The 57,671-nt window shown below is 52.3% G+C and carries 52 protein-coding genes (2 of these 52 running past the window's edge); 29 read left to right on the top strand and 23 right to left on the bottom strand.

The features are described from left to right. On the bottom strand, nt 1–179 hold the start of the coding sequence (gene traF / locus HUF19_RS14680; RefSeq protein ID WP_260997319.1) for a conjugal transfer protein TraF. 1,420 nt of this gene lie to the left of the window's left edge; only the first 179 of its 1,599 coding nucleotides appear in the window; its start codon is at nt 177–179; the stop codon falls past the left edge of the window. A gap of 417 nt (nt 180–596) precedes the next feature. Between traF and HUF19_RS14675 the strand changes: the two genes are divergently transcribed. From HUF19_RS14675 to HUF19_RS14660, 4 genes are all read left to right on the top strand, one after another. Next, nucleotides 597–1,511 (top strand): DMT family transporter, encoded by a 915-nt coding sequence (locus tag HUF19_RS14675; protein ID WP_260997318.1) that lies wholly within the window; start codon nt 597–599, stop codon nt 1,509–1,511. A 118-nt stretch (nt 1,512–1,629) separates the two neighbouring features. Next, nucleotides 1,630–2,235 (top strand): LPP20 family lipoprotein, encoded by a 606-nt coding sequence (locus HUF19_RS14670; RefSeq protein WP_260997317.1) that lies wholly within the window; start codon nt 1,630–1,632, stop codon nt 2,233–2,235. A 17-nt stretch (nt 2,236–2,252) separates the two neighbouring features. Next, nucleotides 2,253–3,452, top strand: coding sequence for a flagellar assembly protein FlgT (locus tag HUF19_RS14665; protein ID WP_260997316.1), 1,200 nt, complete (start codon nt 2,253–2,255; stop codon nt 3,450–3,452). Nucleotides 3,453–3,552: 100 nt separating this feature from the next. After that, nucleotides 3,553–4,416, top strand: coding sequence for a DMT family transporter (locus HUF19_RS14660; RefSeq protein WP_260997315.1), 864 nt, complete (start codon nt 3,553–3,555; stop codon nt 4,414–4,416). Nucleotides 4,417–4,467: 51 nt separating this feature from the next. Here HUF19_RS14660 and HUF19_RS14655 read toward each other — a convergent pair whose 3' ends face one another. The 10 genes from HUF19_RS14655 to HUF19_RS14610 form a co-directional block, all read right to left on the bottom strand. Beyond that, a complete protein-coding gene (locus HUF19_RS14655; protein WP_260997314.1) occupies nt 4,468–5,982 on the bottom strand; it encodes a SpoVR family protein in 1,515 nt (504 codons plus the stop codon). Further along, entirely contained in the window at nt 5,979–7,259 is a 1,281-nt protein-coding gene (locus HUF19_RS14650) for a YeaH/YhbH family protein (protein ID WP_260997313.1), read from the bottom strand. Before HUF19_RS14650 ends, HUF19_RS14655 begins: the two co-directional genes overlap by 4 nt. A 42-nt stretch (nt 7,260–7,301) precedes the next feature. Further along, nucleotides 7,302–9,224: a PrkA family serine protein kinase gene (locus HUF19_RS14645; protein ID WP_260997312.1), complete on the bottom strand. Its 1,923-nt coding sequence runs from the start codon at nt 9,222–9,224 to the stop codon at nt 7,302–7,304. A 336-nt stretch (nt 9,225–9,560) separates the two neighbouring features. After that, nucleotides 9,561–9,884, bottom strand: a complete 324-nt coding sequence (gene glpE / locus HUF19_RS14640; protein WP_260997311.1) for a thiosulfate sulfurtransferase GlpE — start codon at nt 9,882–9,884, stop codon at nt 9,561–9,563. 39 nt (nt 9,885–9,923) lie between these two features. Further along, nucleotides 9,924–10,739 (bottom strand): symmetrical bis(5'-nucleosyl)-tetraphosphatase, encoded by an 816-nt coding sequence (locus HUF19_RS14635; protein ID WP_260997310.1) that lies wholly within the window; start codon nt 10,737–10,739, stop codon nt 9,924–9,926. A gap of 36 nt (nt 10,740–10,775) precedes the next feature. Further along, entirely contained in the window at nt 10,776–11,153 is a 378-nt protein-coding gene (apaG, locus tag HUF19_RS14630) for a Co2+/Mg2+ efflux facilitator ApaG/CorD (RefSeq protein WP_145466414.1), read from the bottom strand. Then, nucleotides 11,150–12,079 (bottom strand): 16S rRNA (adenine(1518)-N(6)/adenine(1519)-N(6))-dimethyltransferase RsmA, encoded by a 930-nt coding sequence (gene rsmA / locus HUF19_RS14625; protein WP_260997309.1) that lies wholly within the window; start codon nt 12,077–12,079, stop codon nt 11,150–11,152. Before rsmA ends, apaG begins: the two co-directional genes overlap by 4 nt. Before the next feature lies 1 nt (nt 12,080). Beyond that, on the bottom strand, nt 12,081–13,055 hold the full coding sequence (gene pdxA, locus HUF19_RS14620; protein WP_260997308.1) for a 4-hydroxythreonine-4-phosphate dehydrogenase PdxA: 975 nt from the start codon (nt 13,053–13,055) through the stop codon (nt 12,081–12,083). Then, nucleotides 13,052–14,332 (bottom strand): peptidylprolyl isomerase, encoded by a 1,281-nt coding sequence (locus HUF19_RS14615; protein ID WP_260997307.1) that lies wholly within the window; start codon nt 14,330–14,332, stop codon nt 13,052–13,054. The genes pdxA and HUF19_RS14615 overlap by 4 nt, the downstream gene beginning before the upstream one ends. After that, a complete protein-coding gene (locus tag HUF19_RS14610; RefSeq protein WP_260997306.1) occupies nt 14,322–16,835 on the bottom strand; it encodes an LPS-assembly protein LptD in 2,514 nt (837 codons plus the stop codon). The genes HUF19_RS14615 and HUF19_RS14610 overlap by 11 nt, the downstream gene beginning before the upstream one ends. Nucleotides 16,836–16,952: 117 nt before the next feature. Between HUF19_RS14610 and HUF19_RS14605 the strand changes: the two genes are divergently transcribed. The 3 genes from HUF19_RS14605 to djlA are packed head-to-tail and all read left to right on the top strand — an operon-like array spanning nt 16,953 to nt 19,518. Further along, nucleotides 16,953–18,008 (top strand): aminoglycoside phosphotransferase family protein, encoded by a 1,056-nt coding sequence (locus HUF19_RS14605; RefSeq protein WP_260997305.1) that lies wholly within the window; start codon nt 16,953–16,955, stop codon nt 18,006–18,008. Beyond that, the gene (gene murU, locus HUF19_RS14600) at nt 18,005–18,697 is read left to right on the top strand and encodes an N-acetylmuramate alpha-1-phosphate uridylyltransferase MurU (protein ID WP_260997304.1); all 693 of its coding nucleotides are present in this window, start codon (nt 18,005–18,007) and stop codon (nt 18,695–18,697) included. The genes HUF19_RS14605 and murU overlap by 4 nt, the downstream gene beginning before the upstream one ends. Continuing rightward, nucleotides 18,694–19,518 (top strand): co-chaperone DjlA, encoded by an 825-nt coding sequence (gene djlA / locus HUF19_RS14595; protein ID WP_260997303.1) that lies wholly within the window; start codon nt 18,694–18,696, stop codon nt 19,516–19,518. The genes murU and djlA overlap by 4 nt, the downstream gene beginning before the upstream one ends. 12 nt (nt 19,519–19,530) lie before the next feature. Here the strand turns inward: djlA and HUF19_RS14590 are convergent, their stop codons facing one another. The 3 genes from HUF19_RS14590 to trhA form a co-directional block, all read right to left on the bottom strand. After that, entirely contained in the window at nt 19,531–19,776 is a 246-nt protein-coding gene (locus tag HUF19_RS14590) for a hypothetical protein (protein WP_260997302.1), read from the bottom strand. A gap of 9 nt (nt 19,777–19,785) precedes the next feature. Next, nucleotides 19,786–20,220 (bottom strand): alternative ribosome rescue aminoacyl-tRNA hydrolase ArfB, encoded by a 435-nt coding sequence (arfB, locus tag HUF19_RS14585; protein WP_260997301.1) that lies wholly within the window; start codon nt 20,218–20,220, stop codon nt 19,786–19,788. 77 nt (nt 20,221–20,297) lie between these two features. Continuing rightward, on the bottom strand, nt 20,298–20,951 hold the full coding sequence (gene trhA, locus HUF19_RS14580; RefSeq protein ID WP_145466404.1) for a PAQR family membrane homeostasis protein TrhA: 654 nt from the start codon (nt 20,949–20,951) through the stop codon (nt 20,298–20,300). Nucleotides 20,952–21,107: 156 nt separating this feature from the next. Between trhA and HUF19_RS14575 the strand changes: the two genes are divergently transcribed. Then, on the top strand, nt 21,108–21,398 hold the full coding sequence (locus HUF19_RS14575) for a GIY-YIG nuclease family protein (protein ID WP_366516512.1): 291 nt from the start codon (nt 21,108–21,110) through the stop codon (nt 21,396–21,398). Nucleotides 21,399–21,438: 40 nt separating this feature from the next. Here the strand turns inward: HUF19_RS14575 and HUF19_RS14570 are convergent, their stop codons facing one another. After that, nucleotides 21,439–22,926, bottom strand: a complete 1,488-nt coding sequence (locus HUF19_RS14570; RefSeq protein WP_260997300.1) for a hypothetical protein — start codon at nt 22,924–22,926, stop codon at nt 21,439–21,441. Between the two features lie 220 nt (nt 22,927–23,146). On the opposite strand from HUF19_RS14570, the gene HUF19_RS14565 reads away from it, so the two are divergent. The 4 genes from HUF19_RS14565 (at nt 23,147) to gspD (ending at nt 29,002) form a co-directional block, all read left to right on the top strand. After that, nucleotides 23,147–25,225: a neutral/alkaline non-lysosomal ceramidase N-terminal domain-containing protein gene (locus HUF19_RS14565; protein ID WP_260997299.1), complete on the top strand. Its 2,079-nt coding sequence runs from the start codon at nt 23,147–23,149 to the stop codon at nt 25,223–25,225. A 183-nt stretch (nt 25,226–25,408) separates the two neighbouring features. Then, nucleotides 25,409–26,179 (top strand): type II secretion system protein N, encoded by a 771-nt coding sequence (gene gspN, locus HUF19_RS14560; RefSeq protein ID WP_260997298.1) that lies wholly within the window; start codon nt 25,409–25,411, stop codon nt 26,177–26,179. A 57-nt stretch (nt 26,180–26,236) separates the two neighbouring features. Continuing rightward, entirely contained in the window at nt 26,237–27,082 is an 846-nt protein-coding gene (locus HUF19_RS14555) for a type II secretion system protein N (RefSeq protein WP_260997297.1), read from the top strand. Nucleotides 27,083–27,094: 12 nt separating this feature from the next. Beyond that, the gene (gene gspD / locus HUF19_RS14550; protein ID WP_260997296.1) at nt 27,095–29,002 is read left to right on the top strand and encodes a type II secretion system secretin GspD; all 1,908 of its coding nucleotides are present in this window, start codon (nt 27,095–27,097) and stop codon (nt 29,000–29,002) included. A gap of 69 nt (nt 29,003–29,071) precedes the next feature. Here gspD and HUF19_RS14545 read toward each other — a convergent pair whose 3' ends face one another. Both HUF19_RS14545 and sodB read right to left on the bottom strand, forming a co-directional pair. Continuing rightward, entirely contained in the window at nt 29,072–29,659 is a 588-nt protein-coding gene (locus HUF19_RS14545) for a Maf family protein (RefSeq protein WP_260997295.1), read from the bottom strand. Nucleotides 29,660–29,736: 77 nt separating this feature from the next. After that, nucleotides 29,737–30,318: a superoxide dismutase [Fe] gene (gene sodB / locus HUF19_RS14540; RefSeq protein ID WP_260997294.1), complete on the bottom strand. Its 582-nt coding sequence runs from the start codon at nt 30,316–30,318 to the stop codon at nt 29,737–29,739. Nucleotides 30,319–30,627: 309 nt separating this feature from the next. Here sodB and HUF19_RS14535 point away from each other — a divergent pair, with 309 nt between their 5' ends. Together HUF19_RS14535 and HUF19_RS14530 are read left to right on the top strand one after the other, a co-directional pair. Next, nucleotides 30,628–31,446 (top strand): hypothetical protein, encoded by an 819-nt coding sequence (locus HUF19_RS14535; RefSeq protein ID WP_260997293.1) that lies wholly within the window; start codon nt 30,628–30,630, stop codon nt 31,444–31,446. Continuing rightward, on the top strand, nt 31,446–32,306 hold the full coding sequence (locus HUF19_RS14530; protein ID WP_260997292.1) for a hypothetical protein: 861 nt from the start codon (nt 31,446–31,448) through the stop codon (nt 32,304–32,306). Before HUF19_RS14535 ends, HUF19_RS14530 begins: the two co-directional genes overlap by 1 nt. 7 nt (nt 32,307–32,313) lie before the next feature. Here HUF19_RS14530 and HUF19_RS14525 read toward each other — a convergent pair whose 3' ends face one another. Both HUF19_RS14525 and HUF19_RS14520 read right to left on the bottom strand, forming a co-directional pair. Further along, nucleotides 32,314–32,721 (bottom strand): hypothetical protein, encoded by a 408-nt coding sequence (locus HUF19_RS14525; protein ID WP_260997291.1) that lies wholly within the window; start codon nt 32,719–32,721, stop codon nt 32,314–32,316. 14 nt (nt 32,722–32,735) lie between these two features. Then, nucleotides 32,736–33,227 (bottom strand): hypothetical protein, encoded by a 492-nt coding sequence (locus HUF19_RS14520; protein ID WP_260997290.1) that lies wholly within the window; start codon nt 33,225–33,227, stop codon nt 32,736–32,738. Between the two features lie 192 nt (nt 33,228–33,419). Between HUF19_RS14520 and HUF19_RS14515 the strand changes: the two genes are divergently transcribed. From HUF19_RS14515 to HUF19_RS14470, 10 genes are all read left to right on the top strand, one after another. Further along, nucleotides 33,420–34,124 carry a DUF2846 domain-containing protein gene (locus HUF19_RS14515; RefSeq protein ID WP_260997289.1) on the top strand — a complete coding sequence of 235 codons (705 nt, stop codon included), beginning with the start codon at nt 33,420–33,422 and terminating at the stop codon, nt 34,122–34,124. A gap of 90 nt (nt 34,125–34,214) precedes the next feature. After that, nucleotides 34,215–35,723 carry a fumarate hydratase gene (locus tag HUF19_RS14510; RefSeq protein WP_145466391.1) on the top strand — a complete coding sequence of 503 codons (1,509 nt, stop codon included), beginning with the start codon at nt 34,215–34,217 and terminating at the stop codon, nt 35,721–35,723. A gap of 160 nt (nt 35,724–35,883) precedes the next feature. Next, the gene (locus tag HUF19_RS14505; protein ID WP_260997288.1) at nt 35,884–36,201 is read left to right on the top strand and encodes a 4a-hydroxytetrahydrobiopterin dehydratase; all 318 of its coding nucleotides are present in this window, start codon (nt 35,884–35,886) and stop codon (nt 36,199–36,201) included. Nucleotides 36,202–36,519: 318 nt separating this feature from the next. After that, nucleotides 36,520–37,590, top strand: a complete 1,071-nt coding sequence (locus HUF19_RS14500) for a hypothetical protein (protein ID WP_260997287.1) — start codon at nt 36,520–36,522, stop codon at nt 37,588–37,590. Continuing rightward, a complete protein-coding gene (locus tag HUF19_RS14495) occupies nt 37,590–38,291 on the top strand; it encodes a tetratricopeptide repeat protein (RefSeq protein ID WP_260997286.1) in 702 nt (233 codons plus the stop codon). Before HUF19_RS14500 ends, HUF19_RS14495 begins: the two co-directional genes overlap by 1 nt. Before the next feature lie 9 nt (nt 38,292–38,300). Beyond that, nucleotides 38,301–40,208: a FliG C-terminal domain-containing protein gene (locus HUF19_RS14490; protein WP_260997285.1), complete on the top strand. Its 1,908-nt coding sequence runs from the start codon at nt 38,301–38,303 to the stop codon at nt 40,206–40,208. Continuing rightward, a complete protein-coding gene (locus HUF19_RS14485; RefSeq protein ID WP_260997284.1) occupies nt 40,209–41,009 on the top strand; it encodes a motility protein A in 801 nt (266 codons plus the stop codon). It abuts the gene before it with no gap. Nucleotides 41,010–41,032: 23 nt separating this feature from the next. After that, nucleotides 41,033–41,707 (top strand): OmpA/MotB family protein, encoded by a 675-nt coding sequence (locus HUF19_RS14480; RefSeq protein WP_260997283.1) that lies wholly within the window; start codon nt 41,033–41,035, stop codon nt 41,705–41,707. Nucleotides 41,708–41,827: 120 nt separating this feature from the next. Further along, the gene (locus tag HUF19_RS14475; protein ID WP_260997282.1) at nt 41,828–43,654 is read left to right on the top strand and encodes a PhoX family protein; all 1,827 of its coding nucleotides are present in this window, start codon (nt 41,828–41,830) and stop codon (nt 43,652–43,654) included. Between the two features lie 74 nt (nt 43,655–43,728). Beyond that, complete coding sequence (locus tag HUF19_RS14470) at nt 43,729–45,450, top strand: Aq_1262 family (lipo)protein (RefSeq protein WP_260997281.1); 1,722 nt, start codon at nt 43,729–43,731, stop codon at nt 45,448–45,450. A gap of 39 nt (nt 45,451–45,489) precedes the next feature. Here HUF19_RS14470 and ppnN read toward each other — a convergent pair whose 3' ends face one another. Both ppnN and HUF19_RS14460 read right to left on the bottom strand, forming a co-directional pair. Continuing rightward, nucleotides 45,490–46,851: a nucleotide 5'-monophosphate nucleosidase PpnN gene (ppnN, locus tag HUF19_RS14465; protein WP_260997280.1), complete on the bottom strand. Its 1,362-nt coding sequence runs from the start codon at nt 46,849–46,851 to the stop codon at nt 45,490–45,492. 26 nt (nt 46,852–46,877) lie between these two features. Then, nucleotides 46,878–47,492: a CBS domain-containing protein gene (locus HUF19_RS14460; protein ID WP_260997279.1), complete on the bottom strand. Its 615-nt coding sequence runs from the start codon at nt 47,490–47,492 to the stop codon at nt 46,878–46,880. Nucleotides 47,493–47,749: 257 nt separating this feature from the next. Between HUF19_RS14460 and HUF19_RS14455 the strand changes: the two genes are divergently transcribed. After that, the gene (locus HUF19_RS14455) at nt 47,750–49,051 is read left to right on the top strand and encodes an ammonium transporter (protein WP_260997278.1); all 1,302 of its coding nucleotides are present in this window, start codon (nt 47,750–47,752) and stop codon (nt 49,049–49,051) included. A gap of 10 nt (nt 49,052–49,061) precedes the next feature. Next, nucleotides 49,062–49,733: a hypothetical protein gene (locus HUF19_RS14450; RefSeq protein WP_260997277.1), complete on the top strand. Its 672-nt coding sequence runs from the start codon at nt 49,062–49,064 to the stop codon at nt 49,731–49,733. 10 nt (nt 49,734–49,743) lie between these two features. On the opposite strand, the gene HUF19_RS14445 is transcribed toward HUF19_RS14450, so the two are convergent. Next, the gene (locus tag HUF19_RS14445; protein ID WP_260997276.1) at nt 49,744–50,520 is read right to left on the bottom strand and encodes a hypothetical protein; all 777 of its coding nucleotides are present in this window, start codon (nt 50,518–50,520) and stop codon (nt 49,744–49,746) included. Between the two features lie 120 nt (nt 50,521–50,640). Here HUF19_RS14445 and purU point away from each other — a divergent pair, with 120 nt between their 5' ends. After that, nucleotides 50,641–51,492 carry a formyltetrahydrofolate deformylase gene (gene purU, locus HUF19_RS14440; protein ID WP_260997275.1) on the top strand — a complete coding sequence of 284 codons (852 nt, stop codon included), beginning with the start codon at nt 50,641–50,643 and terminating at the stop codon, nt 51,490–51,492. 410 nt (nt 51,493–51,902) lie between these two features. Here purU and HUF19_RS14435 read toward each other — a convergent pair whose 3' ends face one another. Beyond that, a complete protein-coding gene (locus tag HUF19_RS14435) occupies nt 51,903–53,090 on the bottom strand; it encodes a thiolase family protein (protein WP_260997274.1) in 1,188 nt (395 codons plus the stop codon). A 389-nt stretch (nt 53,091–53,479) separates the two neighbouring features. On the opposite strand from HUF19_RS14435, the gene HUF19_RS14430 reads away from it, so the two are divergent. Together HUF19_RS14430 and HUF19_RS14425 are read left to right on the top strand one after the other, a co-directional pair. Then, nucleotides 53,480–56,470 (top strand): hypothetical protein, encoded by a 2,991-nt coding sequence (locus HUF19_RS14430; RefSeq protein WP_260997273.1) that lies wholly within the window; start codon nt 53,480–53,482, stop codon nt 56,468–56,470. Between the two features lie 68 nt (nt 56,471–56,538). Continuing rightward, nucleotides 56,539–57,671: the 5' portion of a DUF1302 domain-containing protein gene (locus HUF19_RS14425; protein WP_260997272.1), read on the top strand. The gene runs 796 nt beyond the window's last position; the window shows 1,133 of its 1,929 coding nt (coding positions 1–1,133); its start codon is at nt 56,539–56,541; its stop codon lies beyond the right edge, outside the window.

The raw sequence follows: 57,671 nt of genomic DNA, 5'->3' as shown, positions 1-57,671 counted from the left end.
TCAGATGCCTGAGATAAAAGAGAAGGGTTGTAGGCCGGAGCGTGGGCGCGCTGGGCGCTGGCAACACCGGTATTACCCATAGCCAGACCACGGGCGTCCATCGGCAGGAAAGGCGCTGCCTGAGCTGACTGAATTCCGAGGGTGGCGATGGCGACTGCCAGTAGTGAACGTTTGGTCATGGTCGGGGTTCCTGAGTTATTGTTTAGCAGATGATCCTGGCTGCGTATAAATATGCACCTGTTGGGAATTATTCCCGATGTGCGATTGTCTTAACAGATTTAACACACAAGCCCGTGTTGGCTTTCTTATGATAGTCAGTTTTCGCCACCCTTGCATAACGAATATGGCAAGTCTATCCTGCCCGACCTGTGTTAATTCATTAACAGAATAAGTAGATCTGAATGCTGAACGTCATCCGTCCGAAACAAGCCTTTGCCATTATGGCCGCGCCGCAGCGAATCCGCCGTGCCATGGTTGTGTGTGCCCGTTTCCGACGGTCGTTTTAGTCAGTTCATCTGTTCTGTATTAAAAAGGCCGCTTCCGCGGCCTTTTTTGTGGGCCGCCGGCGGTGTTCTGGTCTTCCCGGGGTCTGAGTTATGCCTGTTGTTATTGCTTATCTGGCGGTGGTTTTTATCTGGTCCACCACGCCAATCGCCATCCAGTTCAGTCAGGATGGACTGGATTTTTATACCGCGCTGACGCTGAGAATGTGGTTCAGCGCATTGTTATCTTTGCCCGTTCTTTTGCTGTTGCGTCAGCCTTTGCGTTTTAACCGTGCTGCATTAATGAGTTATCTGGCCGGTAGTCTTGGCGTCTATGGTGCCATGATGTCGGTGTACTGGGGCTCGCTCTATATTCCGTCCGGACTGATTTCTGTGCTCTACGGGCTTAGTCCGATGCTGTCTGGTGCGCTGGCCTGGTTCTGGCTGAATGAGCGGGAGCTGACCCCGGTGCGGGTGCTGGCCTTATTGCTGGCTTTGTTGGGGCTGGCGTTTGTTGTTGCCGGCCGCCTGGCGCTGGATGCCGGTGCCTGGCGTGGCATTCTCGGTACACTGGTGTCGGTTGTGTGCTTTGCTGCCAGTGCGGTTTGGGTGAAGCAGGTGAATGCGGGTCTGCATCCTATGGTGCAGACCAGCGGTACGCTGTGGCTGTCATCCTTTGCTTATCTGCTGACTCTGCCATTTTTCGGGTTGCACCTGCCGGATGAATGGCCGATAGCCAGTCAGCTTGGGCTGGGTTATCTGGTGGTGTTCGGTTCGCTGCTGGGCTTTATGCTGTATTACCTGGTGCTGCAGCATCTGTCTGCTTCGCGGGTAACTCTGATTACGCTGATCGCACCTGTACTGGCGGTGTTCTGGGGCTTCTGGCTGAAGGATGAACGACTGGCCGGGAGTTCGGTGCTGGGAGCCGCTTTGTTGCTCACAGGACTTGCTCTGTACCAGTGGCATATCTGGCCCGACCGTAAACTGCGCGGCTTACTGGCTTTCTCCCGGGGGATAAAAAAAGCTTAATTTTTTATTGCCGTGGCCGATAAGGGCATCAAGGGGAATCTCTGTCTGTAAACCACAGCGCATATTGCGTTGCAGGTGCAGAACAGGTTCCAGCGCCTCAGTTGTCCGGGAGATTGTTATGAAATGGCCTTTTATCGTGGCAGGTACTGCCATCACGTCGATGATGCTGCAGGGGTGTTCCAGCGCCCTGATTGAAGACAGTAGTCTGAATGAAGACCCCGAGGCTTATTTTCAGCCGGTAGAGCAGGAAATTGATCCGATTGCGCCGATGGTCCTGCGGGTGGTCGGCTACGGCGCTATGGATACGGATAAAAAGAAAAGCGATGTACAGCGCCGCCTGATGGCCATCCGCGCATCGAAGATGGATGCTTACCGCTCGATGGCTGAGCGGGTGTATGGCACCTCGATTCAGGGCAGCACCACGGTGCGCGATATGGTTGTGCTGAATGACCGTTTCCGCAGCTATGTGGAAACCTATATGCACGGTGCGCGGGTTGTGTCTTCTGATGTGATGCCGGATGGCAGCGTGGAAACGGTGCTGGAAATGGTGATCGATCAGGGATTCCGTAATTGTCTGCAAACCGCTGACAGCCAGCGCTTCAATGTCGATTGTCGTGCGCCAATGGGTGGCGGTTCAGAAATCAGCAACTTTGCATCCAGCCAGCGCCAGCGTGTGCAGGGCGAGGCCAGTGTTCCGGAAACCGGCTTTTACTTTATTGAGTAACAGCTCTGGGAGGTTGTATGCGTATCCTGAACATTTTAATGATGACTCTGTGTTCTCTGCCGGTTTCTGCTCTGACGGTGGAAGTAACCGGAGAAGCACCGCTGAGCGGTGCCATTTCCTATGCCCGTGAACAGGCTCTGCAGGATGCTATGCGTCAGGCCAGTCTGCGTGCCGGTGCTCAGGTCAGCAGCACTCAGCTGATGAGCCAGGGCGTGGTCAAGCAGGATGATGTGCAGGTGCGTTCGAATGCACAGCTGAAGAATATTGAAGTGCTGTGGGAAGATCAGGCTGGTGGCTTATATCAGGTTGCGATACGCGCCGATGTCAGCCCGCAGGCGATGTGTCCGGCCAGCACTCAGCGTTATCGTAAAGCGGTGGCGGTGGCCGGTTTTGGTCTGGCCCGTCCACAGCAGGCAACGCTTGGGCAGTTGCAGAATATCGAACAGGATCTGCCCCGCGTGCTGGTAAACACGCTCAATAACCGCGGTGCTATCCATGCGCTGGATGCGACCCGTACCAGTCTGTATCAGGACCCACGCCGTGCGCCATCAATGGAAACCGCACAGCAGCGTTTAACCACCTCCGTGGCTCTGGCAACTCAGCTGGGGGCGCAGTATGTGGTGTCCGGTGTGGTGCGTGATCTTTCGATGATGGGCGAGGCTGGCAACGACAGTCGTCGTGCATCGGGTGCGGACAGCTGGCTGGATTTACTCGGGCTGGAAGATAACAACCGTGACCGGCAGTTTGTGATGGATGTCTTTGTGCACGATGGGCTAAGCGGCGCCATGCTGTTTCAGCGCAGTTATTCTGCTCATGGTGCCTGGGACCGTCCGGCGCGGGAGCGGGTGCCTTTTGCCTCGCCACATTTCTGGCAGACGCCGTATGGCGCGGAGGTGCGCGAGTTACTCAGCGGCGTGGTGGATGATGTGGATGAAGTTTTGCGCTGTCAGCCCTTTATGGCCCGTATTGTAAAAGCCAAAGGTAACCGCCTGCATATTGAGGCCAGTGCCGGTGCCGGTATTCGTCCGGGTGATAAGTTTCAGGTTTATCGTACCGGTACCTTCTATAACCTCGACCTTGAACCGCGCACCGAGCTCAGCGATATGGCAACTGAGGTGGTGATCAAACAGGTGCAGCCACAATTTGTGGTCGCGGAGATGAAGCTGACAGCAGAGCATCTGGCAATTCAGCGTGATGATATGGTTATCGCCTGGTAGTCGTTTATAAGAGCAGAGCGAATTGTATTCGCCTTTGCTCTTATTTATACCTGTGTCAGCTGTGTTACCCTGCCGCCTTTCTCCCTGAGCGGACATATTCATGCTGACCAATCGCCACCCAGCCTTTCTCGCCGCACTCTGGATGTCCGGTGCGCTGCTCTCTTTTATGCTGATGGCGATATCCGGACGCGAATTGTCACACTCGCTGACCACTTATCAGATTCTGTTTTTCCGCAGTGTAATAGGTGTGTTGGTTATCTCTATTTTGCTCAGCCGCAGTGGCTGGCAACAAATAAAAACCCAACGGCTGAAAACCCACTGGCTGAGAAATATTGCTCATTATGCTGGCCAGTACGGCTGGTTTTACGGGCTGGCTTTTATTCCACTGGCAGAAGTGATTGCCATTGAATTTACCACGCCGGTCTGGACCGCGTTGCTGGCTTTTTTCCTGTTAAAAGAGCGTCTGACCGGAGCACGCCTGCTGGCGCTGGTATTGGGCATTGCCGGGCTGTTATTGATTCTTCGGCCCGGCGCCGGTGTTTTGCAGCCTGCGGCTTTTGCGGTACTGGGCGGCGCGCTGGGTTATGCCTTTTCTTATATCCAGACCAAATCCCTGACCCGCACTGACACTCCGCTGTGCATTCTGTTTTATATGACGCTGATGCAGCTGCCGTTCGGGCTGGTGCCGTCAGTGCTGAACTGGACAACACCAGCGGCTGAGACGCTGCCCTGGATTGTGCTGGTGGGGCTTACCGCAATGAGCGCACACTTCTGCATGGCGCATGCATTCCGGCTGGCGGATGCAACCGTGGTTGTGCCTATGGATTTTCTGCGTTTGCCATTGATCGCAGTGGTGGGCTATCTGTTTTATCAGGAAAGTATTGATCTGTTTGTGCTGGCAGGTGCTGCCTTAATGTTCAGCGGTAACCTGCTGAATCTGCGGGCGGAATACCGGCGTAACTGAGGTAAGAATACCTGCCAGTTACGCCGGATGGTGATCGCTTATGCCTCTGGTTTATTCTTCGATAGCCACGGATGGGCAGCTCTGGCGTTTTACCATACGTTCATCCTTGTAGGTTTCCAGATGAATATCAAAACCCCAGAGAAAATGCAGGTGTTTAAGCACTTCGTGAGTGTCGGTCGACAGCGGTGTGCCATTTTGCATGGTATGACGCAGGGTCAGTGAACGATCGCCTTCAAGATCAACCGACCAGATCTGAATATTCGGCTCACGCACCGACAGGTCATACTGGCGGGCCAGCATTTCCCGCAGTTTGCGATAACCGCGTTCATCGTGAATAGCTTCAATCAGGTATTTATTCTTTTCATCATCGTCATAAATGCTGAACAGATGAAAGTCACGCATCATTTTCGGTGACAAAAACTGCTGGATAAAACTCTCATCCTTGAAGTTGTTCATGGCGAAGTGCAGGGTCTCCAGCCAGTCGGAGCCGGCGATATCAGGGAACCACTCACGGTCTTCATCCGTCGGGTTTTCGCAGATACGCTTAATATCCTGAAACATATTAAAGCCGAGCGCGTAAGGGTTTATGCCACTGAAATAAGGTGAGTCGAAGCCCGGCTGCAGAACAACGTTGGTATGTGAGGTGAGAAACTCCATCATAAAACCATCGGTAACCTTGCCCTCATCATAAAGATGATTAAGCAGGGTGTAGTGCCAGAAAGTCGCCCAGCCTTCGTTCATGACCTGGGTCTGACGCTGTGGATAAAAGTACTGAGATATTTTACGTACAATACGGATAATTTCGCGCTGCCAGGGCGCGAGCAGCGGCGAATTTTTTTCCAGAAAATACAGAATGTTCTCCTGCGGCTCGCTGGGGAATTTCCGTTTTTTATTATTCTTCTCTGCTTTCAGTGAAGCTGGCAGTGTCCGCCAGAGATCATTCACCTGCTGTTGCAGGATATTCTCCCGCTCCTTCTGCCGTGTTTTTTCTTCTGCCGCAGAAATAGGTTTTGGCCGGCGATAACGGTCGACGCCATAGTTTTGCAAGGCATGGCAGGCATCGAGTACCTGTTCAACTTCTTCCTGGCCATAGCGCTCTTCGCAATGGCGTACATAGTTTTTAGCAAACAGCAGATAATCGATAATTGAACTGGCGTCTGTCCAGGTGCGGAATAAATAATTGCCTTTAAAAAAGGAGTTATGGCCGTAGCAGGCATGGGCGATTACCAGGGCCTGCATCGGCATGGTGTTTTCTTCCATCAGGTAAGCAATGCAGGGGTCGGAGTTAATGACAATTTCATAAGCCAGCCCCATCTGGCCGCGCTTGTAACCTTTTTGCGTAGCCAGAAACTGTTTGCCATAAGACCAGTGGTTGTAACCGATGGGCATACCAACCGATGAGTAAGCATCCATCATCTGTTCGGCGCTGATGATTTCTATCTGATTCGGATAGGTATCCAGCTTATACAGTTTGGCGATGCGGGCGATTTCGCGGTCGTAAACTTCAAGCAGTTCGAAGGTCCAGTCGGAGTCGGTCGACAGGTATTCTCTGGCCTTTTCGCTCATACAGCCTCCTGGTAACGATCCTTGGCAAACAGCTCGCGGAACACCGGATAAATATCACCGGGATTACGGATCTGAGCCATGGCAAAGCGTGAAGCAAACTGACGGCTCAGGCCGGTGTAGGCTTCCCAGAGTGCCTGATGCTGGTTAGGCGTAATTTCGATATAGGCAAAATACTGCACCATCGACAGCAGGGAGTCGCCGAGAATTTTGGCGCAGAGCGGAGAGTCATCGTCCCAGTTATCACCATCGGAAGCCTGGGCGGCATAAATATTCCAATCGGTGTTCTGGTAACGTTCTTCGACAATTTGCTGCATCAGTTTCAGGGCGCTGGAAACAATGGTGCCACCGGTTTCGCGCGAGTAGAAAAAGTCTTCCTCACTGACTTCCCGCGCGCTGGTGTGGTGGCGGATAAATACCAGTTCAATATGCTCATAATTTTTCTGCAGGAACAGGTAAAGCAGAATATAAAAGCGCTTGGCGATGTCTTTAATGTCCTGGGTCATGGAACCAGATACGTCCATAATGCAGAACATAACGGCCTTGCTGCTGGGTGTCGGAACTTTGACCTGACTGCGATAGCGCAGATCCAGATCATCGAGAAAAGGAATGGTTTTAAGGCGTCGCTCCAGCTCAGCGATCTGTTCTTTCAGTGCCAGAACTTCAGGAGTATCGCCAGCGTTTTTCGCCAGATGTTCAGCAAGTTCTGCCTGCAGCTCTTTTAATTTCTTACGCTTGCCGACGCTCATGCCAATACGCCGGGCATGGGCGTTACGCAGCGAGCGGACAACGGAGAGGTTATTGGGCGTACCTTCGGAGACAAAACCGGCACGCCGGGTTTTGAATTCCTTGGACTGGCTCAGTGTTTTTTTGATCATATTGGGCAGAGCCAGATCATCAAACAGGTAATTCAGAAACTCGTCGCGGGTGATATAAAAGGAAAACTCATCTTCCCCTTCGCCCTGATTGCTGGCCTTGCCTGAGCCGCTACCGCCTCCTCCCTGCTGGGGTTTGTCCAGCTGATCTCCGGCATGAAATTCTTTATTGCCGGGAAATACTCGGTGCTGCTTGCCCCCGGGGCCATGGCTGATGCTGGGCTCATGGGTATTACGTGTAGGAATGCTGATCTGTTCGCCGCGCTCCATATCGGTAATGGAACGACGGTTTATCGATTCAGAAACCGCTTCTTTAATATGTTGCCGGTAGCGGCGTAAAAACCGCTCCCGGTTGACCATGCTTTTGTTTTTACCGTTCAGGCGACGGTCAATAATATAAGACATGGTTCACTCCTTATCAGCCGACAGGATTGCTGTTGTCGTGGTCTACTGCGATTTACGCACGCGCAGATACCACTCAGACAGCAGTCTTACTTGTTTCTCGGTATATCCTCTCTCGGTCATGCGGGCGACAAAGTCGTCGTGTTTTTTCTGATCGTCGGATGACGATTTTGCCGAGAAGGAAATAACAGGTAACAGGTCCTCGGTGTTGGAGAACATTTTTTTCTCGATAACGGAGCGCATTTTTTCGTACGACTGCCAGGACGGATTATTGCCATTGTTATTGGCACGTGCCCGCAGTACGAAGTTGACGATCTCGTTACGGAAATCTTTAGGGTTACTGATGCCGGCCGCTTTTTCGATTTTTTCGAGTTCTTCGTTAATCGACGCTCGGTCAAGCATTTCACCGGTTTCCGGATCGCGGTATTCCTGATCCTGAATCCAGAAGTCGGCATAGGTTACGTAGCGGTCAAAAATATTCTGACCATATTCAGCATAGGATTCGAGGTATGCTGTCTGAATCTCTTTACCGATAAAGCCAACGTATTCGGTCGCCAGGTACTCTTTAATAAAATTCAGGTAACGGTTATGTACTTCTTCCGGAAATTGTTCCTGTTCTATGGCCTGTTCAAGAACGTAGAGCAGATGAACCGGGTTAGCTGCCACTTCGGTTGAATCAAAGTTAAAGACTTTGGACAGAATTTTGAAAGCAAAGCGGGTGGAAATCCCACTCATGCCTTCATCAACGCCAGCGGCGTCACGGTATTCCTGAAGCGATTTTGCTTTCGGATCGGTGTCTTTCAGATTTTCACCGTTATAGACCCGCATTTTTGAATAAATACTGGAATTTTCCGGTACTTTTAAACGTGAAAGTACGGTGAACTGAGCCAGCATTTTCAGCGTATCGGGGGCGCAATGGGCGTTGGCTAATGAGCTGCCGGAAAGCAGTTTTTCGTAGATTTTGACTTCTTCATTAACACGCACACAGTAAGGCACTTTGACGATATAAACCCGGTCAAGAAAAGCCTCATTGTTTTTGTTGTTTTTAAAGGTCTGCCATTCCGACTCATTGGAGTGAGCGAGAATAATTCCCTGATAAGGAATGGCGCCCATGCCTTCGGTGCCGTTGTAGTTACCTTCCTGAGTGGCGGTCAGCAGCGGATGCAGCACTTTAATAGGTGCTTTGAACATCTCAACAAATTCCATCAGGCCTTGGTTGGCGCGGTTCAGCGCTCCGGAATAGGCGTAAGCGTCCGGGTCATCCTGGGAGTAATCTTCCAGCTTGCGGATATCAACTTTACCCACCAGAGCAGAAATATCCTGGTTGTTTTCATCGCCGGGTTCGGTCTTGGCAACGGCAATCTGATCCAGAATGGATGGATAGAGTTTAACAACTTCAAATTTACTGATGTCGCCGCCCATTTCATGCAGGCGTTTGACCGCCCAGGGCGACATCACATGGCCGAGATAATGGCGTGGAATTCCGTAATCTTCCTGCAGAATCTGAGCGTCTTCTTCCGGGTCGAATAATCCCAGAGGTGATTCAAAAACCGGAGAGCCTTTAATGGCATAAAACGGAATATGTTCGATCAGATGCTTGAGGCGTTCGGCCAGAGAGGATTTACCGCCGCCTACGGGGCCAAGCAGATAGAGAATCTGTTTGCGTTCTTCCAGGCCCTGAGCGGCGTGGCGGAAATAAGAGACGATGTTTTCCACCGCTTCTTCCATGCCGTAGAACTCGGAGAAGGCCGGGTAACGCTTAATCACTTTGTTGGAAAATATGCGGCTTAAGCGCAGGTCTTTGGCGGTGTCGATTAATTCCGGTTCGCCGATGGCCATCAGCATGCGTTCAGCGGCTGTGGCGTATACGCTTTTGTCCTGTTTGCACAATTCGAGGTATTCCTGCAGGCTCATGACTTCTTCCTGCGTGGCGGAGTACCTGTCTTTGTATCGGCTGAATACGCTCATAGTTCACCTCTCCGGTAGCAACTGTTCGGTCTTGTAATTTTTTTCGGTTACATAAAATTCCGTTAATTAATGCCTGTTTCTCTCAGACCAGTATGGTTCAGTTTGGTTGAGTCGTGCCACTAAATAATTTTATTACACGCTTTTTTAAGGCTGGATTTCAGATCCGGGGTGACTGTTTTTTGTCGCCCTGATCAACCTGAATTTAATTATGCATTGAGCGTGCCGCTTATTACTGAACGGAATAGAAGGGATGCTTCAGTAACGCCGGGTATGGCTCAGATTCAATGGAGGGGAAAAGGAGAGGGGAGACCACAGCGTTTGCTGTGGCCGGTGTTATCAGCTGTGCTCGCACCATTCCGGGAATGCCAGCTTCCACATTTCATAACCGCCATCCAGGCTGTAGACATTGGTGTAGCCCTGCTCGCCGAAGAACTGTGCAGCACCCTGACTGGAGTTGCCATGGTAGCAGCAGACGACCAGCGGCTGATCTTTGGCTGTGGCCGCCATGAATTCTGTCAGATTCTGGTTATCGACCCGCTTTGCCGCGCGAATATGGCCGGCGGAATAGCTCATGGCATCCCGGATATCGGCGATGGCAGCATTGCCCTGCTCAAACAGGGCTTTGGCATCACCGGCTGTAATATGTTTAAACGCACTCATGTATTACCTCGCTTGGCCCCGCTGTTGTATGGGGCTGTGTTATACGGTCTGAGCCGGCACCCGGAACCATTGCTGGTCTTCGAGACGCAGGGCTGATAATTCTCCGCCCCAGACACAACCGGTATCCAGAGCATAAACATTGGTGCCATTCGCTTTGCCTTCCAGCGCCGCCCAGTGGCCAAACAGCAGGCGGGTGGTTGCTGCTGCGCGGTTTTCCGCTTCAAACCAGGGCTGGTAACCCGGCGGCGCCTGATCCAGACCTTCTTTGCTGAGCAGGTCGAGCTGGCCTGCCGGGCTGATAAAGCGCATCCGGGTCAGATAATTGACGATCAGACGCAGGCGCTCCATGCCCTGCAGACCTTTCTGCCACTGGTCGGGCAGGTTGCCATACATCTGGCGGAAGAACTCAGTGCAGTCTTCGCTCTGCAGCACGGCTTCGACTTCCTGTGCCCGTTTGCGTGCCTTGCGTGCACTCCAGGCGGGCGGAATACCGGCGTGGCTCATGCACCAGTTACGCGCTTCATCCAGCACGACCAGAGGCTGAAAGCGCAGCCAGTCGAGCAACTCATCGCGGTCCGGAGCATTGAGCACCGGCGTCAGGGTATCGCTGCTGCGACTGCTGTGGCCGCCGTAATGCATGGCCAGCAGATGCAGATCATGATTACCCAGCACGCAGCGCACGCGGTGGCCGAGGCTTTTGGCAAAACGCAGGACTTCGAGCGATTGCGGACCCCGGTTCACCAGATCGCCGGCCAGCCACAGCTGATCTTTGTGCGGATCAAACTGCACCAGTGCCAGCAGGCGCTGCAGAGGTTCGTAACAACCTTGAATATCACCAATTGCGTATATTGCCATTTAGTAATTTTCTCGTCGAGGCGTTGTGGGCGAATGTCAGTTCAGGGCGTTGGGCGTCGCCAGGGTAAACACCGGAATGGTGGCGTGAAACAGAGTGCCGTCATCGGCTTCCATCACATAATAACCGCGCATGCTGCCAACCCGTGTGGCGAGTACGGCGCCGGAGGAGTAGCGGTAACTTTCATGCGGCTCAATGGTCGGCTGTTCGCCGACCACGCCTTCGCCTTTGACTTCCTGCACATCATTGTTGCCGTCGGCAATAAACCAGTGGCGTGAGCGCAGGGTTGCGGCCTGCTCGCCGCGGTTATGAATGTCGATATGGTAGGCGAAGACAAAACGCTTTTCGTCCGGCACCGACTGCTGTTCAAGGTATTCACACTGCACGCTGACCACAATGCTGTCGTCGAGGCTCATGCCTGTTCTCCGCTGTCGTCCGCGTTTGCATCAGGCGCGGCATCGGCGTCAGCCTGCTGCAGTTCGTAAACGGCATCGGCGATGCGCACGTATTCTTCCAGCGTCAGACGCTCCGGGCGCAGCGTGGTATCAATACCAATGGCTTCCAGCTGTTCGGCGCTGATCAGGTTTTTCAGGGTATTGCGCAGGGTTTTACGGCGCATGCTGAAGGCTTCGCGCACCACGCGTTCCAGTGTTTTGGTGTCTTTCGCCGGGAAAGGCAGCACATCGTAGGGGCTCATGCGCACGATGGCGGAATCGACCTTGGGCGGCGGATTAAACGAGCCCGGGCCAACGATAAACAGCGGCTCCACCTTGCAGTAGTACTGCGCCATGATGCCCAGGCGGCCGTAGTCGGAAGTACCGGGGCCGGACGCCAGGCGATCAACCACTTCTTTCTGTAGCATAAAGTGCATGTCCTGCACGATGGTGTGATGGGACAGGAAGTGGAAAATCAGCGGCGTGGAAATGTTGTACGGCAGGTTGCCGACAATCCGCAGTTGCTGACCCGGTTGCAGCAATTGGCTGAAATCGAACTTCAGCGCATCGCCTTCGTGGATACGGAATTCCGGAAAGTTAAAAAACTTGGTGCGCAGAATCGGGATCAGGTCGCGGTCGAGTTCAACCACGTCGAGCTTACCGCAGGCGTCTAACAATGGTTCGGTCAGGGCGCCCATACCTGGGCCGATTTCGACCAGCGCATCGCTGTGCTTCGGGTTGATAGCACGCACGATCTTATCAATCACATGATGGTCGTGCAGGAAGTTCTGACCAAAGCGCTTACGGGCTTTATGGCCCTGGGCTTTCGGAACGTGACCCTGATTTTTAGGTACGTGACCCTGAGCCTTATGGGCATTGCCCGGAGCTTTGGAGTTGTGTCTTGTCATGTCAGTTTGCCATTTGCAGTGCGACTTCGATGGCGGTCAGCAGGCTGCCGCTGTCAGCCTGTCCGGTAGCGGCAAGATCGAGCGCCGTACCATGATCGACCGAAGTCCGGATTACGGGAAGTCCCAGGGTTATATTGGCGGCGCGGCCGAAGCCGTGAAACTTGAGCACCGGCAGGCCCTGATCGTGATACATGGCCAGGGTTGCGTCCGCCTGTTGCAGATGCTTGGGAGTATAGAGGGTATCGGCGGGCAGTGGGCCAATCAGATCCATGCCTTCATCGCGCAGCTGCTCAAGGGTCGGAATAATAATATCCAGCTCTTCACGGCCAAGATGGCCATCTTCTCCGGCATGCGGATTCAGACCGGCAACCAGAATGCGCGGTTTGGCGACACCAAAGAAGGTTTGCAGATCGTGATGCAGAATACGGGTTACGCGTTTGATGCGATCCGGGGTAATGGCATCGGCGACGGCGCGCAGCGGTAAGTGAGTGGTTACCAGGGCCACGCGCAGATCGCTGGTGGCCAGCATCATCACCACTTCTTCAACGCCACAGTAGTCGCGGAAGTATTCGGTATGACCACTGAAGGCGATGCCGGCGTCATTGATAATGCCTTTGTGCACCGGGGCGGTCACCATACCGGCCCAGTGTTTATCCAGTGCGCCCTGTACGGCGACGCGCAGGGTTTCCAGCACATAGGCGCTGTTGGCTTTGTCGAGTTGTCCGGCACGTACCGGAGCACGCAGGCTGACCGGACAGACGGTCAGCTCGCCGGCGGTGCTGGCCATGGCTTCAGCGGCCGGGTCAAACTCACGCAGACGCAGTGGCAGGCCAAGCTGCTCTGCGCGCTGCATTAACAGATCCGGGTCGGCAATGACGACGCGTTCGCAGCTATGCGGCTGTTGTGCAATCTGAATGCACAGATCCGGACCAATGCCTGCAGGCTCTCCGACGGTAATGGCCAGGCGCAGCGTCATGGACGCTCCTTGATATCAACATAGGCTTCGGAGCGGATCTTACGCAGCCAGATCGGCAGTTCTTCTTCAAAGCGGCGGCCATACAGCATCTGGCGCACCTGATTGCGCTGGTTCTCGGCGCCGACATCGGTCTGGCGACGGTTTTCAACCTGCAGAATGTGCCAGCCGAACTGGCTCTCGAATGGCGCGCTGATTTTTCCGGCACCGGTCTGCTGCATGGTGGCATCGAATTCCGGCACCATGTCGCCCGGATTAACCCAGCCCAGATCACCGCCACTGGCGCCGCTGCCCGGGTCATCGCTGAACTCCTGCGCCAGAGCAGCAAAGTCTTCACCGGCCTGCAGGCGCTGATACAGCTGATTAATCAGCTCTTCTGCCTGCTGCTGGTCGCGTACCTCGTTGGTGCGGATCAGAATATGGCGGGTTTTGGTCTGGGTAATCAGCTGGGTGTTGCCACCGCGTTTATCTTTAAGCTTGATGATGTGATAACCGCTGGCGCTTTTGATCGGATCGGAAATGCCACCCACCTGCAGCTTAGGTGCCACCGGGGCAAAGATGCCCGGCAGCTGGGCTTCTTTACGCCAGCCCAGATCGCCGCCATCGAGGGCGGTGCGGCCACTGGATTCGGCAATGGCCATCTGGCGGAAATCGGCGCCATTACGCAGTTTCTTCACCAGCATTTCGGCTTTTTTAGCGGCGGCCTGCAGATCGGCCGGTGAGGCTTCAGAAGGCACGGCAATCAGGATATGGCCCAGATTGTATTCCGCGGCAGAAGCCATTTTGCCCAGATCGGAGGCGAGGAAGTAATCGACGTCCTGATCGGTAATCTGAATACGCTCACCGACCTGAAAGCGTTGTACACGGGATATGCGCATTTCATTCAGAATCTGCTGGCGGGCGCTGGCAAAGGACACACCTTCTTTTTCCATCGCTTTCTGGAACTGCGGCAGCGTCATATTGTTCTGTGCAGCAATGCGTCCCAATGCTTCGTTCAGCTGAGCATCGCTGATACGGATACCGCCGCGGTCAGCCATCTGCAGCTGAATGCTTTCCAGAATCATGCGCTCCAGCACCTGAGCACGCAGCACATCGGCCGGCGGCAGAGCGCCACCGGCATTCTGGCGTTTTACGCTGTCAATGCGTTCAGTCAGTTCACTGGCCATCAGGATGTCGTCATCAACAACGGCGACCACTTCATCAATGGGTACCGGAGCAGCCAGCGCGTGCTGACTTGCCAGGGCAAAAATACTGCTGAGCAGGAGGGTTTTAATAGTCATGGTATTGTCGTCTTGAGTATCCGGTTATGCCTTCACTGATAATTTCGTCGGTGCCACTGCCGAAGCTGCCGAGACCTTTGAGCTGAATGCTGAGCATGAAGCCGTAGCGTTTGTCGGTGCTGAATTCGGCATCAGCATCGGTATCTTTGGGCGATGTTTCGCGGTACAGCATCTGTACCCGCCAGCAGCAGTTCTGGTACTCGATACCGGCCAGGGATTCGAGCACCGGGCTGACCGGCTTTTTCTCGGTGCTGTTGCTGTCATAAGAGCGCAAATCGCGCAGCTGGCGTCCAACCAGTGCCCAGCGGTCGGTCAGCGACCAGAAGAAGCCTGCATCCAGCTGCTTGGTGCTGGTCAGCACTTTATCGGTTGTGTTGTTGTAACTTTGCACCGTGTTGGTGGCAAGGTTCAGGAAGCGGTTATTCAACCCTTCAAAGCGCACACCATAACGACGCTGACGGGCGAAGTCTTCATAGGTATCCCATTCCAGCGTGTGGTACAGCGACCACTTTTCATCCGGGTTCCATTCCACTTCGCCCAGCGTACTGGATGTGGCCTGAGTATCCGCGTCAGGCACGGTGCTGCCGTTCAGCTGCACCAGACGGTCCTGGTTGTACCAGATACGACCGACGCTGGCGCGGAATTGTTCCAGACCGTCATCGCGGATAAAGCGCGTGGTCAGACCGGCGCTGACCTGATCAAGGTCGGCCAGACGGTCGCCACCGGTAAAACGGTCGCCGTTAAACAGGCTGGCATAGGTGACGGTGGTTTTGGTGCTGTCGAAATTAGGAATCTGATCCTGCCCGGCCAGATACGGGCTTTTCACCCAGAACAGGCGTGGCTCCAGCGTCTGCTGATAGTCGCTGCCAAACCAGTCGAATTCGCGCTCAAAAAACAGACCGGCATCGACGCTGTAGCGGCCGGTTCCCTGGCTGACATCCAGCTCGGTGTCGGCAAGGGTGTCATCGGCGTTGGTGAGGTTATAGCTGCGCTGGCGATATTCAGCCTTGGGGCGGAGAAAACCAAACGGCCATTCCAGCGGATAAGCAATGCTGGTGTCGGACAGCAGACGGTCGCCATTCAGGGCAGCAAAGCCGCTGAGGGTTTGTTCGCTGTCGTTAATAATGGCTTCGTCTTCACGGGTAAAACGGGTGGCCTGCAGGCGTTGCTGAATCTGCAGGGCATTGATCACCAGCGGCTGATAACTCAGGTTCAGCTGCGGCAGGCGACGGTAAGGGCGGTTACCGAGGGCGATGGTTTCGTCGATGGTCTGGAAGCTCTCGGCGGTAATATCAAAATGCCAGTTATTCTGATCCCAGAGAATTTCACCGCGGCGCGGCAGGTGAGTGGTGCGGTTAACGGCCGCCGTCGGGTTCATATCGCTGAGGTAGTCTTTGTCGCTGATGTTGTTGTACACCCAGCGGTGCTGCCAGCCAGCGCCCAGCTTGCCGGATTGCTGATAATTCACCAGCCAGCGCTCTTCGCCTTCGGTCGCGTCTTTATTGAGGTAACCGTAGTTCAGTTCGCCGTCACCAAACCAGCGGGTTTTGTGTCTGAACTGGGTTTCCCACAGCATGCCGCGGTCGAGAATATGATGCGGCACGATGGTGGCGTCGGCATTGGCGGCAATGTTCCAGTAAAACGGCAGCTGAATATCTTCTGCCTGACCGAATTCATTCAGGGTGAATTTCGGGTCAAGGAAGCCGGTCATGCGCTGGTCGCCGATCGGAAAGCGATAATAAGGAATGTACAGCACCGGTACTTCGGCCACGCGCAGGCGGGTATGCCAGGCGCTGCCGATGCCTTTATTCTGGTCAAGGTGCAGTTCGCTGGCCGCCAGATCCCAGTCGTTCTGGCCGGGCTCACAGAAGGTAAAGGTGGCGTCGGTTAAATTAATCTGGCCGGCTTCGAGGGTTTCGATATGGCCGGCGGAGCCACGGAAATGACGTTCCGGTACAGAATACTCGGCTTCGTAAAAATGCACTTCGCCGTTGCTCTGGCTGATGCTCGCCGATTCACCCTGCAGCACAACCTGAGGTGCCTGCAGTGACACGTTGCCATGAAACTCACCATAGCCACGGCTCTGATACCAGCTGGCACGGTCGGCACGTAATACGCGGTCCTGTTGCTGCAGTAACACGTCACCACTCATTTCGGTGTCGCCGTTTTTATTCAGGGTGGAGTTGTCGGCTTCTGCTTCAATACGGTCAGAATCCAGCGCAGTGATGGCGGGAATACGGTAATTACCACTGCAGAATTCCGGCAGTGCCTGTTGTTCGTCTGCGCTCAGCTCGGCGCGGTCGTACCAGCTCAGAGGGTGCGTGCTGGTGTTAATGAGCGGTGCGGCGCTGGCCTGTTCTTCTGCCTGTGCGGGAATAATGGCCAGAGCACTGAGCACAGATCCTGCCAGCAGCGGAGCAGGCAGCAAAACTTTGCTGAAGCGGGCGGCAGGGCGCAGGAAAAAGGGAACCAGGCGCTGAATGTAAGGACAAATCTGAGTCATGAGCGGCTGTAGCGCCTATCCATATTGAGTATGTTATCTTAACGCGCACAGTAACTTATTAACCGGGGTGCCGCGCAAGGCGCCCAATTCTAGAACGACTAACCCTGAGAGGCCAGCATGGATCAGCGGCGGGACAATCTCGCTCAATGGGCGGTGGCGATGATTCGCCAGCATTCCGATTTTGATGTGACCGCAGAAATGGACATGGTATCCGGAGACGCAAGCTTCCGGCGCTACTTCCGTCTGCATTGCTTGAACCACAGCTGGATTGCCGTTGATGCTCCGGCTGAGAAAGAAGACAACCCGCGCTTTGTACGTATCGCGCAGGCCTGGCACAAACACGATGTGGCTGTACCTAAGGTGCTGGCATACGATTTTGACCAGGGCTTTATGCTGCTGGAAGACTTCGGCGACCAGATGCTGTGGCCGGCGCTGCACGCTGATGGCGTCAGCAGCGCGACGATACAGGGGCTGTATGAACAGGCCATTACCCAGTTGCTGCATATTCAGGATTTACCGGCCGATAATCTGCCGCCTTACGATGCGGCATTACTCGATCAGGAAATGGCGCTGTTCCGCGACTGGCTCTGTGTGCAACAGCTGGGTATGACGCTGAGCAGTGCTGAAGAGCAGCTGTTGGCCGACACCTTTGCCTTATTAAAGGCCAATGCGCTGGCGCAACCGGTGGTGGCTGTGCACCGCGATTATCATTCACGCAATCTGATGCTGCGCGCTGACGGTTCGCTCGGTGTGATTGATTTTCAGGATGCCGTAGCAGGCCCGGCGACCTACGATCTGGTGTCTCTGCTGCGTGACTGTTATGTGCGCTGGCCGGCGACGCTGGTTGATGAACTGGCGGCGTCTTACTGGCAGCAGGCGCGTCCACGTGGCATTTATCTGGGCGAATGGAACCAGTTCCAGCGCGATTTTGATTTTATGGGAATGCAGCGTCATTTAAAGGCCGCCGGTATTTTTGCGCGCCTGAATCTGCGTGACGGTAAGAGCGGTTATCTGGCAGATATTCCTAACACCTGTCAGTACCTGCTGGAAATCAGTGGCCGTTATGAAGAATGCGCCGCCTTCCATCAGTGGCTGGCTGAGGTCTTTATCCCACAGCTGGATAAACTGCCGGCTGCGGGTACTGACCAGCGTCGTGACAGCAGCGCTGAATGAAAGCCATGATTCTCGCCGCCGGTCGCGGGACCCGGATGGCGCCGCTGACCGATAACTGCCCCAAACCGCTGCTGCCGCTGGCGGGTAAAGCGCTGATTGTTCACCACATTGAAAAGCTGGTAACTGCCGGCATTACCGGACTGGTGATCAATCACGCCTGGCTTGGCCATATGCTGGAGCAACAGCTGGGCGATGGCTCGGCCTTTGGTGCACAGATTCAGTATTCGCCGGAGGCCAGTGCGCTGGAAACCGGTGGCGGTATTCTGCAGGCGTTACCCTTATTAACCGCAACAGGGCAGGAGCCGTTTTTGCTGGTTAATGGTGATGTCTGGACCGACTGGGATTACCAGCAGGCGTTGCAGGTTTCACTGGCGAATGATCTGGCGCATTTATGGCTGGTGGATAACCCGGAACATAATCCTGCCGGCGATTTTGCCCTGCGTGATGGCAGGGTTCTGAGTGGCGGGAATATTCATCATGATCGTCTGACCTTCAGTGGTCTGAGTGTGTTGCGGCCAGAATTGTTTGACGCTCAGGAGCCGGGGGCTTTTCCACTGGCACCGTTACTGCGAAGGGCAATGGACGCCGGCCGTGTGGGCGGCACTCATTTGCGTCAGCGCTGGGTGGATGTCGGTACGCCACAGCGGCTGGCAGAACTGGATGATTATCTGCGGACGACGGCTTTATGAATTTCTGGTTTGGTAAAGCCATGGGCGCAGTGATTGGCCTGTTCAGCGGCGGCCCTTTTGGTTTGCTGGTCGGCGCCTTTGCCGGGCATCTGTTTGACCAGACGTTGGGGAAGGTGTTGCTTGGCCATGAGCCTTCGGCAGTTGCCGGCAGCCACAACGAACGGGCGCAGGTGCAGCAGGTGTTCTTTCGCGCGACTTTCCGTGTGATGGGACGGCTGGCCAAGGCCGACGGCCGGGTCAGCGAGCAGGAAATTGATGCCGCCAGCCATATCATGGATCAGATGGGGCTGACCGGGCCGCAGCGTAATAATGCGATTCAGTTTTTCACCGAAGGCAAAGACCCGGATGTGGATTTAATGCCGGATCTGAACCGGTTGCGTGAGCTGTTCGCCCAGCGTGCTGGACTGGCGCAGATGTTTCTCGAAATTCAGCTCAGCGTGGCTTATGCCGATGGTCGCCTGTCGATTGAAGAGCGGCGTCTGTTTGACCGCATCTGCCGCGCGCTGGATATCGGTGCTTTTCAGTTTGAATGGATTAATGGCCGGGTGCAGGCGGCGATGCGCGGTGCCGGTCAGCGCCAGCAGCAGTCGCGGCCGGGTGCGCAGCCACAAAGTCAGTTGCGCGATGCCTACACCGTACTGGGCGTTACCCCCGAGGCAACCGACGATGAACTGAAAAAAGCCTATCGCCGTTTAATGAGTCAGCATCATCCCGACAAGCTGGTGGCCAAAGGTTTACCGGAAGAAATGATGAAACTGGCGAAAGAAAAAACCCAGGAAATCCAGACCGCTTACGATCTGGTGCGCAAAGCGCGGGCTTAATCTTTATGCCTGCTAGCGACCAGGGCGGGTGAAGCGTTCGCTGGCTTTTTTATCCAGCCAGCGTCCAAGCCGGAGCAGTTCCAGATGGGTAATAATCAGGCTGACCAACAGCAGGGCAAAGCCGATTACCGGCCAGCGGCTGGAAAGAATCCAGGATGCTGCATAAATTGCGATAACCGGTAGCAGCACTTTGCTGACAATATTGAGCAGGAACTCCCAAGGGCCTTTGCCTGGCGGTCGTGTTTTTCTTATAGGCATCCGTAATTCTCAGAAATCCTTCACCTTGCCGCGCATATTTTTAATCGCACCGCGTTTGGTTTTACTGTCGACCCGTTTCTTTTTCGCGGAACGGGTCGGACGGGTGGCGATGCGTTTGGCCTGAACTTTGGTTACGCTCTGAATTAATTGCTGTAAGCGGGTCAGGGCATCCAGCCGGTTCTGTTCCTGTGTGCGGTATTGCTGCGCTTTGATAATAATAACGCCGTCCTGAGTGATGCGCTGATCACGCAGTTCTAACAGTTTTTCTTTATAAAATTCCGGTAGGTTGGATGCCTGAACGCTAAAGCGCAGATGAATGGCGCTGGACACTTTATTCACGTTCTGACCGCCGGCGCCCTGGGCGCGTATCGCGGTCATATCGATGTCAGACCAGGGAATGCTGACGCTGTGGCTGATAAACAGCGGGTCGGTAATATCGTTCATGCGTTGCTTTAACGTCGCCTTTTTTAATGGCTGGTTTTAATCCGTGCTTTTAACCGGTGCCTTTAGACCGGTACTTTTTAGACTGGTACCTTGGCCAGATGAAAGGCAATGGCCCAGAAATGACAGAAGCCACCGCCAATCACAAATAAATGCCAGATTTCGTGGAAGCCAAACCATTTCGGCCAGGGGTTCGGCCATTTGGTGGCGTAGACCACCGCACCAATGGTGTAGCTCAGGCCGCCGTAGGTAATCCATTCCAGTGCACCGGCGGGAATCTGATCGAGCAGTGGATAAACAAACACCACCAGCCAGCCCATCAGCACATAAATGACGGTGGAGAACCAGCGTGGCGCGCTGATCCAAACCAGTTTAAGAATGACACCGGTCAGAGCCAGTCCCCAGACCACGCCAAACAACCACCAGCCGCTGCTGCCGTGCAGAGGCACCAGACAAATCGGTGTATAGGTGCCGGCAATCAGCAAAAAAATCGCCATATGATCGATGCGCTTCAGCCACTGAATGACCTCTTCTGAAGCATGGATCATGTGATACACCGTGCTGCTGGCAAACATCAGCAGCAGCGTGGCACCAAAAATCATAAAGGACACCATATGCCAGACACCGCCGTACATGGCAGCCTGAGCGGCGAGAATACAGAGGGCGACAATGGCAAAAACAGCGCCGGCCAGATGGGTCAGGCCACTGATGGGATCACGGAAAACAGCATGCATAGCGTTACAACTTATTTATGGTTTGGTGAGAGTCGGAGCATCTCTGCAGTATTTGCAGATGCCCCGGCTATGATACGGCTTTTTATCCGGGCCTGTTAAATTAGTATGCTCCGGCTCAACCTCATCTCACTTAACCTGCTGCACTGAGGATTTACCGTGTCTTTGTCGTCTCAGGATTCTGATCACTGCTGGAAGCTGTATCTTGTCCGCATGGCCAGTGGTCAGCTGTATTGTGGCATCAGCACCGATGTAGAACGGCGCTTCGCTGAACATTGCGCTAATGGCGCTAAAACCGCACGTGCCCTGCGTGGTCGCGGACCTCTGGCGCTGGTTTATCAGACTGAGGTGGGTGCTCATGGCGATGCACTGCGGGCGGAAATGCGGGTGAAAAAGCTGCCTAAGGCGGAAAAAGAGAAACTGGTGCGCGGCGAACGTCCCTTGCCCTGAAGTCTTTCCGGGCAAGGGAGTTGTGACATTTAGGCAAGAATTAACGGCGACGACGAACAACCGCAGCCAGTGCCAGCAACCAGATCAGGGCGCCACCGGAGGAGCCGGATTTTTTGTTGGGCTTGGCACTGGAAGGCGCATCAATAATTCCATCAGCATTGCCATCCATCAGCATGGCTTGCGGGAGTTTCAGCCCCGGAGCCTGCTCCTGAGTGCCAAACACCCACAGCGTTTCATTCTGACTGTTTTTACTGTTGTTCCAGCCGCTGAACTGCAGGCCATCACAGGCATCAGCAGCGCTGGCGCATTGTATATGAGCCAGATCGAAGTTCTGGTTCGGAATCAGGGAACCGTATCCTTTACCTTCGGCACGCTTTGCCAGATCACGGGCAGCGTGGGTGTCTGTTACATCAGTCAGTGTCATCCCACCGCTTTCACCGGTCAGCGCGCCGATAAAGCGGGTGGGGTTTTCGTCTTTCTCTGGCAGACGCACGGTACCGATCACCCGTAACAGCGAGCTGTCTTCCATTGAGCCTGCAATGCCACCGGCACGGGCATAAATCTGTTCGTCGAGATTAACGCTACCGCTGGTCAGAGTGTCGCTGATGTCAGTTTTGTTCATGGCGCCTGCAAGAGCACCGATTTGGGTCCGGCCACTGGTTGTGGAGGCGACAAAGCTGCGTTTAACCGTACTGCTGATGGTCGGGTCTGTGGACGAGGTTGCAGTCATTCTGCCAACCAGACCGCCGATATTTTGATCACCGCTGACGTTGCTTTGTACGCCTGCTTCATCAACATTGCTGTCGCTGAGGTAGCCAGCCAGTCCGCCGCTGTTCTCTTCACCGCTGATGGTGGTTTTCAGCAGAATGCGGTTGATGGTCAGCTCTTCACCTGAACCGATCAGGCCGCCGTTATCACGGGCATCGCAGAACGGCTGGCAGTTTTGTACTTCACTGGCGGTAGCCGTTACTTTTGTCTCGGCCTCAATTTTCTGGAACAGGCTGCGCCAGGCGTAGCCTGCCAATGCCCCGGAGTTACCACCACCCTTAACATCGGCGGTCAGTTTCAGGTCATGAATGCTGGCGAGTTCCAGATAGCCGAACAGTCCGGTGAAGTACTCGCCGGGACGATTGATCGTGAGGTTGTGCAACGCATGGCCCTGACCGTGAAATTCCGTGGCGAACTTCAGGTTGAAGTTACCAATCGGCTCAAAGCCTTTGCCGTCATTCCAGAACTGATCGCCCTCATCAAAGCGGCCATTGCCGTTGGTATCGAAATTCAGGTCGCGGGTCAGCTCGTAGCCATTACAGCCGCTGGCCGGACAACCGCCATTGGCGCCGTACAGATGGGTGCCCTGAATTTCTGTTGGGTGTTCGGTCGCGGTGTTATTACGGATCTCGTTCAGATCCTGCAGATCTTCGATTTCAATCAGACCGTTGTGGTCGCTGTCATAGATATCGCGTGGCGCGGCAACACTGAGTGCTGAGGTAAAAGCCAGCAGGGCAGGAATGAAGGGGGTAAAACGCATAGAGGCTCCGGACGTCCTGTTCTCAATGCCGGAATGATAATAGATATCAATTAATCGTTGCATACAGTGTGTGGCATTTCACTGTTCGTCTGATGCAACAGGTCAGAGTGTTTCTGTACTGCGGCTGGCCTGTATTGGCAGGTTTGGATAGTGACCGCTCAATGCTGGTGTGGTACAAAAGTACACAAATGCCAGACAATAACAATAAAGGTCCAGTCTCATGCGCGTTCTTCTTTCGTTGCTGACGCTTGTCTCGCTGACAGGCTGCGCAGCTACTCAGGAAATCTTTGTCCCCCAGCCTGCTGCTCAAAGTGTTGCTACAGAAAAGTCAGCGACGGCGGGTGCCGTATCGGTCGATATTACGCCGCCGCCAGGTATGCCGATGGGTGGCTATTCGGTGATGGCTAACCGTGGCCAGGGCTTCCGTACCCGTATCAAGGCGCGGGTGGTGTATATCAATGATGGTAAAGGGCAGTCCGTGGCGCTGGTGCAGACCGACCTGACCGCCGCCTCGCTGTTGCTGCAGCATGAAGTGGCCGCACGTGTTGCGGAAAAAACCGGGCTCAAGCCGGGTGATATTGCCATTACGGCTTCCCACAGCCACTCGGCGCCGGTGAATTTCTTTGATAACGATTTTTATAACAAGCATATGTCCAGCGGTCAGTGGCTTGAGCCGGACTTTCTGGAATTTGCCGCAAGCCGTATCAGCGCCGGTATTATTCAGGCTTATGAATCACGCCGTCCGGCTAAAATCGCCACCGGTAAAAAAGACATTTACGGCTATAACCGTAACCGGGCGCTTGATTCTTATGTGCTGAACAGTGATGTGCAGGGAGTGGACCTGGATGATCCGCAGGCTAAGTTTGAAGCCGTTAATCCATCTCTTTATATGGTGCGGGTGGATGTGCGAGATGATGATGGACAATACAAACCACTGGGCGCTTTCTCCAGTTTCTCAGTACATGCCACGGCCCTGAGCGTTCCGGTTGAAGTGTATAACGCCGACCTGTTTGCCTACGCACAGAAAGATCTGGAATGGACAATCCGCTCCCGTTACAAAACGACCTGGCCGGTGGTACATGCTCTGAGCACCGGTACTCAGGGTGATATGGCACCGGCTCTGGAAGAGCATGGTGACAACTACTTCGGCCATTTTGATGTTGACTGGAAAGCTGCGAAAAAACTGGGTCAGGGTATTGGTGCCGAGGCCATCAGCCTGTTCGAATCTCTCGGCTCGCAACTGAGCGGTGATATTCAGCTGGCCAGCGCAGCGCGCGAGCTGAACATCCGCGAACATAACAAAGCCGGTGATGTGGCCATCTGTGAAGACGGTGCGGTAGGTAATACTGTTGCCGCCGGTGCGTATGAACGCCGCACCCCATGGCTGAGCGCAATTCCGTTCTTCCATGGCGGCAATATCATGGCGCGCCGCTGGTGGTTCTTTAAAGACGGTTGTCAGGGTAACAAGCGCCATCTGGGGTTCTCTTTCCTGCAGCCGCTGCTGGAGCCGAAAGACAGCTTCCCGAATACCGTGATGTTCCAGCTGCTGCGCATTAACGACATGGTGGTTCTGCCGCTGCCGTTTGAAACCACGACTGAATCCGGTCGCCGGATTTCGGCCGCCGTCAGTGACACTTTTGCTGCTGCCGGTGAGGACGTGAAATACGTCTGGGTGGCCAGCAATGCCAACGGTTACTTTGGCTACACCACCACGCCGGAAGAATACTCGCGCCAGAACTATGAAGGCGGCCACACACTGTATGGCCAGTACACCACGCCTTATCTGGCAGCACAGCTGGGTACGCTGGCGCAGGACTTTCTGCAGAATGGCCGCGTGCAGGAATTAAAACCGGAATGGCGTTATGAGCTGAAGGTTAATCACTTCCTGCCGCAACCTGTGGCGAGTACCGGCAAGCGTGAATGGCTGCAGCTTCCGCATGAGGTAAGTGCTGAAGAAGCCAATGAAGAAAACTACGTTGCGGTACGCTGGCTGGATATCGGCCCGGATCAGATTGCCTTTGATCAGCGACTGGTTCGCGTTGAGCATAAAGTTGGCGATCAGTGGCAGCAGCTGGTGATTAATGGCGAGCCGGTGCACGATGATGGCTACGATATTGAAGTGCGTTATCTGGATGACGGCGATAACGGCATGGCGGAATACGAAAGCCGCTGGTATAACCCGGTAGCCGGGGGCGAATACCGTTTTGTGATCGAAGCGCGGGATAACCAGCCACGGATAACATCGGCCGGCTTTACTTTCAGTGATAACGACAGAGAAGGCGTAGCCTTAGCTGAATAGCGCCTGAATCGGGCTGTGGCGTGCTGGAATAAGCCCGTCGCAGCGCCGGAATTGACGCCTGATGCCGGAGTTTCTGTACGAATCTCCGGCTTTTTTACAGTAATGTCACATTGCTCCTTTAGATTTGGCGCCCCCGTTGAGTAGAATGACCCGCTGATAGTTTCAGGGATAACAACAAATATCATGTTCAAAGCCATTTGGACGGCCCGCTGGTTTGTAGTGCTGGGCGTTTTAACCTTCATTTTTGTTCTTGTCATCAATACACCGCTGCATTTTGTCTGGCGTTATGTTGAGCCACAGGCAGGGCGCTTGCCGTTAAAAATTGAGCAGGTGTCCGGTACCTTGTGGGAAGGACGTATGCGTTTTGCTGTTCCGCAACTGCGGGATCTGGGCAGTCTCGATGCCCGCTGGCAGCTTAGCCCTCTGGCGTTACTGGCTGGTCGCGCCGATTTTGACTTCAGCGTGCTGGGCGATGGTGTGCGTTTAAAGAGCGCCGCCCGCATTGGTCTGGATCAGCAATTGCAGATTCTCGGCGCCGATGGTTATCTCAACGCGGACAAAATTCAGCGTCTGCTGAGCCGTAACCGGGTATCGGTCGCCGGCGAGTTTGAACTGAACCGCCTGCTGGCCAGTGTCAATCTGCAGACCCGGCAATTCTCCGATGTCTCCGGCCGACTGGTGTACAGCGGTGGAGAGGTCGGCTTCCCGGTAGATAACAAGCCTATCCGCGCCACCATGCCGATGCTGATTGGCACTTTGGGGATGGAGCCGGAAAAAGCTGTGCTGAACATTGAAACAACAGAGGGCCAGGCACTGATCCAGGGCTTTATGCAGCAGGACGGCTGGGGCGGGATCGCTATCCGCCGGCGTTTTCTGGATGTGTTAGGACAGAAGTGGCCAGCCGAAGCCACCGAAGAAACAGTAATTTTTGAAGTGTCTCATAAGGTTCTGTAACCTTGGGCGCTTCGTTTACGGAGTAAGAACGTTTTGGCAGACAAGGTGGCTGAGTTAATGAGCTGGCAGCGCTGGACGCTGGTGCTGGGCAAGACTGCCCTGACCGTCCTGTTATCCTGGCAGCTTGCGCATCTGACCTGGCTTATTGTGGCGCCGGAGCCGTTGCTGCTGAAAGCGCCGTCGCAGGCCCGTGATGGAGCACAAAACAGCGGCATGCTGAGTGGCGCGGGCCAGTATCACCTGTTCGGTGATGTAACGGCAGAGCCGGTTCAGGCGGTCGCCAAAGAGGTCGATGCACCGGATACCCGCTTGCGTCTGCAGCTTTTGGGCGTTACCCGCAGTTCCCGTGCCGAAGCATCCAGTGCCATTATTGCGCCGAAAGGCGGCCTCGGAGAATTCTACCGCATCGGTGATGCGGTACAGGGGCGCACACGTCTGGCCGGCGTCTATGATGATAAAGTCATCCTCGATACCAACGGCAAACTCGAAACCCTGAAATTCGATGAAGAATCCAGTGCCGGCATCAGCGCCCGCGCTGTGAGTGCCCCGCGTGCCGAGGTAAAACGCAGTGGCTCTTTGCGTGAGCGCTTCAAACAGGTTCGCAGCCCGTCAGAATTTATGAATATGGTTACCGAAGAGGTTGCCGGAGATGCGGAAGGGGCCATGCGTGAAATGGGTCTGGAAGCCATTGGCTCAGGTCAGGGCTACCGTGTACAAGCCGGCTCCGTTCTGACGGCACTGCAGATGCAGCCCGGAGATATTGTACTGTCGGTTAACGGACAGGCGCTGGGAGATCCGCAGAGTGATCAGCAGTTATTGCAACAGGTCAGCAGTGAAGGTAACGCACGCATTGAAGTGCAGCGTGGCAACAGCCGTTTTGTTGTTAATCACAAGATTAATTAAAGGATATTGAGTGTGTTAAAGCAGTGGGCATTCGTCATTATGCTGTTGGTCAGCGCCGTAACACAGGCCGCGCAGGACAGCTGGCAGATTAATCTGAAAGAAGCGGATATCGGCGCCTTTATCAGTCAGGTCGCTGATATTACCGGTAAAAGCTTTGTGGTCGATCCGCGGGTTAAAGGCAAAGTAAACGTGCTTTCCAGCGAAGCGATGAACAAAGAAGGCGTTTACGAGCTGTTTTTGTCCGTGTTGCAGGTACAGGGCTATGTTGCCGTACCGGCTGGTGACGTAATCCTGATTGTGCAACAGAACGAAGTGAAGCAGCAGGGACGTGATCTGGATGAAAAAGTCGCCGTCGACAGCCAGGAGCTGCTGACCAAAGTTATTATGATTAAGAACACCCCGGCGCTCGATCTGGTACCGATTCTGCGTCCGCTGGTGGCTAAATATGGTCATCTGGCCGGGGTTAAATCCGCCAATGCCCTGATTATTTCTGATCATGCCGCCAATATTCAGCGTATCGAACAGATCATTGACCGTCTGGATAAATCCGGCAGCGAAGAGCTGGAGGTCATCCAGCTGAAAGAGGCCTGGGTTGGTAACGTGGTTACCATGCTGCAGAGTCTCGATCCGGCCAAGGTGTCACAGGGGACAGCTGCCAACGCCAACGAAAATACCGCCGGTTCCATTCGTGTGGTAGCTGACGAGCGCAGTAACCGCCTGATCGTAAAAGGTGAGAAAAGCGCCCGTGAACGTATCCGTAAACTGATCGAAGAACTGGATCAGCCATCCTATTTCTCCGGCAGCGCCAAGGTTATCCGTCTGCAGTATGCCGATGCGAAAAAACTGTCTGAGCTGCTGAAAAACCTGATGTCTGATGCCTCTTCCGCCGCCGATAAAGATGCTACTCAGGCGAAAGGTAAGGCCGGTATTCATGCCGATGAAGAGCTGAATGCGCTGGTGGTTCGCGCTGAGCCCTCTCTGATGAAAGAAATTGAAGAGCTGGTTGCTGCGCTGGATGTGCGCCGTGCACAGGTGCTTATTGAGTCTGCGATTGTTGAGGTTACCGGCGATATCACTGATGCGCTGGGCGTGCAGTGGGCGACCGGTAATCTGGATGCGCCGGTTGCAGGTACCAACTTCTCCAATTCCGGCCCGTCGCTGAGCACCATTGCGACAGGAATTGCGACCGGTAATCCGGCGGCTGCCATCGGTAGCGGTCTGACCATCGGTGGTTATCATGAAGTAAATGGTGAGGTCGATTTTGGTGTGATTCTGCAGGCACTGGCGAGTAATAGTCTGACCAACCTGCTGTCGACGCCGAGCATCATGACGCTGGATAACCAGGAAGCAGAAATTATTGTCGGCCAGACCGTTCCTTTCCGCACCGGCTCGACCGCCTCAAGCAGCAATACCAACCCCTTTACCACCATTGACCGTAAAGACGTGGGTATTTCACTCAAGGTTAAACCGCACATTCACGATGGCGAAGCCATTCGTCTGGAAGTGGAAGCAACCGCTGAATCAGTATCGCAAACCACCATCGATGGCAGTGCCGACCTGATCACCAACAAGCGTTCCATTAAAACCATGATTTTGTCGGAAAACGAAGAAACCATCGTGCTGGGTGGTCTGATCCGTGACGATATCCGTGAAGTGGAAAGCAAAGTACCATTGCTGGGCGATATTCCACTGCTGGGCTGGTTGTTTAAGTCGAAGTCGGTCACTCAGGTAAAGAGTAACCTGATGGTTTTCCTGCGCCCGACCATTGTTAACAATACCGGCGTTGCGCGTAAACTGACGGAAGATAAATACAATGGCATCTGGGAGTTCAGTCTGTCGGATAGACTTGGCCAGGAAGATGTTGATGCTCAGTTAGAAAAACTGTTTCAGGGTTTACCGGTTAATCGCGATAAAGAGTAATCTTCTTGCTGTGATTCAGAATCATAAGGCCCCGTTTTACGGGGCTTTTTTATTTATGGCTTTGTTAAATTATTGAGCAAGCTCCAGCGGCTGCAGTCCGGCCTTGCGCATTAAATCCAACAGTCCGATTAATGGCAGTCCGATCAGACTGTTGGCATCACGACCTTCCAGTTTTTCAAATAAATTAATACCCAGCCCTTCCACTTTAAAACTGCCGGCACAGTCATAAGGCTGCTCGAGTGTGACATAACGTTCGATCTCTGCATCGCTGAGATTGCGGAAATGCACATGGAAAGGCTCTGTCAGCGAATAATATTCACCACTGTCACTGTTAAGCAGGCACAGACCGGTATAAAAACTGACGCGCTGGCCATTGGCGCGTTGCAGTTGGGCAACGGCGTTGTCGTGGTTACCGGGCTTGCCGCAGATCTGGTTGTTTAATACACAGGTCTGATCGCTGCCAATGATCCAGTGTTGCGGATATTGTGCGGCCAGTGCCCGGGCTTTTTCGTACGCCAGGCGGGCGACATAATCCTGCGGCGATTCGTTTGCCGATGGTGTTTCGTCAATATCAGGGCTGGCACAGTCAAAAGGAATCCGTAACCGGGCCAGTAGTTCACGGCGGTACGGCGAGCCGGAGGCGAGCAGTAGCTTCATAGTTTTACCGTTTTGCAGATACGCAGATATAAAAAAACCGGGTAAAAACCCGGTTTTCTTTTTACCACAAAGGCTGATTAAGCAGCGAAGTTCGCGTTGGCGAATTCCCAGTTAACCAGAGCCCAGAAACCTTTCAGGTAATCAGGACGTACGTTGCGGTAATCGATGTAGTAAGCGTGTTCCCACAGGTCAACAGTGATCAGTGGAGTCAGGCCTTCGGTGATCGGGGTTGCAGCGTTGGACGTGTTAACAATGTCCAGAGCGCCGTCAGCTTTTTTCACCAGCCAGGTCCAGCTTGAACCGAAGTTGTTAACAGCCATATCGTTGAATTTGGCCTGGAAATCAGCAAAAGAGCCAAAAGAAGCGTTGATCGCATCAGCAACAGCGCCAGTAGGCTCGCCACCGCCGTTCGGGCTCAGGCTGTTCCAGTAGAAGGTGTGGTTCCAGATCTGAGCTGCGTTGTTGAATACGCCACCGGAAGAAGTTTTGATGATTTCTTCCAGAGTTTTGCCTTCAAACTCAGTGCCGCCGATCAGGCCATTCAGCTTAACCACGTAGGTGTTGTGGTGCTTGCCGTGGTGGAAATCCAGGGTTTCGGCAGAAATGTGTGGTTCCAGTGCGTCTTTTGCGTACGGCAGGGCTGGTAATTCAAATGCCATGGTGTATCTCCATTCATTACTGAGTCAGGTTGCATATCTTGCTGAATTATCGAAGCTCTGTAAGGATTGGCTTTTACAATACCAGGCTGGCAGAGCTTCTTTAGAGCCCGAATCATAGCACCACTGTATTTAGGGTGCTATTCATGAGGTTTGTAGGGGTATTGAACAGACTGTCTCTGTCGCATGCAGTAAGCCTTTGGCCTGGTGCTGATGGCGGGGAAGAATAACAGCGCCCGCAATTCATCCTGACGGCAGATGCCGTTATACTGGGCGCAATAATAATGATGACGTTTTCGTGGGGGCAAAAAAATGGATAAAGAAAAAGAACCACTGGTGCCGGATATGAAGCCATCGCAGGAAGATATTGCCCTGCGTCAGAAGCAGTTGCAGGCTCGTCGTATTGCGGCCCAGCGTGCAGCAGCGGCAAAAGCCGGTCCATCGGCTGCAGCGACTGTAGCCGCGCCAGTACAGAAACAGACGCTGGCTGTTGTGGCGCTGGTCGTTGCTGTGGCAATGGGTGGTCTGGCCGCCTTTTTGTTTACGCAGTTACAGACTCTGCAGGGACAGTTTGCCAATGCTGAAGCACTGCTGAAAAGCCAGGCTGCCAATATTAATGTGCTGAATGAGAAACTGTCGGTTACTGGTGAAAATGCCAACCTGTCGCTGGATGCTCTGAAAGTAATTATCAAAGAACACGATACCGAAATCCGTAAACTCTGGGATGTGGCGAATAAGCGTAATAAGGCTGATATCGCCAGCAATGAAAAAGCCATCACGTCGTTAAAAGGATCGCTGGCCGGTCTGGATAAAGAACTGAAGGCCAGCAATGACAAACAGCAGAAAGCTCTGGCAGCAAGCGATGCTGCATTACAGAAGAAACTGGATGCTGGTATTGCTGACCTGAAGAAGAAGATAGCCAAAGTCGAAGCTCAGGTGCTGTCGATGCCTGCGGAAACGGAGCTGCGCGTGGCGCAGAACACCGAGTCTATTCAGTCTCTGGAAGCGGCTATGACCAAGATGCGTCAGAGTGGCGCTGGCGGTAATCTGGCCGATATGAAGCTGGAAATTGAAGATATTCAGATCCGTCTGGACCGCATTCAGAATGCGCTGGGTGGCGGCGCACAATAATGCCGCTGTCCGCATTATGTCAGCGTGGTGCTACGGCACCACGCCTGTCTCTTGAGCAGGATGCGGCGCAGCTGCGGCGTGAGCTTGCCAATTCTTTCTGCACCCTCACATCCATAGAAGTCGCCTGGCAATACGGTCAGCGTGCGGCGACGCCGGGCACTGCGTTTTTCTGCGGTTATCAGGCGGCGATGCGTCAGCTTGATCCGCAACTTGCTGCCGACGCCTGGGCGGCATTCTGTATCTCTGAAGCCGGATTACGTTCTTTGCGGCAGATGCAGACCCGCTTTGACGCACAAACTTCCTGTCTGAATGGCGAAAAATCCCATGTCATGCTGGCCAGCCGTGGGCTCGACCTGCTGTATGTGGTTGCTGCCTGCGATGATGATCTGCTGTGTGTGCAGGTAGCGGTAGATGCGACAGGGATTGAAGTTCTGGCTGCGCGTAAAGAGCAGCCTTTCTTAGCGGATGTTCCCCATACCCCGGTACGCTTCACCAATGTAAACATCACCTCGGCCTACCGTTGCCATGATGCTCATCGTCAGCTGAATAAGCCTTTCCGCTACTGGGAAGATGTGCATGTTGCGCTGGCATTCAGTGGCTGGTTGCTGGCAAATACCCATAGCGGCGGAGAAGGTGAACAATTATTGGCAGCGGCCGGGCATCTGGCGGATATTTTCTCTGCCTCGCCACAGCACTATTCACTGGCGGCTCTGGATGCTCTGGAAGAGGTTCTGACCTGTCAGGAAGTACTGCAGCCGCAGCTGCCTGACGACCTGCGCCCGCTCTGGTTACGGGATCGTATGCTGTTGCAGCTGGCGACACCTTTACGCGTCAGGATCCGCGCTTCATTGCTGGCGTAAATGCCTGTCAGCGTACGGTGATGGTTACCGAGGTGGTGCCGATGCTGACGTTGGAGGGCAGGGATGGTGGTGCTGTATCGATCGCCGGCATTTTCTCACTGTCCTGTGGTGTCAGAGAGTCTGTATCCAGTTTGTCGCTGGTTTCTGCTTTAGGATCAACATCAATACTGTCCGGTGTTTCAACGATGGTTTGCGCCATCTCCTTGTTCAGCAACCTTGAGAACTGAATGCTCTGCGACGTCGAGCGGTTATAGCGCTGTGCCCGGCTGTAGTCGTAATGGTGGGTACGCTGCTTGGCTTCTTCGATTGCTGTAAAAATATCGTTCGAATAATACTCATCATGAGGATTGGCCGCACGGACGCTGAGCGTCGTTGCGGCTAACAGAGTAAGCAGGCTGATCGCAGCTGTTCTCATAATGACCTCGGCGCTCAGGGCTTGTAAGTGGCCTTGATGTTTACGGTGGCACGGATGTCCGTTACGCGGCTGTCTCTCGAGCGGGCTTCGCGTACGTGAATTTCCTGCGAGCGTTCAACAACCCGTTCTTCGTCCGGCTTATCCTGCTTTTTCTTGGCTTCGGCCAGGGTTTCCTGCTTGCTTTTGCGGCCCTGAGCGATATCACGCACAGGTTGCTGAGCTTCGAGGGCGGCCGCTTCACCGGCTGCGGTCGGGCCCATAGCGCCTTCTACCACTTCGGCATCCATTTCGGTATTCAGCAGTTTCGGCAGCGGGAAGCTCTTGGAGGTGCTGCGGTTGTACCAGGAGCGGCCAACGTACTCGCTGTTGACCGGATTGCGTTTAGCTTCCGCAACGGCATCCTCAAGATCAGAGGAATAGTAAGACTCATTCACCGGTGCCGCCTGTGTGTGGGCAGCAGCCAGTGGCAGAAGGATGCAGGCGATGATAAAACAGGATCTTTCCATGAGTTGACCCCTTTTGTTTTTGTTATTTTTTGTAAGTATGTCATCATAGCAAGCTGAGTTTTTTATGTACACTGGTGAGCCGGTTTTGCACTGTAAATTTTGCCGGGCAGGGACCCTGGCTGACGATGCAGCAAAGCAGGCGCTTTATGTCGCCGGGTACAGCTTTTACCCAATACGGGCAGGAAAATAATAATGATAAAAATCGTCTCGCTTGGTCTTTCTTCCGTGCTGCTGTCGTTGCTGCTGGGCGGATGTACCATCCATCAATCCATTGGTGACAGTTTCGGCTCCTACGTATCCGAGCCGGATGGACAGCCTTTTAAAGCCGTCGGCTATCGCTGGGATTATGAAAATACAGCCCTCATTTACGTTTATCGTCCGGCTACCCAGTGGTCGATGGATGAGCTGGAAACTCCGAGCTTTAATGTGAATGATGAGCGCCTGTTCAATATTAAGGGCGGCGGTTACACCTGGTATGAAATGGAGCCGGGGGAATACGATGTCATCATCCGCCGCGGTCTGCTCGGGCTTGAAGGTGTTGGCGACTTTGTAATTAAACGGGTGGCGCAGCTCAGACTCGATGTTAAGCCCGGTAAAGTGTATTACCTGCGTTATTCTGAGATAGACCCGCCAACCGTTGAGCCGGATCTGGAAGATATCCCTCTCGGGGATGGACCATTACAGCTGGTGGCGCCAAGTATTGCTCTGGCAGAGTTGCCGGTAACTAAAATGATTCATCATGGTCGTGATCGTCTTAAACCACGTCCGGTGGCAGAAGATGAAATGGCTGAGCAGGTCTTCGGTGGCAGCGCTGATGCCGATAGCGAAGAGGTGAGCGATGAATCCGGCGCCAAAGCCAAGCCTAGAACTAAAGCCGAGGAGTGGTGGCCGTTCTAGACCGGCAGTAGTTGGGGTACAATAGGCCGACTGTAACGCCCACCGACGTGGGCGTTTTTACACCCGCGAGCCTATGAGAGAGAACCCGTCATGACTGTGATCAAGCAAGAAGACCTGATCCAGAGCGTCGCTGATGCACTGCAGTACATCTCGTACTATCACCCGAAAGACTTCATTGATGCCGTGCATGCGGCTTATGAGCGCGAAGAGTCCAAGGCTGCGAAAGACGCCATGGCGCAGATTCTGATCAACTCCCGTATGTGTGCCATGGGCCACCGTCCGATCTGTCAGGATACCGGTATTGTTACCGTGTTCCTGACCATTGGTATGGACGTGAAGTTCGAAGGCGACATGAGTGTTGAGGATATGTGTAACGAAGGCGTACGCCGCGCTTACACCCATCCTGACAACGTGCTGCGCGCCTCTGTGCTGGCTGATCCGGATGGCAAACGTGCCAACACCAAAGACAACACGCCGGCCATCATCCACATGAAACTGGTTCCGGGTAACACCGTGGACGTGCATGTGGCAGCCAAAGGCGGCGGCTCTGAAGCCAAATCCAAGTTCGCCATGCTGAACCCGTCTGACTCCATCGTTGATTGGGTGCTGGAACAGGTGCCTAAAATGGGTGCTGGCTGGTGTCCGCCGGGTATGCTGGGCATTGGTATCGGTGGTACCGCTGAAAAAGCCATGATGCTGGCTAAAGAAGCACTGCTGGAGCCAATCAACATTCAGGAACTGCAGGCTCGTGGTGCACAGAACCGCGCCGAAGAACTGCGTCTGGAACTGTTCGAAAAAGTGAACAAACTGGGCATTGGTGCACAGGGTCTGGGTGGTCTGACCACTGTACTGGACATCAAAGTGGCTGATTACCCGACTCACGCGGCAAACAAGCCGGTGGCGATTATTCCTAACTGTGCCGCAACCCGTCACACTCACTTTGTGCTGGATGGTTCCGGCCCGGCGGTTCTCAAAGCGCCGAAAGTGGAAGACTGGCCACAGATCACCTGGGAAGTGGGTGATTCTGTACGCCGTGTGAATCTGGACACCATCACTCCGGAAGACGTAAAAGACTGGAAAACCGGTGAAACCGTCCTGCTGTCCGGCAAGATGCTGACCGGCCGTGATGCGGCGCATAAGCGTATGGTCGATATGATCGCTAAAGGTGAAGAGCTGCCGGTCGATCTGAAAGGCCGCTTTATCTATTACGTGGGCCCGGTTGATCCGGTACGCGAAGAAGTGGTTGGTCCGGCTGGCCCGACGACTGCGACCCGTATGGATAAGTTCACCCGTACCGTGCTGGAAAAAACCGGCCTGCTGGGCATGATCGGTAAATCTGAGCGTGGCGACATCGCCATTGAGGCCATTAAAGATAACGAAGCTGTGTATCTGATGGCCGTTGGTGGCGCTGCTTATCTGGTATCTCAGGCAATCAAAGGCGCTAAGGTTGTTGGCTTTGATGATCTGGGCATGGAAGCGATCTACGAATTTGAAGTCGAAGATATGCCGGTAACCGTGGCCGTGGATACCAAAGGTGAGTCGGTACATAAGACCGGCCCGCAAACCTGGTACGCCAAGATTAACGCAACCGAAGTCTGATCGCAGGCGCATAAGCGTTAAACCGCGATACATAAAAAAGGAGCTCCGGCTCCTTTTTTTGTGCCTGTCGTAAAGCCATCGTATGAATGACATTGGCGCAGAAAAGACTCTGCAAAGCCGGATTTTCCCGCTAATGTGAATATTCTGCCCGGGGAGATGGATGATGACTGACGACCGTATAGATGACACGCAATTGCAGAGCTGGCTGGCGGAGCATCCGCACTGGCAGTTAACCCAGGTTGCCGGTGTGCCGGCATTGCTGCGCAGCATAACGCTGAACAATTTCAGCGCAGCCCTGCATCTGGCTAATAATATTGCTGTGCATGCCGAGCAGCAGGATCATCATCCACAGCTGACTTTAAGCTGGGGGAGGCTGGAGGTGTTGTGGTGGAGTCACGACGTACAGGGAATTTCCGCCCGGGATTTGCGTCTGGCGGTGCAGACAGATCGTGAAGTTGCGGAAATGCTGCGCCGTTAGTCTCTGAACTGAGTCTGATTGTACGAACAAAAACGATTTAATGTTTTTCTGTCGCTTTTTCGAGAATAAATCGCCAGAAAAAAGGCAGATTTTCACTGTTTTAAAAGTTCTGCAAATGAAGGAAACAGAGAGGCTGGATATCTGCGCCCGTCTGCGGTATTTGCCGTAAAAAAATTGGCGAATCAGTAAAGGTATTAAAGTGCTGATTGTTTAACTCATGTTAAGTAAACGGAATAAGTGCTGGCGAAAACTTCAGTTTCTGAAATATGAACTAAGCTGGAGGGAGAAAAATCAGGACTCCTGACGAAAGGATATTGAATGAACTCCCCGACGCTATTCCAACAGCTATCGCTGATTATCAGCCTGCTGTTACTGCCCTCTCTGGCCTGTGCCGATAACAAAACCGAGCTGCCACTGAGTTCACCGGCCCCCTCTTTATATACCGGTTTCGGGCAATTGCTGGATGATGATAAAACGCTGGTTCTGGAAGAACTTATCGATCTGGACAGCAATATCCGCCGTGTTGCCCTTTATCATAATGGTGATCGTCTCCATCGTCAGATTCCCAAGCAGGTGCATCTGATGATTGAAAATAAACTGATGCACCGGATTATGGATAGCGGACGCTTTGAGGTTATTCAGTGTATTGAGTGCCGGACTACACAGGTAGCGATGCGTGCCGATAAGCTGGAAATATCCCACGCAGCAGAATCCAATCAGGCTCTCCGGGCTCTGGCCAAACACGTGCGCGCGGATGCTTTTATTTTCTGGAATGCTTCAGTACACGAAGACAAATTTACCATCAACCTGCGCATGGTTGACGGCCGGAATAATCAGCTGTTGTGGCTTAAGGAATATTCGAAGATAACGACCCGTGAACAGGAAGAGCAGGGATTCGATGCGGTTAACTATGAATTAACAGTGGGTGCCTGGGGGATTGATGGCAGCCGGAAAAACCTGACAGATGGCAGCTCTGAAGAAGTTAATGGCGTAACTGTATTTGGTCTGCGCCGGCGTGAAACCACCAGTATTGATGACAGTCTGGAATATACTCTGGCGATTGAATATTTCCGAAATTTCTCCGGTACCGATTTATTTAACGTATCAGGAATAAATCTCGAGGGCCGGATTATTGCCGATATTCCAAGTATGGATGAGCTGATCGATACCCGGGTGTATCTGGGCATGGGGCAGGCCTTCTTCAATGACAGCAACTCCCTTATCTTCCGCTTTGGATTTGAATTCCCGTTTTTCAGTGATGGCTTTATGGATTTTGGCGTCACCTACCTGCCAGAAGTCGATGCCCGCTGGGATAAAAAAGACGGTTATGAAGAGGTTGGGAAATTCGGCGGTTCAAGTTATGACCTGACGCTGGGGGTACGTTTCTGATGATGAAATTCTGCGTAAAATGCCAGGTACGCATGATGTTCCGGTTGTTAAGCCTGAGTGTTTTTATCTTGCCTGCCGCCTGTAGCTATCAGCGTACTAATGAAGTGGTTAAAGGTTATGGTAATTCCGGCTGGGTATCTGAAACAGAGGTTGTAGAAGAAGAAATCCAGAAACAATCTGAAATCGCTGAGCAAGCCAAAAAACAGCATGGCCTGATGCATATTCACCGTTATGGTGATGGTTACGATGTGTTGCTGACTTTGGATGCCGGTGACAGTGACGTGAAATTCGTCATGGATCTGCCGGGTAAGACGGTTCAGCCAGAAGCAGAAATACCTCAGGAGGCCGACGAAGACATAACCGAAATGCTGGATGATAAGACGGCTGAAGAAATTCATGAAAATCTGAATGAGAATGCTCAGCAGCAGGAAAAAAACAAAAATCAGAGGGTTGAAAATACCACTAAGCACATTCTCAATGCCCAGTCATTATTCTATAAAAAACAATATTGGCAGGCTTTGGATGAAACCAATGCAGCACTCGATAATTTACCGGATTCCGCTCAGGCGCATGCATTAAAAGGCAGTATCTATTACAAGATGGGCCTGTTGCCGGAAGCCCGTTCCAGCTGGGAGCAGGCGCTTAAACTTGATCCCAGTCTTGATCAGGTCAAGGCCAGCCTTGACCGGCTGAAGCAGTAGGAGTTGCTGATGAGAATTCTTACTGTCTTACTTTGCTTTGTCTCTCTTCTGGTTGTTGCAGAAGAGCAGGCTTATGAAGTGCCTGTTAAAAAAGATGATCTGGAAGAGGCGCGCTTTAAGAATGAAATGGAAGCGCGTCTGGCACGGGATATCAAATCTTACCTGGGCGATAACCGCTTTATTATTCAGGTCGAAGCAACACTGCAAAAGACCCGAACTATGGTGAAAAGCAATGAGCCGGCATCGCCTGGGTCTGCTTTACCTAAGCCTCCTGTGCGTCAGCCAGTCGCGGAAATCCGTCCACGTACGATCAAAACCTTTGATGACAATGAGCTGGAAGCATTGCCAGGCCTTCCGGTTAATGAGCTTCCGCTTTTGAAAGAAAACGAGCAGGAAATTCAGGCGCTGCAGAATAAAGTGCAACAGCTGGAGCGTGAGCGTACCGATGTGCTCAATTATGCCGACCAGCTGAAACAGGAAGCCGAAACCAAAATTCAGACCATTCGTGAGAAAACACTGGGCTTTCGCAACAGCATCAAGAAAATGACCATCACTCTGGTTGTGGACCGTACCCTGAATGATGAACAGGTTGAATTCCTGCGTAACCTGATTACCCGCAAGTCCCAGCTGGATGAATTACGTGGCGATACGCTGAATATTGTCCGTACCGAATTTAAACGTCTGGAGAATGAAAAACCTGTTGTGCTCAGTATCTGGGATGAATACGCGCTGTGGTTCTGGCTTGCTTCACTTTTACTGGTATTGCTGGTGATTGGTTTCGGGATGCGTGCGTTAGGCCGCCGGATGATTCCTGCAGTAAGTGCTCCTTTAACTGCAAGTTCCGATACCGGTTATAGCGATAATCGTGCCGTGGTTGCACAGGAAAATGACCAGCAGGTTGAACTGAAACGGCAGGTTAATGAAGTGCGTCAGGCGCTGGTTTCATCCGGATTGTCTCAGCCACAGTTATTCCAGCAGCTGGTGCAACAGGGACTGCAGCGACAGCAGTATTCTGAAGCAGCGGCAATGCTTGAAGTGATGGGTAAGCCGTTATTGCGCAGCCTTGTTCCCGCATTAACCGGTACCGAGTGGCAGGAGCTGGAGCAGCAGCGCAGCGAAACTGACTGGAGCAATGAGATGTTGCTGCAATCACTCAGTGCTTTCCAGCAGCGTCTTCAGCAGGGCTTAGCTGATAACTCGGCGGGTAATTCACCGTTTTCGTTTCTGGAGAAACTCAATGATTCACAGGTGCTGTATCTGATTAAAGATGAGGATACCCGCATCAAAGCTCTGGTTATGTCGCAGCTCCCGGCTGAACGGGCTGCTGATATTATTCAGCGCATGAAAGAAAAAGATCAGGCGGCGGTGGCTTATGAACTCGGCCAGTTCGATACGCTCCCTGTCTCTGCTTTCCGCGACGTGGCGGACCGTCTGGCACAGGCGTCACTGTCGGTGCCAACGTTCGAGAATATCAGTGCCGATGGCCTGTCGGTACTGATACGTATGCTGGATAACATGAACAGTGCTGAAGAAACCCGCTTACTGAAAACCTTAAAAGGTGAAAAGCCGGAAACCTATTATCGACTGCGTCAGGTCTATTTTACCTTTGCCGATATGGCCCGCGCTCCGGAGCGGGTACTGGCGAATGAGCTGCGTGATATAGATCGCGGTGTTCTGGCCGCTGCCTTATGTCATACATCAACGGAATTTAAACGCCATGTGCTGGCAGCCTTGCCTGCTAAATTGCGCGCAGCCGTTATTGCAGAGCTTAAAACAACCGAAGCAGATATTGCTCAGGAAACGGTAGAAGCCGGACGCAAACAGGTTGTACAGAAAATGCGTGATGTACTGAAAGCCGGACGTTTCTCTATGGAAGAGCTGGCGCCTATTGCTAAACAGTCGCAGGGGCAGGAATAAATGATGTTTTCATTCAGCACCCTGATCGGCTTTTGCGCCGGTATCAGCCTGTTTGCATTTGCCATCGTCAGCAGTACGGATCATCACCAGATATTTATGAGTCTTTCCAGTCTGGCGCTGGTACTGGGCAGTACGTTAGCGGCCTCACTGATCAGCTACAGCAGCGGTGATGTTCTGATTGCTATGCGTAGTATGGTGCAGACTTTTTTTCATACTCCGACATCGCAAAAGCATTTGCGCACACTGGTTAGCCGCTTTGTTGACTGGAGCAACCTGTATCGTCAGGGTGGTATCAGTGCCCTTGAGCAGAGTCTGAATAAAGAAGAAAGTAAAGACGAATACCTGTGTCATGCGATGGAGCTGATTGGTTCGGGTTATAAAAACCACGAAATCCGCATAATGCTGAGTGATGCCATGGATGCCACTTGGCAGCGGCATACGCTGGAATCCAAGGTGCTGAATACCATGGCAACCTACGCTCCGGGTTTTGGTATGGTCGGCACGATTATTGGTCTGATTATCATGCTGGATAACCTGAACGGTGATATGGCCGGGTTAGGTCAGGGGCTGGCGCTGGCATTAATTACCACGCTTTATGGTGTGGTACTGGCGAATTTATTTTTTAAACCGGCAGCCAATCAGGTTACGGAAAAACAGGAAGCACTTTATTACCGCCATCAGCTGATTACCGAAGGTTTCGTTATGCTGGCGGAAAAGCGTGATGCCTTGTTTATTCAGGACAGGCTGAATGCCTTTCTTAAACCATCGGTTCGTCTGCAGCTTGCCGATGAAGAACTCTGAGCTGATATACCCGGAGGCATGCCGTGGATGATGCGTTAAAGCGTCGTGGCCTGCGCCGTCGCCGGCCTAATTTTGACGATTCCTCCAGTTCCTGGCTTATCACTTATTCTGATGCCATTACGCTGCTGCTGGCTTTTTTTGTGATGATTCTGTCGGTCTCTGATATCGATCAGGGCAAAGTAGAAGCGCTGCAGGAAGGATTGTCGACGGTAATGACAGATCGACAGCAAACAACGCCCTTTACCGATATTAAAAAAGCGCTGGATGATTATATCGAGCAGAATGGCCTGCAGGATCAGTTGTCGGTGGTCCTTGATCAGCGAGGGGTTAAAGTGGAGTTTGCCAACGTTGCACTCTATGACTCCGGCTCCGCCGATTTAAAAGCCGATGCAGTTCCCCTGTTGGAAAAGGTATCCGCGATTATCCGCGATACCAGCCACGAAACACATATGATTGAAGTGGAAGGTCACACTGATGATATTCCCATTGCCAATGAGCAATTTCCCTCCAACTGGGAATTATCAGCAGCCAGAGCGACCCATGTGGTTAAATATCTGATGAGTCAGGGCGTTGCCAAGGAACGTCTTAAGGCGTCAGGCTTTGCTGACAGCAGACCGAAAGAAGTGGATCAGGCCCAGACAATTGAACAGCAGCGTGCTGCTAATCGTCGTGTGGTGGTCCAGGTACGGCGTTACTGATTGCTGTCATGAAATCGTCTTATATCTGTCATAAAAGTGCACGCTTACTGTCATTTTTCTCTACTAGCTTAACGCCCCAGGAAATAACTCCTGATCATATAGTCTTAGAGAGAGATGACGATGGAACTTTTTCAGAAAAAGCGTCTTTTGCAGGCGATGGTTATTGCTACGGCCGCGAGCCTGGCAGCCTGTGGTGGTGATGATGGTTCTAATGGTGACACCGGGGCTGATGGCGTAAACGGCAGCCCGGCCTTTATGAAGTTTGTAGGCGTTGCCGCACCGGCCACCGATGCCGAAAAGCGTGAAATTACAGTTTCACAAGCCATTGTAAACGGCAAAATTTATGCCGGTGAATATAACGTACTGGCACGCTCAGGTGATGTTATTTCTGGCGTTGCATTTGGTCAGCTGGTCAATAAAGCGGGTACTGTTCTGACTGAAGACGATGGTTCAGTCCGTATTTCTGATTCCAACGAATTTACTTCTCTGCTGCCAATTGGCAATAAACTGTATTCTGTTTCTCAGTTTGAAGATCGCCCTGGTGCCATGTTCCTGATGGAGCTGAATCAGGATAAAGACAACGGCAAGCTGAGCGTTGCTAACTTAACTCAGATTGATCAATCAGGCATTGATGGTGGCTGGGTTCACTGTGCCGGTTCTGTTACTCCATGGACTACTCATCTGGCGTCAGAGGAATATGAACCGGATGCTAAAAAACAGCCAACCAGTGCTGAAGCTGCTCTGAGCAGTTATTCTGCTTCTATGCTCGACTACTATGCTGAAGCGAGCGAATGGAACCCATACTTCTACGGCTGGAATATTGAAGTAACTGTTGCGGAAAATGCTGCTGTTACTACTGAAAAACATTATGCAATGGGGCGTCTGGCATACGAACTGGCTTATGTAATGCCTGATTCAAAAACAACCTATATGACTGATGATGGTACTAACGTTGGTCTGTATATGTTTGTGGCTGATACCGCCGGTGATCTGAGTGCTGGTACTACTTACGCTGCTAAATGGAACCAGACAGATTCTACCGGTATTGGTGCAGCTGATCTGACCTGGATCAGTCTGGGTCATGCTACCAATGCTGAAATCAGCGATTATGTGCACGGTACCAATGGTAAAACCAAGGTTACCTTTAACGACATCTTTGATTCAGAAGATCCGGTTGGCAATGCGTGTAGCGCAGGATTTACGTCGATCAATGCCAATGGTGTTGGCCAGGAGTGTCTGAAAGTTAAAGCCGGTATGGAAAAAGTAGCTTCGCGTCTGGAAACCCGTCGCTATGCAGCCATGTTGGGTGCAACCACTGAATTCCGTAAAGAAGAAGGGATTACCTACGACAGCAAGCGTCACAAAATGTACGTAGGTATGTCCAACGTTACTAAAGGCATGCTGGCTGGTACTTCCGGTGATGTCGGTGGCCCGGATCATATTCAGCTGGATGAAGAAAACAAATGTGGCGCGGTCTATCAGATGGACCTTGGTCCTGACTCTGCAATCGGCTCCAATTACGTGGCTCACAACATGTATGGCCTGGTCGCCGGACGTCCGGTCAGTATTGCTGACCCACAGGTTGCTGGTTTTGAAGCCAAAAACAGCTGCCATATTGATGGCATCGCCGAGCCGGATAACGTTACCTATATCTCAGGTTATGACATGCTGATCATCGGTGAAGATGCAGGTACTACACACCAGAATGATGCTTTGTGGGCTTATGATTTTGCTTCAGAGAAAAAACTGACCCGCATTCTGACCACCCCGTATGGCTCAGAAACCACCTCTCCATACTGGTATCCGAACATCAATGGCTGGTCTTATCTGACGACAGTTGTTCAGCATCCATATGTTGAGACAGACGACGATAAAGATACCGGTTCAGGTGAAGCCCGTGCTTACACCGGTTACGTTGGGCCTTTCCCGGCTGTAAACGTACAGTAATATTTGATATTTAACATCAGGGGCAGCTACGGCTGCCCTTTTTTGTTTCTGGTAGGTTTATGAAAACACACTCATTGTTGTTGGTTGGCGGGTTTACCCTGTTTTTATCTGGTTGTTTTACATCGTCTGATGGTGAGCGATCAATGATGTCGGCGGATGATTCCGCTGCGGCTAATAAAACCAACCCGGTTGCCACTGGCTATACCTTCGGCACACTGGTTGATCTTACTGCTGATGCTACGGATAATCCTGTGGCTTACATTCCGCCACAATGTTATACCGACCCGGTTTCTGAACAGGGAGTTCAGAATCCTTGTTATGCGTGTCATACCGAAAGTAAACGACCGAATTATCTTAATGATACCGATGTTCAGGTCGGCTATAACTTCCCTGAAACAGGGCTGAAAAACAACTGGGATAATCTGTTTAAAGATCGCACAGACGATATTGCTAACGTTTCAGATCAGGAGATTATTAATTACGTCAGAGAAGATAACTACTTCTCTGATAATGGCGGTATTATCCTGGCTGCCAAACTGAACAACCTGCCAAAAGAATGGGACCGTAATAAAAACGGCCGTTGGGATGGTTATATCCCTGATGCATATTTTTCTTTTGATGAACAGGGTTTTGATGTCTCGCCGGCAGGTGAATATACCGGCTGGCGAGTATTTGCCTATTACCCGTTTCTGGGAACTTTTATGCCAACGAACGGTTCGACGGATGATGTGATGATCCGGCTTCCGGAAGCTTTTCGCCGTAATAAAGACGGAGAATTTGATCTGCTGGCTTACAGAATTAACTTTGCCATTGTCGAATCACTGATAAAGGAAAAAGATATTCCGATCGAAAAAACTGACGAAACGTTATATGGCGTTGATCTGGATAAAAATGGAACCTTGTCTAAGGCGACATACATTAAGTATGACTGGGCGCCAAAAGAAAACCGTATGATGAGTTATGTTGGTCAGGCTAAGGAGCTTCTGGAGCAGGGTGACATTCATCTGGCAGCACGCTTATACCCTGAAGGTACTGAGTTTCTTCATACTGTACGCTACCTGGACGTTAACAATGGCAAAGTTGTCATGGCCAGACGCATGAAAGAAGTGCGTTACTCCAGAAAGAACTCCTGGAGAAACTACTATCAGTTACGCAGTATTGTTAATGATGAAATTAAAGAACGTCACGACTTTCCATGGCGTACTAAAGTTGCTCTGGGAAATATGGAGTCCGGATTAACGGTTGCTCAGGGATGGACATATCAGGGTTTTATTGAGGATGATGCCGGTCAGTTACGTCCTCAGACCTACGAAGAAACGTATTTCTGTACCGGATGTCACGGTTATATCGGCGCATCGAATGACACTACTATTTCATTTTTCCGTAAGTTTGATCATGGAAGTTTCCGCAATGGCTGGTATCACTGGCTGGAAAAAGGACTCGAAGGTGTCGCTGATCCCATGCGTGAGGATGGGCGCGGCGAGTATGCTTATTATCTTGAGCAAAACCCAAGCGGTAATGAATTCCGTGATAATAAAGAAGTCCTGAATAAGTTCTTTAATGACGACCGAAGCCCTAAGTTACAGGAATTTGAAAAACTGTCTGAGAATATCGGTCACTTGCTTTTGCCGGAGCCAGAACGTGCCCTGATGCTTAATAAGGCTTATCAGGTGGTCGTCAAAGAGCAAAGTTATAAGTTGGGCCGGGATGCCATTGTTAAACCGGTAAAAACAGTACATAAATCGGTTGAGGTTGAACAGAATACGGGTATCAAAGAGATTCTCAGCTACTATTGATAATAAAAGAAGCGGCTGATCATCAGCCGCTTTTTTCTTTCAGCGGGCCACGATTTCGTAGCACGGGGTATATTCGCCGCTGATTTTCATCCGTCCATGTTTTACCATCGCGGTTAACAGCACATCCATCCCTTCCAAAATGCTTTTATCTCCCTGTATCTGATACGGCCCATGCTCCTGTACACGGGTTATGCCCACTTCTTTCACGTTACCGGCGACAATACCGGAAAATGCCCGGCGCAGATTAGCAGCCAGTTCATGGCCGGGCAGTGATTTGCTCAGACACAGGTTGCTCATGGCTTCATGGGTCGGATCAAACGGCAGCTGAAAATCTTCAGCAATGGTCAGAGCCCAGTTGAAAAAATAAGCATCGTTACTGGATTGACGATATTGTTCAACCTCTGCAATACCCGCCTTCATTGCCCGCGCTACCGCTTCTGCATCCTGAATAATAATCTGATAACGCTGCTGCGCCTGAGCACCAAGTGCCGTACCAATAAAGCGGTCAATGGCACGCAGATAATCTTCTGTTTCTTTGGGGCCGGTAATGACAATCGGAAACGGAATCTGCTGATTATCCGGATGTGATAATACCCCCAGTAAGTACAGGATTTCCTCTGCGGTTCCGGGGCCGCCGGGAAATATTACAATGCCATGGGCAAGACGGATAAAGGCTTCAAGGCGTTTTTCAATGTCCGGCAGAATTACCAGTTCATTGACGATCGGGTTCGGGGCTTCGGTCGCAATAATGCCCGGTTCAGTAATGCCGATATAGCGACCATCACGGTTGTGCTGCTTGGCATGACCGATCGCACAACCCTTCATTGGCCCCTTCATTGCGCCCGGACCGCAACCGGTACCGACATCGAGACCACGCAATCCCAGCTGGTAGCCTACATCTTTTGTGTACTGATATTCATTGCGCGGGATGGAGTGTCCTCCCCAGCAGATGGCCAGATTCGGTAGTCGGTCCGGTTTAAGCACATTGGCATTACGCAGCAGGTGGAAAACGGCATTGGTAATGTCTTCACCGTTATTCAGATCAAAGCGGTGTGCTTTAAGAATCGATTCCTGCGCATAGAGTACATCGCGCAGAACGGAGAATAGTTGTTCGCGCACGCCGCGGATAATTTCGCCATCAACAAAGGCACTCTGTGGCGGGTTTTTCAGGCTGAGAACAATGCCGCGGTCTTCCTGCTGGACCTGGATGTTAAAGTTTCGGAATTCTTCTTTAAGTTCCAGATAGTTGTCTGACTGACTGCCCGCGCTGAGTACGGCATAGCAGCAGCGCCGTACCAGTTCATGAATTTCGCTTCCGACTTCCCGTAATTGCTGTATTTCGTAGCGTGATAAAACGCGCAGATGGGTTTTAGGGTGAATCAGTTCATAGTGTTTTGTCATGCTGTCTCCTTACCTCCGCCTGATATCTACGCCCAGAGTTCCATTGGGCCGTAATGGCGGAGTAATTTCAGAATATCGGTGCGGGTAATAATGCCGCAAAGGATTTGATTATCATCGATAACGGGCAGTGCGCCGATGTTATATTCAAAAAGAATGTTACTTGTCTGGCGGATATCCGTGTTTTTCATCACACAGATAACCGGATGAATGGCATAGTCCAGAATATTATTTTCCCAGATGTCGCCGAGACTGGTTGAGTGAGTATTCTGTTGCATCAGGGCAAGCATCAGGTCGCGGTCAGAAACAATGGCCTGCACTTTATTGTCTTTGTCTACGACTGGCAGGTGATGGTAACCAGTGTCTGCAAGTTTGTTCCAGGCATCCTGAACATTCTTATCGGGCGTGAGGGTTGCCACCGGTGTATTCATAATGTCGGCTGCAAAGGCGATGGATTCCGGTGTTTTTTGCGGATGAGCGTAATGCTCCAGAACCAGCTGAGCCTGGCGCTCGGCAGGAGACTGAGCATCCCCCGGCTTAATCTTTTGCACTGCCGATGAAGCGGCAGTTGCTTTTATCCGGTTTTTATCCGGCCGCAAAGGGGTTTCAACCCGGATGCCCATATCGAATACGATTAATGACATTACTTTTGACCGTGATCCCTGATACCTATCTGCAATATAGCAGTGCGTCTGTTGTTCTGTCAGCCTGCAGCTGGTGCGTATTCATTTTCTGTTGCACTTTCATGGTGCCGGCCAGAAGGCTTAAGCAGGCTGCCGCCCTGTTTTCTGCACCTTTTACCGCACAGTGATTGGCACAGGCTTTGCTGATCAGTGTATGTGGAAATAACGCGTAACGCTGATTGCGGATACGCTGAACCTGAGCAGCAGGCGGTAATGTTATGAAGTGGATGATGTGGGTCGTTTTAAGCAGTCTCAGTATTCCTGCTTTGGCAGGAGAGACCGCAGCGCAAGGCAGTATTGATACCCTGTGGGTCGTAATGGCGGCAGCTCTGGTTTTTTTTATGCAGGCAGGTTTTGCGCTGCTTGAAAGTGGAATGTCACGGGCTAAAAATGCCGTCAATGTGATGATGAAAAACTACATGGATGTTTGCCTTGGAAGTCTTATTTTCTGGCTGGTTGGCTATGGGTTGATGTTTGGCGAGAACTTTACCGGTTTTTTTGGTGCCAGTCATTTTGCACTTTTTAATACATCATCAGAAAGCCAATCCTGGGATTATACCGTGCTGTTATTCCAGATTATGTTTGCCGCAACTGCAGTTACTATCTGTAGCGGGGCTATGGCAGAGCGGACAAAATACGATGCCTATCTGATCGCAACCTGTGTAATTACTGCATTTATTTATCCGGTATTTGGCAGCTGGGTATGGGGTGGCATGTACGGTGGTTCAGGCTGGCTGGCTGAGCTGGGTTTTATTGATTTTGCCGGATCGACCGTTGTTCATTCCGTGGGGGCCTGGTGCGCATTGGCAGGCATTATCGTGCTGGGAGCACGTACCGGACGTTTTGATCGCACCACCGGTGCTGCGCGGAGTATTCCGGGCCATAATCTTTCGCTGGTTGCTTTGGGTGGTTTTATTCTGTGGCTGGGTTGGTTCGGCTTTAATGGTGGCAGTACGCTGGCAGCCAGTCCGGAAATCGGCCTGATTGTACTTAATACTCAGTTAGCTGCAGCGGCTGGTGCAACGGGAGCCTTGCTGTTCAGTCGTATAACCAGACGTCCGGTGCTGTTAACTTCAACAATTAATGGCAGCATTGCCGGCCTGGTTGGTATTACGGCAGGCTGTGCATCAATGACACCTGAGTTTGCTGCACTTACTGGTCTTATTGCCGGAGCAATCTCTGTCTATGGTGCTGGCTGGCTTGAACGGCGGGGACTGGATGATGTGGTCGGGGCCATACCGGTTCATGGTTTTGCCGGTGCCTGGGGAACCCTGGCTGCCGGACTTTTCCTGAAAGATAATATGTTTGATTTATCGCAGATTGCCGTTCAGCTGGTTGGTATTTTCTCGGCCTTTTTCTGGGCGTTTCCACTATCGCTTATTCTGTTTTTCCTGATTGATCGTGTGATCGGGTTGCGCGCCAGTACTCAGCATGAACAACAGGGGCTTGATTTTACCGAGCATGATGAAGTGGGTTATCCGGAGTTTCATCAGAACGTTACTTATCATCGTGAATTATGAGTAGCTGCGCATGACTATGACGATTGAACAGAAAAGACGGGCTGTATTTACTGTGCTTAATGCCACTCTGGAAGGCGATGGTTTATGGCGGGCAATGTGGCGCTGGCAAAATAATTATGCCCAAAAGTCTCAGTTTGAATTAAACGGATTTTTATCCGACTGCCGCGATATACCTGAGGTGGCTGAAAACCGGGCAAACTTATACCGGCAGCTGATCGGGGTTCTGATGGATGGTAGTGCCCAGCTACAGCCTGATCCTATGGAAGACATGCTGAAATTTCAGTCAGATCAGGCGCAGAGTAACAGTCTGGATAGAATGGAATTGTTTCAGCAGCAGGACTGGACGCAAGTCTACGATGTCGTACTGACAACCTTGTTCGGGCAACTGCGTTCGGATACTGCGCGGGTTGTTAAGCGTTATGCGATGGAACAGTCTCTGCGGCATAGCATTTCGCAGGATCTGGCTTATGCCTTTAATTTGTGGGGGGATGAACGGCATCCGCTGAATCTCAGCGCAGTGGGCCTGACTGACTTAAAACGTCTGCTGAATTTTATTTATATTGGTGTTTGTGAATGTCTGGGGCCGGTCGACGCCGACCGGATTCTGAGTCAGAGTATTCGTTCAGCGGCAGAGAGTAACTCTGATCCGGCAACCGATCCGCGCCAGCTTCTGGAAAAATAATGCAATCTGATCAGCTGGCAGCAATGCTGCTCAGCTGATCGAGCATGTTATGGGTGTAACGCATGACCAGAAAGGGTACCAGCTTGGCTTCGGTGTCGGTGGCGGATTTTTCGACAAACAACCACTGGCTGCGGATGCGGCGTAGCGCAGCCTGCCCCTTTGTGCCAAGAGTTTTACTGTCAATGCTGTCAAGACCACGGGCAAATTGCTGGCAGAGCTGGTCGATATCCTGATTGTTGCTGAGTGGGGCACCCATTGAAGAGGCTGCACGCTCCAGATAACGTTCAGTAATTCCCAGCAGCAGCCGTTTCTGGCTGCGGGTCCAGCCTTCAATCGCAGATACTGAGAACTCGCCGCTCTGGCGCAGGGCATCGCCGATTTTTTCCAGTTCACTGATCATGGCATTGGAAGCATCACGCATCATGGCCACGACCTGCAGCTCCGGGAAGTCATTCACTTCAATTTCATGAATATTCTGCTGCATCAGGGTCCGGAATTTCTGCCAGTGGCTGTCGATATTTTGCTGGGGGTTACTGCCGTTGTTCAGCTGAATATTCTGCAGCTCATTACTGACGCTTAGTTGCTGCTCGTTAACCAGCAGCAGGTGACGGTTCAGCTCGTTCAGCAGCTGTTGATTACCTTCATCAGCCTGCAGGTGGTAATAGCGCAGCAGCAGGGTTTTGACGCCGACACTGAGATCGAAAACATTCTGTTCCAGAGAATTACTGCTGGCCTGTGCTGAAAAGCCGACAAACAGGGTGAGAATCAGGGATCTAAGGAGTAACATAGGCGTCTCTCCGATACTTATTATTGTTTTTTAGTTGGCTTCAGTTGATCACTTCCCCCGCGCAGGTGCAATAGCCTTTCGGGCCAGAGTGGCAGCTGTATGAGCCAGTAGTGGATTTCTATGGAACGAGTATACCGATTAACGATTTCCTGCCCGGACCGGGTGGGCATTGTGGCTAAAGTAGGCCAGTTCTTTTCCGGACACGGTGGCTGGATTGTTGAGGCAAACCATTATTCTGACCCGGTTACCGGGCGCTTTTTTATGCGTCACTGTATCCGTGCCGATTCGCTGCCCTTTGATCTGGCAACACTGAAAGCAGAGTTTGCACCGATTGCCGAAGAGTTCGATATGGACTGGCAGGTAAACGACTCCGGTGCGCCGAAGAAAGTGATCCTGATGGCGAGTAAAGAAAGCCACTGTCTGGTGGATCTGCTGCACCGCTGGCACAGCAAAGAGCTGATCTGCGATATCCCCTGCGTTATTTCCAACCACGATACTCTGCGTTCGCTGGTTGAGTGGCACGGTATCCCGTTCTTCCATGTGCCGGTTGATCCGGCAAACAAGGCTGAGCACTTTGCCCGGGTTAACGCCATCGTCGAAGAGCATAAGGCCGATACCATTGTGCTTGCGCGCTATATGCAGATTATTCCGCCGGAACTCTGTGAGCGTTACCACGGCCAGGTAATCAATATTCACCACAGCTTCCTGCCATCTTTCGTTGGTGCCAAGCCTTACCATCAGGCAGCAGAGCGGGGCGTGAAGCTGATTGGTGCGACCTGTCACTATGTAACCTCAGAGCTGGATGCCGGCCCGATTATTGATCAGGACGTGATCCGCATCAGCCATAACGATACCGTGGAAGATATGGTGCGTCTGGGTAAGGATGTAGAGAAGATGGTGCTGGCGCGCGGTGTGCGCAGCCATCTGGAAGACCGGGTGTTGCTGCATGGTAACAAGACCATCGTCTTCTGAGCTATCTGCGTTGGCATAGCTTTGTTAAAAACAGGCCAAAGAATACTCACTTAGCATTTGTAAGCTCCGTTTCTTTGGCCTGTTTTTGCCGCGCTCTGCCGGCCTCGATAACGCTCAGTTATTGATACTCCGTTAAGAGCAATGGAAGCCTGTTCGAAATGCTCAATTACTTCAGTAAACTCCGCTTTCTCAAAGATTTTCGCCTTGTGCTGGCTGCCTTGCCAACGCTTCAGTCTTCCGACATCCGACATCCGACATCCGACATCCGACATCCGACATCCGACATCCGACATCCGACATCCGACATCCGACATCGACATCCTCTCGACGTTCGGCTCAAAAAAAAGGGAGATACCTCGCGGTATCTCCCTTTTTTATTGCGTCAGGCGCAAGCCATAACGCTATGGTGATTACACCAGTTCGATAGCAACCGCTGTCGCTTCACCGCCACCGATACACAGTGCGGCAACACCTTTCTTACCACCGGTGTTTTTCAGTGCGTTCATCAGAGTAACGATCAGACGTGAACCGGTAGAGCCAACCGGGTGGCCCTGAGCACAGGCGCCGCCGTAGATGTTCACTTTATTGATATCCAGCTTCAGTTCATCGATAGGCATCATGGCAACCATGGCGAAGGCTTCGTTGATCTCAAACAGATCCACGTCGTCTTTGCTCCAGCCGGCTTTGGCCAGTACTTTCTCAATTGCGCCAACTGGTGCAACGGTGAACTCAGACGGATGCTGAGACTGGGTGCTGTGGGCAACGATGCGTGCCAGCGGCGTTACGCCTTTGGCTGCGGCTGCAGATTCGCTCATCAGCACCAGAGCAGAGGCACCGTCTGAAATAGAAGAAGCATTAGCGGCGGTGATGGTACCGTCTTTGGCGAAGGCCGGACGCAGAGTCGGGATTTTCTCGATGTTGGCATTGAATGGCTGTTCATCCTGCTCAACAACGGTTTCACCTTTACGGCTGGTAACAGTAACCGGCACGATTTCGGCGCTGTTCAGGCCTTTTTCAATCGCGTCTTTGGCGCGGGTCAGAGACATAATGGCGTAAGCATCCATCTGCTCGCGGGTATAGCCTTTTTTGGAAGCCATTTCCTGTGCGAAAGCGCCCATCAGTTTGCCGGTTTCAGCATCCTGCAGGCCGTCCAGGAACATGTGATCCTGCGGTGCGTTGCCTGCACCCATACGGAAGCCGGTACGCACGCCTTCCAGTACGTAAGGCGCGTTCGACATGGATTCCATACCACCGGCAACGGCGATCTCAACGGAACCAGCCTTGATGGCATCGTGCGCCATCATGGTGGCTTTCATACCAGAACCACAGAGTTTGTTGATGGTGGTCGCGCCAGTGGCATCAGCCAGACCAGCCTTACGCATTGCCTGACGGGCCGGACCCTGCTTCAGACCTGCTGGCAGCACGTTACCCATGATAACTTCCTGCACGTCGGCGGCATCAATGCCAGCGCGTTTAACTGCTTCAGCAATCGCCAGGGCGCCCAGATCGGTTGCGCTGACACTGGCCAGACTGCCCTGAAAACCGCCCATTGGGGTGCGGGCGCCGGCTACGATAACCACGGAATCTTGATTTGACATGTGCTGCTCCTGAGTCAGATATCTTGAAATCGGCCGCCATTCTAGTGGAACGGGGCGCTTTTTAACAATTAAGACGCCTCTGGATAAGTGCTGGTCACTATTTGCCTGGCATGATTTCTGTGCTGTTTGCCTGATCAGCGGTTATGCATGGATCTTGTGCAGGATGCCGGGGTGTTGATCACGACAGAGTTGCGGCAGTTGTGCGTATGCGACCAAGGTGGTGTTACGTACTGATACAAAATGAGGAAGGGATTAGTAAGGAATCATACTTTTGAGTGATGAGGGTGCAAGGCGGCCAGATTATAGTCATGGGCATCTCTTTGGGGGTATGGATACACTCAAACCCTGAAAGTGCACCAATAACCATAAAAAAACAGACAGGTAGCAATATGGTGAAGAAGACCCTTCTCAGTCTGGCCATCGCAGCCACGACCGCAGGCCTCGCCGGCTGTAATATCAGTAGTGTTGAAAAACACAATAACGAGGTAGATTCCACGCCGGTTGATGCCGGTAAGCCAGGGGTTGCCCCGGCACGAGTGGCGCCTATTTTCTCTGCGGGTAACAGTGATCTTCCGGTAAACATCGACCTGCTTTTTGCAAAAGCTGGTGAGACTGATGGTACTGCTCAGGTGACTGATTCAACCCCACCTGTGACAACCATGATCAACGATCTGGCAGGCTTTTCTTCAACCGCGACAATCGACCTGCCTTTTAACGCTGCGCTGGATCCAACCAGTGTTGTTGCGGGACAGACAGTTCTCTTGATTAAGATGGCGAATAACGCCGACGATTCTCTTATCGATGCGCTTGATATCCAAAGCAGTGTTGATGCGGCACCAAATGGCAGTCCGTTTTCTCCTGCTCAGCCGGTTAATGGTGTGGATTACACTGTTGATTATGTAGAAATGGATAATGGTGCGTCGCCAACTATCCGTATTTCTCCGCTTAAGCCTCTGGATGCAAAATCTAAGTATCTGGTTGCTCTGACTGATGGCCTGAAAGGCGAAGATGGTCAGGCTGTAACGCCATCTGCAGAATATGAACTGCTGCGCGGCAACCTTGAGCTGCCATCTTCTGCTCTGGAACCTGTGCGTGGCGCAATTCAGGGCTGGGAAACACTCGCTGGTATCATGTTGAGTGCGAAGACCAGTGGCGCTGCGACTCAGAAAAATATCATTCTGACTTATGCGTTCACTACCGATGCTAAAGCCGATGTTCTGATGTCCATGGCAGCGCCAGAGAACTACATCTTTGGTTTGCTGGCTAATACAGCTGGTATGGAGTCTCTGCTGCCTGAAGCCAGTGTTAGCGCTCTGGTTGCCGGTTCGGCTCAGGCAATCAATGCAATGAATGCGGGCACAGAAAACTGGGTCAATCTTGATCCTGATGACGCTGAGGACCGTATTGTTATCCGTCGCAATGCTGTTTACAAAACACTGGTCTCAAATACCCTGGCTAAAGCGATTATCGCCGGTGGTGCTGCAGGTCAGCTGGCTGTAAATCCGGGCAAAGATACTGTTATCCTGAACTGGAATAACAATAACCCTGAGAAGCAAATCTCCAGTACCGATCCGCTTGCGTGGACTTCAACGGATAAAGATTATATTGCTCAGGCATTGGGTCAATATAGTGACGCTACTGATAACGCAACGCTGGTTGCAACGGCGGCGAATGGCGCTGGTGCACTGCTGAAAGCGGCTTCACATCGTCCGGCTCCGCGCGCTTTCCTGCCAATCGGCACCGACCCTAACCTGGATGGTGACTTTAGTGATGGTTCGGTGGTTGCTGTACCAAATGCTGCACTTAGCTTGCCAGTAAGCACCGCTTCTATGCAGGGACAGCTTTCCCTGCCACAGTTTATGGCTAAGAAATCGGATGATGCCTCGTCTTTCTGGACAGCTTCAACAGATGTTGGCGGTGTAATTGATGCTGCACTTGGCAATGCCGCCGGCACAACACCTCCTGAAGATGATGATGGCAGCCTGAACGTTACTTATCGCTTCCCGTTTGCTCAGCATGTTGAGGATGTGAAGGTTCCTGTTCTGGTTACTTATCCAACGGATGCGGGCTGCGTTAAACCAGGTAATGGCTGGAAAACCATTATCTTCCAGCATGGCATTACAACAGACCGCACCAGCTCATTAGGTTTTGCTAATCAGATGGCTGCACCTTCTGCAGGTTGTTATGCAACGGTAGCAATTGACCATCCTGTTCATGGTGTAGATGCGTCGACCACCGATCGCAATAACACCCCGACACGTTACAAGGCATTTAATGGCTTTAACGTAGCTGGCTACGTTGATGCTGGTGATCCAACTAAAACTCCATTTGCAGCCACCCTCGCTGGTGTTGCGCAGGCCGCAGGCGCTCTTGATCCATATGCCGGCCTGGCTGAACGTCATGAAAACCTGGCATTAAATGCTGCACAGCAGCCGGTTCCTATGAGTTTTGTTGAAGGCTCAGAGTCAGGTAATTCTGGTGATTTCTTTATCAATCTTACCAATATGCAGCAGACCCGCGATCATCTGCGTCAGTCGGTGATGGATCTGCTTAACCTGAATGCTTCGATTGAAAATATCGATGTTGATGGTGACGGTGTTGGTGATCTGGATGAAACCAATCTGTACTTTGTTGGCCACTCGCTGGGTGCTATTGCCGGTATGACTTATGTCGCGGTGAACAATGCAGTGGCGGGTAATGCCAATATCGTGGATAAAGATATCAATCCGATTAAAGCGGCTATCTTTGCCCATCCGGGTGGTCAGCTGCCTAAGTTGCTGGAAAACTCTCCGACCTTCTCTGCCAAAATCCTGCCAGGCCTTGCTGCTGCAGCCGGTCTGACACAGGGTATGAGTGATCTGGAGAAATTCTTCGGTGTGTTCCAGGCTCCACTGGATTCCGTTGATCCGGTGAACTTTACCTCTCTGCTGAAAGCAACCGGTACACCGGTGCTGATGTATGAGATTGCCGGTGGCGGTCTTGTCGACGCGCTTGATAGTAATACTGACAGCGGTGACATGATTCCGGATACCGGTCTTTCGGATGCACTGATAGGTTTTGGTACATATCCTTCAGACACTGTGGTTCCGAATAATGCGAATCCGGCACTGAATAACGTTGAAACCGGTAAGTCTTATCTGACAGGTACAGATCCGCTGATCTCACTGCTGGGTCTGACAACAGTTACTGCCACTGTTCCGGATACCGACGAAAAACAATTGCTGGTCAGTAAGTTCAGTCAGGGTACCCACGGCACCATTGCTTCTGCTGATGCACCAACAGTGTTTGCAGAGATGGTTAAGCAGGCTGCTTCCTTCTTCGGAACAGATGGTGAAGCGCTGGTTGTGACCGATGATACCAAGTTAGCCACTGATAACTGATTGACGAAGCCCCCGGCCAGCCGGGGGTCGCTATTCGCAGCAATTATAAAAATATTCTGGAGTCAGATATGAGTATAAAAAAAGAGAACTGGCTGATGATGCGCAAGATTCCATTAGCTATTGCGATTTCAGCTGTATCCGCTAGCGCCAGTGCCGTTGAATTTAACTTCGGGGATCTGGGCATTCAGGTTGATAACACCGTAAGTTACGGTGTGGCATGGCGTACATCAGATCGTGATGCTGATCAGATCATGCCTGCTAATGGTCCGGCCGTTGGCCTGACCGCTGGTACCGGTTCGTCATACAACTACGACGACGGTACCCTGAACTACAGCAAGGGTGATATTTACACCAATGCGGTTAAGTGGAGTGGTGATCTGGAAATCAATTACCACAACTTTGGTGGCTTCTTCCGTGCCCGTGCCTACTACGATACGGCACTGATGGATGAAGAAACTGATTTCAAGCCACTGAATGACGCCACCAAAGATGCTGCCGGTAAAGGCGCTGAATTGCTGGATGCCTATGTTTGGGCTGATATGGAACTGGGTTCCACACCGGTTAACCTGCGTGTCGGTCGTCAGGTAATCAGCTGGGGTGAAAGTACCTTTATTCAGGGCGGTATTAACAGCATTAACCCAGTGGATGCCTCTGCTTTCCGTAAGCCTGGTGCTGAAGTAAAAGAAGGTCTGCTGCCGGTTAATATGGTGTATACCTCCATTGGTCTGAGCGCTGACGTTACTCTGGAAGCTTTCTATCAGCTGGAATGGGAAAAAACCCGTACTGACCCATGTGGCACCTTCTTCTCTACCGTAGACTTCGTTGCCGACGGTTGTGGCCCGGTCATTCTGGGTGGTGAAGCGGATGAACGCGACATTCTGGAATTCCGTCAGACCGAGATTGATGCGGGTGTGCCTCTGGCAGACCGTGTTGCTCCGGTAACCGAGCGTCTGGCTGATGATCAGCCTAAAGACTCTGGCCAGTATGGTCTGGCAGTGCGCTGGTATTCTGAAGCACTGGGCGATACCGAATTCGGTTTCTACCACATGAATATTCACAGCCGCGTGCCATACATTAATGGTGCGGTAACCAACCAGGATCGCTCCGGTGTTCTGACTGGTACTCCGAACATGCAGGTCAATCCGGATGCGAGTTATGACACCTACCGTCCGCTGTACCAGATTGCTTATCCGGAAGATAT

The organism is Thalassolituus hydrocarboniclasticus, from assembly GCF_025345565.1.
Taxonomy (GTDB): domain Bacteria; phylum Pseudomonadota; class Gammaproteobacteria; order Pseudomonadales; family Oceanobacteraceae; genus Venatoribacter; species Venatoribacter hydrocarboniclasticus.
Note: the sequence above shows the minus strand (reverse complement) of the source record. Positions and strands in the feature narration are given on the sequence as shown.

What these genes read in the sequence shown, in the direction of transcription:
- HUF19_RS14535 (WP_260997293.1), top strand. Translation starts at nt 30,628, where the DNA reads ATGGATAAAGAAAAAGAACCACTGGTGCCGGATATGAAGCCATCGCAG.
- ppnN (WP_260997280.1), bottom strand. Translation starts at nt 46,851, where the DNA reads ATGACAAAACACTATGAACTGATTCACCCTAAAACCCATCTGCGCGTT.
- sodB (WP_260997294.1), bottom strand. Translation starts at nt 30,318, where the DNA reads ATGGCATTTGAATTACCAGCCCTGCCGTACGCAAAAGACGCACTGGAA.
- HUF19_RS14525 (WP_260997291.1), bottom strand. Translation starts at nt 32,721, where the DNA reads ATGAGAACAGCTGCGATCAGCCTGCTTACTCTGTTAGCCGCAACGACG.
- pdxA (WP_260997308.1), bottom strand. Translation starts at nt 13,055, where the DNA reads ATGACGCTGCGCCTGGCCATTACCGTCGGAGAGCCTGCAGGCATTGGT.
- HUF19_RS14660 (WP_260997315.1), top strand. Translation starts at nt 3,553, where the DNA reads ATGCTGACCAATCGCCACCCAGCCTTTCTCGCCGCACTCTGGATGTCC.
- HUF19_RS14495 (WP_260997286.1), top strand. Translation starts at nt 37,590, where the DNA reads ATGATGAAATTCTGCGTAAAATGCCAGGTACGCATGATGTTCCGGTTG.
- HUF19_RS14645 (WP_260997312.1), bottom strand. Translation starts at nt 9,224, where the DNA reads ATGAGCGTATTCAGCCGATACAAAGACAGGTACTCCGCCACGCAGGAA.
- djlA (WP_260997303.1), top strand. Translation starts at nt 18,694, where the DNA reads ATGAATTTCTGGTTTGGTAAAGCCATGGGCGCAGTGATTGGCCTGTTC.
- apaG (WP_145466414.1), bottom strand. Translation starts at nt 11,153, where the DNA reads ATGAGCCTCGACGACAGCATTGTGGTCAGCGTGCAGTGTGAATACCTT.
- purU (WP_260997275.1), top strand. Translation starts at nt 50,641, where the DNA reads ATGGAACGAGTATACCGATTAACGATTTCCTGCCCGGACCGGGTGGGC.
- HUF19_RS14515 (WP_260997289.1), top strand. Translation starts at nt 33,420, where the DNA reads ATGATAAAAATCGTCTCGCTTGGTCTTTCTTCCGTGCTGCTGTCGTTG.
- HUF19_RS14455 (WP_260997278.1), top strand. Translation starts at nt 47,750, where the DNA reads ATGAAGTGGATGATGTGGGTCGTTTTAAGCAGTCTCAGTATTCCTGCT.
- HUF19_RS14615 (WP_260997307.1), bottom strand. Translation starts at nt 14,332, where the DNA reads ATGACTATTAAAACCCTCCTGCTCAGCAGTATTTTTGCCCTGGCAAGT.
- HUF19_RS14650 (WP_260997313.1), bottom strand. Translation starts at nt 7,259, where the DNA reads ATGTCTTATATTATTGACCGTCGCCTGAACGGTAAAAACAAAAGCATG.
- gspN (WP_260997298.1), top strand. Translation starts at nt 25,409, where the DNA reads ATGTTCAAAGCCATTTGGACGGCCCGCTGGTTTGTAGTGCTGGGCGTT.
- HUF19_RS14655 (WP_260997314.1), bottom strand. Translation starts at nt 5,982, where the DNA reads ATGAGCGAAAAGGCCAGAGAATACCTGTCGACCGACTCCGACTGGACC.
- rsmA (WP_260997309.1), bottom strand. Translation starts at nt 12,079, where the DNA reads ATGACAAGACACAACTCCAAAGCTCCGGGCAATGCCCATAAGGCTCAG.
- HUF19_RS14565 (WP_260997299.1), top strand. Translation starts at nt 23,147, where the DNA reads ATGCGCGTTCTTCTTTCGTTGCTGACGCTTGTCTCGCTGACAGGCTGC.
- HUF19_RS14435 (WP_260997274.1), bottom strand. Translation starts at nt 53,090, where the DNA reads ATGTCAAATCAAGATTCCGTGGTTATCGTAGCCGGCGCCCGCACCCCA.
- HUF19_RS14570 (WP_260997300.1), bottom strand. Translation starts at nt 22,926, where the DNA reads ATGCGTTTTACCCCCTTCATTCCTGCCCTGCTGGCTTTTACCTCAGCA.
- HUF19_RS14475 (WP_260997282.1), top strand. Translation starts at nt 41,828, where the DNA reads ATGGAACTTTTTCAGAAAAAGCGTCTTTTGCAGGCGATGGTTATTGCT.
- HUF19_RS14635 (WP_260997310.1), bottom strand. Translation starts at nt 10,739, where the DNA reads ATGGCAATATACGCAATTGGTGATATTCAAGGTTGTTACGAACCTCTG.
- arfB (WP_260997301.1), bottom strand. Translation starts at nt 20,220, where the DNA reads ATGAACGATATTACCGACCCGCTGTTTATCAGCCACAGCGTCAGCATT.
- HUF19_RS14675 (WP_260997318.1), top strand. Translation starts at nt 597, where the DNA reads ATGCCTGTTGTTATTGCTTATCTGGCGGTGGTTTTTATCTGGTCCACC.
- HUF19_RS14545 (WP_260997295.1), bottom strand. Translation starts at nt 29,659, where the DNA reads ATGAAGCTACTGCTCGCCTCCGGCTCGCCGTACCGCCGTGAACTACTG.
- glpE (WP_260997311.1), bottom strand. Translation starts at nt 9,884, where the DNA reads ATGAGTGCGTTTAAACATATTACAGCCGGTGATGCCAAAGCCCTGTTT.
- HUF19_RS14670 (WP_260997317.1), top strand. Translation starts at nt 1,630, where the DNA reads ATGAAATGGCCTTTTATCGTGGCAGGTACTGCCATCACGTCGATGATG.
- HUF19_RS14555 (WP_260997297.1), top strand. Translation starts at nt 26,237, where the DNA reads ATGAGCTGGCAGCGCTGGACGCTGGTGCTGGGCAAGACTGCCCTGACC.
- murU (WP_260997304.1), top strand. Translation starts at nt 18,005, where the DNA reads ATGAAAGCCATGATTCTCGCCGCCGGTCGCGGGACCCGGATGGCGCCG.
- HUF19_RS14590 (WP_260997302.1), bottom strand. Translation starts at nt 19,776, where the DNA reads ATGCCTATAAGAAAAACACGACCGCCAGGCAAAGGCCCTTGGGAGTTC.
- HUF19_RS14490 (WP_260997285.1), top strand. Translation starts at nt 38,301, where the DNA reads ATGAGAATTCTTACTGTCTTACTTTGCTTTGTCTCTCTTCTGGTTGTT.
- HUF19_RS14450 (WP_260997277.1), top strand. Translation starts at nt 49,062, where the DNA reads ATGACTATGACGATTGAACAGAAAAGACGGGCTGTATTTACTGTGCTT.
- HUF19_RS14505 (WP_260997288.1), top strand. Translation starts at nt 35,884, where the DNA reads ATGATGACTGACGACCGTATAGATGACACGCAATTGCAGAGCTGGCTG.
- HUF19_RS14520 (WP_260997290.1), bottom strand. Translation starts at nt 33,227, where the DNA reads ATGGAAAGATCCTGTTTTATCATCGCCTGCATCCTTCTGCCACTGGCT.
- HUF19_RS14665 (WP_260997316.1), top strand. Translation starts at nt 2,253, where the DNA reads ATGCGTATCCTGAACATTTTAATGATGACTCTGTGTTCTCTGCCGGTT.
- HUF19_RS14610 (WP_260997306.1), bottom strand. Translation starts at nt 16,835, where the DNA reads ATGACTCAGATTTGTCCTTACATTCAGCGCCTGGTTCCCTTTTTCCTG.
- HUF19_RS14430 (WP_260997273.1), top strand. Translation starts at nt 53,480, where the DNA reads ATGGTGAAGAAGACCCTTCTCAGTCTGGCCATCGCAGCCACGACCGCA.
- trhA (WP_145466404.1), bottom strand. Translation starts at nt 20,951, where the DNA reads ATGCATGCTGTTTTCCGTGATCCCATCAGTGGCCTGACCCATCTGGCC.
- HUF19_RS14485 (WP_260997284.1), top strand. Translation starts at nt 40,209, where the DNA reads ATGATGTTTTCATTCAGCACCCTGATCGGCTTTTGCGCCGGTATCAGC.
- HUF19_RS14605 (WP_260997305.1), top strand. Translation starts at nt 16,953, where the DNA reads ATGGATCAGCGGCGGGACAATCTCGCTCAATGGGCGGTGGCGATGATT.
- HUF19_RS14510 (WP_145466391.1), top strand. Translation starts at nt 34,215, where the DNA reads ATGACTGTGATCAAGCAAGAAGACCTGATCCAGAGCGTCGCTGATGCA.
- HUF19_RS14460 (WP_260997279.1), bottom strand. Translation starts at nt 47,492, where the DNA reads ATGTCATTAATCGTATTCGATATGGGCATCCGGGTTGAAACCCCTTTG.
- HUF19_RS14500 (WP_260997287.1), top strand. Translation starts at nt 36,520, where the DNA reads ATGAACTCCCCGACGCTATTCCAACAGCTATCGCTGATTATCAGCCTG.
- HUF19_RS14445 (WP_260997276.1), bottom strand. Translation starts at nt 50,520, where the DNA reads ATGTTACTCCTTAGATCCCTGATTCTCACCCTGTTTGTCGGCTTTTCA.
- HUF19_RS14530 (WP_260997292.1), top strand. Translation starts at nt 31,446, where the DNA reads ATGCCGCTGTCCGCATTATGTCAGCGTGGTGCTACGGCACCACGCCTG.